Annotated in this window: 40 protein-coding genes and 6 pseudogenes (2 of these 46 cut by a window edge); 14 read left to right on the top strand and 32 right to left on the bottom strand. The window is 51.5% G+C overall.

The features are described from left to right. From RX972_RS02685 to RX972_RS02675, 3 genes and pseudogenes are all read left to right on the top strand, one after another. Positions 1–392, top strand: the 3' portion of a protein-coding gene (locus tag RX972_RS02685; RefSeq protein WP_316872478.1) for a DUF5710 domain-containing protein. Its footprint begins 793 nt before the window's first position; only the last 392 of its 1,185 coding nucleotides appear in the window; its start codon lies beyond the left edge, outside the window; its stop codon occupies positions 390–392. Between the two features lie 76 nt (positions 393–468). Continuing rightward, positions 469–779 (top strand): annotated as a pseudogene (locus RX972_RS02680) (site-specific integrase); the annotation flags it as partial. Positions 780–1,422: 643 nt separating this feature from the next. Then, positions 1,423–1,873 (top strand): annotated as a pseudogene (locus RX972_RS02675) (transposase); the annotation flags it as partial. A 367-nt stretch (positions 1,874–2,240) separates the two neighbouring features. On the opposite strand, the gene RX972_RS02670 reads toward RX972_RS02675, so the two are convergent. From RX972_RS02670 to RX972_RS02660, 3 genes are all read right to left on the bottom strand, one after another. Then, the gene (locus RX972_RS02670; RefSeq protein WP_316872477.1) at positions 2,241–3,233 is read right to left on the bottom strand and encodes a hypothetical protein; all 993 of its coding nucleotides are present in this window, start codon (positions 3,231–3,233) and stop codon (positions 2,241–2,243) included. Positions 3,234–3,706: 473 nt separating this feature from the next. After that, entirely contained in the window at positions 3,707–5,020 is a 1,314-nt protein-coding gene (locus RX972_RS02665; RefSeq protein ID WP_316872475.1) for a hypothetical protein, read from the bottom strand. Positions 5,021–5,106: 86 nt separating this feature from the next. Next, a complete protein-coding gene (locus RX972_RS02660) occupies positions 5,107–7,548 on the bottom strand; it encodes an SIR2 family protein (RefSeq protein WP_316872474.1) in 2,442 nt (813 codons plus the stop codon). Between the two features lie 348 nt (positions 7,549–7,896). Between RX972_RS02660 and RX972_RS29380 the strand changes: the two are divergent. Continuing rightward, positions 7,897–8,175, top strand: a pseudogene (locus RX972_RS29380) (hypothetical protein); the annotation flags it as partial. A gap of 536 nt (positions 8,176–8,711) precedes the next feature. Here RX972_RS29380 and RX972_RS02655 read toward each other — a convergent pair. Continuing rightward, positions 8,712–9,098, bottom strand: coding sequence for a hypothetical protein (locus tag RX972_RS02655; protein ID WP_316872473.1), 387 nt, complete (start codon positions 9,096–9,098; stop codon positions 8,712–8,714). 299 nt (positions 9,099–9,397) lie between these two features. On the opposite strand from RX972_RS02655, the gene RX972_RS02650 reads away from it, so the two are divergent. From RX972_RS02650 to RX972_RS02640, 3 genes and pseudogenes are all read left to right on the top strand, one after another. Beyond that, positions 9,398–9,646: a hypothetical protein gene (locus tag RX972_RS02650; protein ID WP_316872472.1), complete on the top strand. Its 249-nt coding sequence runs from the start codon at positions 9,398–9,400 to the stop codon at positions 9,644–9,646. Positions 9,647–9,775: 129 nt separating this feature from the next. Beyond that, positions 9,776–10,158 (top strand): annotated as a pseudogene (locus tag RX972_RS29375) (GNAT family N-acetyltransferase). Positions 10,159–10,326: 168 nt separating this feature from the next. Beyond that, positions 10,327–11,076 (top strand): hypothetical protein, encoded by a 750-nt coding sequence (locus RX972_RS02640; RefSeq protein WP_316872470.1) that lies wholly within the window; start codon positions 10,327–10,329, stop codon positions 11,074–11,076. Between the two features lie 459 nt (positions 11,077–11,535). On the opposite strand, the gene RX972_RS02635 is transcribed toward RX972_RS02640, so the two are convergent. The 4 genes from RX972_RS02635 to RX972_RS02620 all read right to left on the bottom strand — a co-directional run bounded on the left by RX972_RS02635 (position 11,536) and on the right by RX972_RS02620 (position 15,542). Beyond that, positions 11,536–12,432, bottom strand: a complete 897-nt coding sequence (locus RX972_RS02635) for a hypothetical protein (protein ID WP_316872469.1) — start codon at positions 12,430–12,432, stop codon at positions 11,536–11,538. 589 nt (positions 12,433–13,021) lie between these two features. Next, entirely contained in the window at positions 13,022–14,020 is a 999-nt protein-coding gene (locus RX972_RS02630; RefSeq protein WP_316872468.1) for a hypothetical protein, read from the bottom strand. Positions 14,021–14,346: 326 nt separating this feature from the next. Further along, a complete protein-coding gene (locus RX972_RS02625) occupies positions 14,347–15,288 on the bottom strand; it encodes a GCN5 family acetyltransferase (RefSeq protein ID WP_316872467.1) in 942 nt (313 codons plus the stop codon). A gap of 113 nt (positions 15,289–15,401) precedes the next feature. Next, the gene (locus RX972_RS02620) at positions 15,402–15,542 is read right to left on the bottom strand and encodes a hypothetical protein (RefSeq protein ID WP_316872466.1); all 141 of its coding nucleotides are present in this window, start codon (positions 15,540–15,542) and stop codon (positions 15,402–15,404) included. A 104-nt stretch (positions 15,543–15,646) separates the two neighbouring features. Between RX972_RS02620 and RX972_RS02615 the strand changes: the two genes are divergently transcribed. Beyond that, the gene (locus RX972_RS02615) at positions 15,647–20,950 is read left to right on the top strand and encodes an AAA family ATPase (RefSeq protein WP_316872465.1); all 5,304 of its coding nucleotides are present in this window, start codon (positions 15,647–15,649) and stop codon (positions 20,948–20,950) included. Positions 20,951–21,458: 508 nt separating this feature from the next. On the opposite strand, the gene RX972_RS02610 is transcribed toward RX972_RS02615, so the two are convergent. The 7 genes and pseudogenes from RX972_RS02610 to RX972_RS02580 all read right to left on the bottom strand — a co-directional run bounded on the left by RX972_RS02610 (position 21,459) and on the right by RX972_RS02580 (position 33,466). After that, positions 21,459–23,531, bottom strand: a complete 2,073-nt coding sequence (locus RX972_RS02610) for a hypothetical protein (RefSeq protein WP_316872464.1) — start codon at positions 23,529–23,531, stop codon at positions 21,459–21,461. Between the two features lie 303 nt (positions 23,532–23,834). After that, positions 23,835–29,672: a DUF3320 domain-containing protein gene (locus RX972_RS02605; RefSeq protein ID WP_316872463.1), complete on the bottom strand. Its 5,838-nt coding sequence runs from the start codon at positions 29,670–29,672 to the stop codon at positions 23,835–23,837. Positions 29,673–29,829: 157 nt separating this feature from the next. Further along, on the bottom strand, positions 29,830–30,630 hold the full coding sequence (locus tag RX972_RS02600) for a GNAT family N-acetyltransferase (protein WP_316872462.1): 801 nt from the start codon (positions 30,628–30,630) through the stop codon (positions 29,830–29,832). Positions 30,631–31,273: 643 nt separating this feature from the next. After that, positions 31,274–31,489 (bottom strand): annotated as a pseudogene (locus RX972_RS02595) (methionine synthase); the annotation flags it as partial. Positions 31,490–31,827: 338 nt separating this feature from the next. Beyond that, positions 31,828–32,331, bottom strand: coding sequence for a hypothetical protein (locus RX972_RS02590; protein ID WP_065835730.1), 504 nt, complete (start codon positions 32,329–32,331; stop codon positions 31,828–31,830). A gap of 15 nt (positions 32,332–32,346) precedes the next feature. Further along, positions 32,347–32,658 (bottom strand): hypothetical protein, encoded by a 312-nt coding sequence (locus RX972_RS02585; RefSeq protein ID WP_316872461.1) that lies wholly within the window; start codon positions 32,656–32,658, stop codon positions 32,347–32,349. Positions 32,659–33,079: 421 nt separating this feature from the next. After that, positions 33,080–33,466: a hypothetical protein gene (locus RX972_RS02580; protein ID WP_316872460.1), complete on the bottom strand. Its 387-nt coding sequence runs from the start codon at positions 33,464–33,466 to the stop codon at positions 33,080–33,082. 289 nt (positions 33,467–33,755) lie between these two features. Between RX972_RS02580 and RX972_RS02575 the strand changes: the two genes are divergently transcribed. Continuing rightward, positions 33,756–34,130, top strand: a complete 375-nt coding sequence (locus RX972_RS02575; protein ID WP_316872459.1) for a helix-turn-helix transcriptional regulator — start codon at positions 33,756–33,758, stop codon at positions 34,128–34,130. 277 nt (positions 34,131–34,407) lie between these two features. On the opposite strand, the gene RX972_RS02570 is transcribed toward RX972_RS02575, so the two are convergent. The 4 genes from RX972_RS02570 to sfnG form a co-directional block, all read right to left on the bottom strand. Beyond that, positions 34,408–35,466: a TniQ family protein gene (locus RX972_RS02570; protein ID WP_316872458.1), complete on the bottom strand. Its 1,059-nt coding sequence runs from the start codon at positions 35,464–35,466 to the stop codon at positions 34,408–34,410. A gap of 13 nt (positions 35,467–35,479) precedes the next feature. Continuing rightward, positions 35,480–36,325 (bottom strand): TniB family NTP-binding protein, encoded by an 846-nt coding sequence (locus tag RX972_RS02565; RefSeq protein ID WP_316872457.1) that lies wholly within the window; start codon positions 36,323–36,325, stop codon positions 35,480–35,482. A 1-nt stretch (position 36,326) separates the two neighbouring features. Continuing rightward, the gene (locus RX972_RS02560) at positions 36,327–38,165 is read right to left on the bottom strand and encodes a Mu transposase C-terminal domain-containing protein (RefSeq protein WP_316872456.1); all 1,839 of its coding nucleotides are present in this window, start codon (positions 38,163–38,165) and stop codon (positions 36,327–36,329) included. Positions 38,166–39,305: 1,140 nt separating this feature from the next. Then, complete coding sequence (gene sfnG / locus RX972_RS02555; protein WP_316872455.1) at positions 39,306–40,406, bottom strand: dimethylsulfone monooxygenase SfnG; 1,101 nt, start codon at positions 40,404–40,406, stop codon at positions 39,306–39,308. A gap of 238 nt (positions 40,407–40,644) precedes the next feature. Here sfnG and RX972_RS02550 point away from each other — a divergent pair. Beyond that, positions 40,645–40,775, top strand: a pseudogene (locus RX972_RS02550) (monooxygenase); the annotation flags it as partial. A 6-nt stretch (positions 40,776–40,781) separates the two neighbouring features. On the opposite strand, the gene RX972_RS02545 reads toward RX972_RS02550, so the two are convergent. The 5 genes from RX972_RS02545 to RX972_RS02525 all read right to left on the bottom strand — a co-directional run bounded on the left by RX972_RS02545 (position 40,782) and on the right by RX972_RS02525 (position 46,574). Further along, entirely contained in the window at positions 40,782–41,186 is a 405-nt protein-coding gene (locus tag RX972_RS02545) for a DUF2251 domain-containing protein (protein WP_263267111.1), read from the bottom strand. A gap of 182 nt (positions 41,187–41,368) precedes the next feature. Beyond that, positions 41,369–43,354 (bottom strand): glycoside hydrolase family 3 protein, encoded by a 1,986-nt coding sequence (locus RX972_RS02540; protein WP_316872454.1) that lies wholly within the window; start codon positions 43,352–43,354, stop codon positions 41,369–41,371. Between the two features lie 545 nt (positions 43,355–43,899). Beyond that, a complete protein-coding gene (locus RX972_RS02535) occupies positions 43,900–45,303 on the bottom strand; it encodes an MFS transporter (protein WP_316872453.1) in 1,404 nt (467 codons plus the stop codon). Between the two features lie 108 nt (positions 45,304–45,411). Beyond that, positions 45,412–45,573, bottom strand: a complete 162-nt coding sequence (locus tag RX972_RS02530; protein ID WP_161628588.1) for a hypothetical protein — start codon at positions 45,571–45,573, stop codon at positions 45,412–45,414. A 251-nt stretch (positions 45,574–45,824) separates the two neighbouring features. Next, entirely contained in the window at positions 45,825–46,574 is a 750-nt protein-coding gene (locus RX972_RS02525; protein WP_027900375.1) for an SDR family NAD(P)-dependent oxidoreductase, read from the bottom strand. 121 nt (positions 46,575–46,695) lie between these two features. On the opposite strand from RX972_RS02525, the gene RX972_RS02520 reads away from it, so the two are divergent. Beyond that, entirely contained in the window at positions 46,696–47,070 is a 375-nt protein-coding gene (locus RX972_RS02520; protein WP_316872452.1) for a helix-turn-helix domain-containing protein, read from the top strand. A 261-nt stretch (positions 47,071–47,331) separates the two neighbouring features. Beyond that, positions 47,332–47,625, top strand: coding sequence for a hypothetical protein (locus RX972_RS02515; protein WP_099271346.1), 294 nt, complete (start codon positions 47,332–47,334; stop codon positions 47,623–47,625). 24 nt (positions 47,626–47,649) lie between these two features. Here RX972_RS02515 and argE read toward each other — a convergent pair whose 3' ends face one another. The 8 genes from argE to RX972_RS02475 all read right to left on the bottom strand — a co-directional run bounded on the left by argE (position 47,650) and on the right by RX972_RS02475 (position 55,602). Beyond that, on the bottom strand, positions 47,650–48,804 hold the full coding sequence (gene argE / locus RX972_RS02510; RefSeq protein ID WP_316872451.1) for an acetylornithine deacetylase: 1,155 nt from the start codon (positions 48,802–48,804) through the stop codon (positions 47,650–47,652). Further along, positions 48,801–49,478: a DUF1028 domain-containing protein gene (locus RX972_RS02505; protein WP_316872450.1), complete on the bottom strand. Its 678-nt coding sequence runs from the start codon at positions 49,476–49,478 to the stop codon at positions 48,801–48,803. Before RX972_RS02505 ends, argE begins: the two co-directional genes overlap by 4 nt. An 11-nt stretch (positions 49,479–49,489) precedes the next feature. Continuing rightward, positions 49,490–49,906, bottom strand: coding sequence for a RidA family protein (locus tag RX972_RS02500; protein WP_027900371.1), 417 nt, complete (start codon positions 49,904–49,906; stop codon positions 49,490–49,492). A 55-nt stretch (positions 49,907–49,961) separates the two neighbouring features. Next, positions 49,962–51,251 carry an NAD(P)/FAD-dependent oxidoreductase gene (locus tag RX972_RS02495; RefSeq protein ID WP_316872449.1) on the bottom strand — a complete coding sequence of 430 codons (1,290 nt, stop codon included), beginning with the start codon at positions 51,249–51,251 and terminating at the stop codon, positions 49,962–49,964. A gap of 127 nt (positions 51,252–51,378) precedes the next feature. Further along, positions 51,379–52,110, bottom strand: coding sequence for a class II aldolase and adducin N-terminal domain-containing protein (locus RX972_RS02490; protein ID WP_122805286.1), 732 nt, complete (start codon positions 52,108–52,110; stop codon positions 51,379–51,381). 183 nt (positions 52,111–52,293) lie between these two features. Beyond that, the gene (locus RX972_RS02485; RefSeq protein WP_027900368.1) at positions 52,294–53,127 is read right to left on the bottom strand and encodes an ABC transporter substrate-binding protein; all 834 of its coding nucleotides are present in this window, start codon (positions 53,125–53,127) and stop codon (positions 52,294–52,296) included. A 49-nt stretch (positions 53,128–53,176) separates the two neighbouring features. Next, positions 53,177–54,049 (bottom strand): phytanoyl-CoA dioxygenase family protein, encoded by an 873-nt coding sequence (locus RX972_RS02480; protein ID WP_099271341.1) that lies wholly within the window; start codon positions 54,047–54,049, stop codon positions 53,177–53,179. Positions 54,050–54,081: 32 nt separating this feature from the next. Further along, entirely contained in the window at positions 54,082–55,602 is a 1,521-nt protein-coding gene (locus tag RX972_RS02475; RefSeq protein ID WP_316872448.1) for an amino acid ABC transporter permease/ATP-binding protein, read from the bottom strand. 475 nt (positions 55,603–56,077) lie between these two features. Between RX972_RS02475 and RX972_RS02470 the strand changes: the two genes are divergently transcribed. Beyond that, entirely contained in the window at positions 56,078–57,022 is a 945-nt protein-coding gene (locus tag RX972_RS02470) for a LysR family transcriptional regulator (protein WP_316872447.1), read from the top strand. A 379-nt stretch (positions 57,023–57,401) separates the two neighbouring features. Beyond that, on the top strand, positions 57,402–57,671 hold the 5' portion of the coding sequence (locus RX972_RS02465; RefSeq protein WP_316872446.1) for a DUF2625 domain-containing protein. 387 nt of this gene lie beyond the right edge of the window; the window shows 270 of its 657 coding nt (coding positions 1–270); it begins with the start codon at positions 57,402–57,404; its stop codon lies beyond the right edge, outside the window.

The raw sequence follows: 57,671 nt of genomic DNA, 5'->3' as shown, positions 1-57,671 counted from the left end.
AAGCCGATCTGACTATGTACCGCTCTATGCACAAAGACCTCCACCGAGGGTCCTGGTCATTGGTCAAACAGATCAACGACTACATCAAGTGGTCTACTACTCGTTCGATGCTATCAGCAGGAATACCGTGGGAGACAATTGCAGAGCATCTGGGCGTCAAGACTAAAATCACGGTTGAGAAGTACGCCACCAAAGCCGACGAAGCGGAGCGGGAGTCCCCTGAACTTCTCTCAGCACCTCTTTACTTGGATTTGATTAAGCTGGGAACTGGGGGTGAAAGTGTAGACCTCGCCGTAAGTCGAATGATCGATGATCAGGTCTGGGAAGAATTTAGCCATGAGCGTTTAGTTCGAAGCTTGCTGAAAGAGGCGCAGACTGTTTCAGAAACTTAAGTTCCAGATCTGAACATACTCGTCGATGCAGCAGTAATACGCCGTTTGGTGCTGCGACAGATTGTAGGGCGGGTGTCGCGGTGGGTTTTCGGGCCGACATGTCCGGCTGCTCCAGCAGGTGTTCGACAGAGCGTTGGCTAAAATGACGATCGAAGGCCGGAGCGAGGACGAGATTGATAATCTTCGATCCGCCTCGCTGCATTGGCTGCGGCATACGTCCGCAACCTTCGACGCTCCGGATCGAGACATGAAGGATTGCAGGCTGACCTACGACATAACAGCCTGAGCACTACCCAAAATACCTACTACAATTCGCTGGACGAGCAGCGGGCGCATTCCGTCAAGAATCTCAAGCTAAAAAAGTCCGCATTTCGCTTTAGCCCATGACGTCAGATTGCTGTGCGTATTATTAATAGACGCTTGCATTTTATAGTTGTAAGGCTAAATTGATGTGTGCAGTTTTTATGGATGATCTAGAGGAAGGCAATTATCTCGAACAAAGAAATTCAGCGGCTTTTTGACTGGCTTGCCGACAACCTCCCTGATATACCGTTATTTTTTGATGGCAAACTCGGAGGGGTACAAAACTGTATCATTGATGATGGAAGCTTCAAGTTCTCGAACGCAAGAGCAATAGCTATATTCGATCGCCACCAAATCCAACCACAGGCATTGCCGCCAGACAATAATCAAGAATAGTCCGGTCGAAAGCCCGTTGAGCCCCTTAAAATATTTCGGATGTCGCGCGCTCCCGATGCATGGTGTTAGCCCCGAATGGGGCTAGGATGTGCTGCGACACAGCTCTCATAGCAGATGACTTCGAGTGGTGTGACTGTTCCGAGGCTAGCTAACACAGAAATTGCGCCCCTCTATGAATGGCAGCGACGCCCTCTGAACGAGCCCCATCAAAGACAGGACACCGTTTACCCCTTACGATAAGGGACAGGCAAACGGTTATGTTTATGACTAACAGCAACAGCTTTTGGGCCAGGAGCGGCGGCGCCGCTGGAGTCCAGAGCAAAAACTGGCCATGGTTCGCGAGAGTCTTGAACCCGGGCAAAGCTTTTCGGTGGTGGCTCGGCGCAACGGCATCAATGCCGCCAGCTGTTCCTTTGGCGCAAGCTGTATCAGGACGGCAGCCTGTCGGCGGTCAGTGCTGGTGAAGCCGTGGTGCCGGCCTCCGAACTGAGTGATGCGCTTAAGCAGATCCTTGAGCTGCAACGGATGCTGAGCAAGAAAACGATGGAGCCGAAATCCTCAAAGAGGCCGTGGAGATCGTCCGGTCGCGAAAATGGATTGCGCACTCACCCTTGTTGCCGGGACGACCAGTGAAGCTGGTCAGCGAATGTCTCGGTGTCTAGCGCTCGCAATTAACGGTTCGAATCAAGCAACCGGTATCACCCAGAGTACGGCGAAGCAGGCGTGTGGACGATGCTGAGCTAGTGGTTGAAATCCAGCGACAGGTAGCGAGCCGCCCAGCTAACGTGTCCATGACGCCGGTCGACCGATCATCGCTCTACACGCGGCCCAAACGGCAATTCGAATGCCTATGCAACTGATCAAGGAAATTCGCGCTTTCGTCCGCTGATTCCACTCTCACCATCGCGACTTTCAGTTGCCGAAGTATTTAGTGCGTTTTTATACAGCCTGTACCGAAAGGCGCGTGCGCAACAGGCTGCAATCGGCCGAAAACAGCTGCTCAAAAAGGTGTGGGGCAGCCGGGGCGATTCCTAAGTCATGCGCTCAAAGCTCCTGTCCCCGCTTCGTATTGCGTATGGTGTCCGTACCGCCCAAGCGATACACGTCACCTTGTTGGCCAAGGCGACAGAATACGACATTGGAGCGGCCTTAAGGGGTAACCACTTTCATTAGTTCATCATAGACAAATTGTATCTGTTGGGAACTGCTTTCCTCAGTGGAGGTATCCCAACTAGATACTATGCTATAAACTCTTCGCATGCCGGATGGTTTGAAACACCCTAATTCATCAGTTATAGCTATAGCGTAACCATAAAGCTCCAGCCAATGGCTTGTGTAATGTCCCTTTGTGCCTTGATAGTACTTGATATCCTGATAGCCTCTCATCCCAAAGTACATGCCTAGAACTATACTCCAAGCTTTATTGGTTTCATCTTCTGCAAGCTGGAAGCTTTTTGGGATCACGCTCCAGTTCAGCTTGCGTAGAGCCATATTAATCTCCGTAAACTCATGCTCTATAAACTTGGGTTGCAGATCCAGCTTGATACGATATTTCTCAATTCCATCATAAGCTTCTCGGATTGTTTTAGTCCCCCTTAATGGGATGTCACTGTCATCTTCTAGACTAAGTTCATATGAAGTCAATGCTTGCCGTAGCTCACTATTAAACTCCGTGCATACCGCTTCAATTATTGTGATGCATAGCGAACTAAGGAAAAACAACTCTGCAATGGAGTTTGGATAATCTTGACTCTTAGTGTAATCACTCAGCAAAATAACTTCATCCTTGCTACCCTCCACTCTAAAATTATGAGCAGCAAGTGCATTTCTATAATCCCTCAACCCTTTTAACTCTTCGATTCTTTGTAATGCTGGCTTGGTCGCCCTACATACACTCTTGACCCTTTCGCTTTCTTTAGCTAAAGATCTGAAAGCTTTAAATTCATCTAAAAACGCGCATACATCAATGACTTGTTTTAAGAAAAGTGACTGTTTAAGATCTTCATTGAATTGGTCAAGTCCTTTGCATCGTCTACCGTATTTTCTTGCCAAAGACACGGAGAACTCGATTAAATACAAGTCCCTTTCTAACTTTCCTTTCAGGAGGTCGAAGATTATCAAGCTGTTGCTCAGTTGCTTCATTGAGGCACCTCTGAATTTTTTTAACTTCAAAATAAACGGTAATTTACTATGGCGGAGCTTTGCTTATTACTTCAAGAGCTAAAATGCTGACTTATACGTATTGGAGGTGGCACCACAGTTAAACCATGACGTAGATCTATTAATCCGTGCTTCCTCCCGTGTCAGCTTTCGGCCGATTGTGTTGAAAAAGTCGGCTTTCACAAAACACTCGAATATTGATGGATGAAAACACGTCTGTTGCATGCTGCTGCGTGAAATCCGAGTCCTGAACCCACTGCTAAAAATTCAGATTTCAATCTCAGGCCCGTACCTTTCTGGCGTGGAATTCGAAGCCGACTTTTTCAACAGAATCGGCCTATTTCCGCCGTTCGTGACGGGCAGTAACCGGCCGAAATCGTACACTCATAAGATTCACAGAATCACCCTATTGGGATTAACCTTTATTATTTTGCAACGGAGTCTAAAATAATGAACTACTGCGCCGCGAGAATCTCTCTTTCATAAGCTTGACTAAAACTGTCATAAGCACCGTGCACCTCCCCAAACGCTCGATTTAATCCTGCGATATAGTAAATCTCAAAGAGCTTGTGAACGTCCCGGATGTATTCCGAAAAATCAAGCTCTCCCAGATAGCCATCTACATCTATATCGCCATCTAACAGCGCTTGATGGATACACTGTTCGGCAAGAACACCTTCGTCAGTGCGACAAGATTCAATCACCTGCGTACAGTCAGGATTCTCGATAATATGCTGGACTAGGTCGTGCTGATATTTTTCAATCAACTCATTCATGTCTGTAGCATAATGATGTTCAACTACAGTTCGAAGCTCTTCCACAAAAGACTCAAAATCTTCCTCCTCAGCAAAACCCAGGCGGCTTGAATAAACGGCGCGAAAGATATTCAGAACAGCCTGTTTCTGTGGTAACGCGACCTGATCCACCAGCTCGACAAGCTGAGAAATCTCGAACACATAGTCGGTAAAGTCCTCGCCAGCGGGATAGTCTCCACCGTCAGAGTAAATTGTTCGGTACAGATCATCCACGTAATGTGAACCAACATCCTTCGCGTGATAGAATTTTATCAAAGCCTGTATAAAATATAGATTTTTTTCTACAGAGGGCTCAACCGTTAAACTGCTGGGAATGGCTATTCTATCGTTGAGCAGTTCACCTAGATCCTTTGCCAACTGAATTTTTTGGATGACACCTTCAGCTTTCGCGCCCTGTATTATGAAGTCAGCGACAGCGCCAGCATTACTCTCACTAGAAATTCTCTTATACATGGATGAGTCACAGAGGATTTCCTGGAATAGCTTTTTTGCATGCAATTGATCTGGATCTTGAAATTCGATCTGAGCTTCATGGTATTTATATTTTACGTGAGTCCTTGTAGATAGCGAAAGAGAAGCTGATGATAAATTTTGCGATCCTATGGTGGTTAAGGAGCCATAACTCAACATCTTCACATGGCAGGCGGCATGAATGTTCAGCTCTACGTTAACTGGAATACGCTGAATCAATGTAGCCAACTCGCTTTTGAAACGGTCTACTTTGAGCCCCCGTCCATCTCCGATTCCTCCCAGTCCGATTACGACCCTATGCCTTTGGCCGTTGGGAAAAACATGATCATTCAGAAATTTTAAAGCACTAACCACATCAAGATAGTAACAATAAGTCACGATCAGAACGTCTTTGAGTCCTGGCGTAGCCTTATAGGTCGCGAAAGCGTCCTCGATATAATGTTTATGGTACAAGTCACCAACAATCGAACCTAGCTTTTTCATTTATCTTCCGCGCTTCCATTGCCTTCGTAAAGTTTCATTCAGGGCGAGCTTGATTGGCGACGCCTTAAAACACCAAGATTGAGTGTTTAATCATTTTCAGCATCAGCTTCAGCTTCAGCTTTCGCCCCGTAATCATGCCCCGAAATTTTTCTTTGATACTGAATAATCAACCCAGTTATGTCTGGATCGCCTATTCGCTCCTCAGCAAGTCTCAGCTTACCCATCGCCTCATCGAACACCGACATATCTTTGGTTTTTTTGAAAACTTCTATCCCGACATCACAGAAGATACGCATAATATCTTTATTATCCTTATATCTGTCTACGGCATGACTGGCGAGCGCGCGAGCCTTATCCAAGATGGCTATTCGATCCTCGTCAAGGATGCCAAGCGTCCTTTCAGCGCGCGCCAGCAGTAGCATGATTTTGAATCGGTGTACCGGACCATCCGCTTTAAAATCATTCTCGAAGAGACGAATTTCTGTATCCGCCTTTTCAAGCTCATTTATATCGATAAGATTCCGGATCAAACGATGGCGAGGGACCCGCTCACCAGGTGCGATCGAAATCATCTTCCTCAGCAGCTTATTGCGAACATGCTTGTCAGGAATCCGGTTGATTCCTTTCTCGAATCCGCACAGCTGTCGGATGGTACGAATTTCGACATCGTAGGTCGGGACGATGTTATCAATCACCTTTTCAAAAAGTGAAAAATACTCCTTAATATCCGTCATCTTGTATTGGGAGATAATATCTGTGATAACCGGATGTCGTCCCTTCCACCCATAGATTCCATCTTTTTCGCTGATCACATACTCATGGATGATGTCTACGAGATTTGTTAACGAAGCAGTTACGTTCTGAGCGGGAATGCCCAACAGCCTAATGACTAACTGCCGGTGAACATTGATACCTGAACTTTCCATTGCAGCGACCAATCGATAGACTTCTCGATAGTCCTCAGGTAGCGATGCAAACTCACGCAAGACAATGTCATCAAATTTTTCAGACGCAAAAATATTTTTCAAACAGACAAATGTATCTGATTCGCATCGAACTGTAAGGCGACGTTTTCTCTCAGCCCGCGAGAAACCAGAGAAATTATTTTCAACGAGCGGTTTAAGTTCGGGGTTGGTATCCACCAAGGTGAGCAGTTCATCCACCTCACTATAATCAAGACCTTTTAGCACGTACTGTTTGCCGCGCTTAAAGATATTCGGTGTTTTGACGCGTGGGTTCCACTGATTACGAGCGGAAATCAAAATCAACTTCAAGTTTTTGTTTTCCTCACCGGCAAGCAAGTCGACTAGTGAGTTCACCTCATTCATATGATTGTGAGCATCATCTACAAACAATATGCCTTGCTCACTCTTGCTTTTTAGATAAGTGGCTACTTCAAGCCAATGGCTATACAGCAGAGTATGATCGCTTTTATGCTCCCATGCGTGCCAGCCCCTCATATTCTGAGCATGCATCACTTGCTTTGCCAGTGTTGTCTTACCCGTTCCACTTGCGCCCAAAATGACTATGATGGAAATTGCTTCTTTATCTAGTTCAGATTGAATAAGCGGGCATTGTGTCCTGCGAAACGTTAAATTTGCAGATATGTCTGCATATGATGCGGGCCACCCATTGAACATTGCACTCGCATCTTTATGACTACTTCTGATCTCATGAGCGACATCCTTCGTCACCGGTCGTAGTACATGAGAATAGTCCAACGGGTCGCCCGTGGACGAATATGTTGTCGACGCTTCTGCATTTTTCATTAATTCGACGAAAAAATCGTCCAATCCACCGAAGGCAACCTTTATACCGCGACGCTCGTGCAATAAAGCACGATTCTCGTCAGGGGTGTAGAGCAAAAGGTATATCGTAGCTGGATTGTGACTCTTACTGTTAATATCTAGTGCTTTGGTGACTAGCTCCTTAATATGAGGATCCGCAAGTGAATAGCCGATGACCACCAAGTCTGAACCTGCTAGATCAAGTCTCAAAGACTCATACAAATGTTCTCGATACTCGCCAGTAAGATCATAGTCATTCTCGGTGATGACTATTCTACTGTGGACCCCATCGACTTCATCCTTCTCAATTGAACCATGCAGCTTAAATAGCTTTGTAGCTTCGGGAACTCGCTGAAGGGTGAAGTCAAAATTAGAAGAAGTGATCGATAGCGGACGATCTTTTTTTGAATACGATTGCTCTATGAGATTATCGTAATTGGTGGTGTAAATATTTTTCCAGTTATAGAGCGGGAGATTTAGCAGACTGCCAGTTGCCGTTAGGTTCCTGAATGGAACACGTAAGCATTCGATCATTTCCTTTCGAGACCGCTTCTGCTCTGCCAAACTCGTTATCTCGCTTAACGAATAGCCTTCACTGGCCAAGCTAAATTTCGATGAGAAAAGCTCTATTAATCTCGATACTGAAGGAGCACCAGATGGAAGCGAAGAACCTGCGCCAAAAAAAAGCACCGTATTACTGGGGTTGATTCTCTTCGTTAAATCGGCGAGCAAAATACTCATCTCAAATTCCCTTTCGAACCACATTATCATGCGAGAAACCAATTTCAACGAGCGGCACCGCGGTGTCGAATCATTGTGCCACGACCAGCTCAGTGGGTACCATCACTACGCTCCGTACAAAATCCTTTGAAACCTCGATACCACGCTCAGAACCCCTATTTTCGTAGAGCCCAGGCCCTTTCAGCACGAATTTAAACCAAGCCCAAAAGGTACAAGGCTTCCCATCAACACTCGGAATTGGTCGCCGATATTGTCGCGACTCACAGCCTTAATGACCGACCAAGACTTGAAGATCAGTGCATGCTAAATGGCATGTTTGGGGTAGTGTGCTAGGGCGAAGGATGGCGGGACATGCCAGAACGGTTCGGCTCTTGGTCGACGACTTACAGTCGGTTCAGGGAGTGGACAAATGCAGGTACCATCATCAAATGCTCAATCGCGACAGTTCCAAGGCGGCAGCTCACTCTACGGCAGCACTCAAAAAAGTGGCCAGTGCGATATGAAAGAAACACGCGACGCCGAGCGCGTAGCGCCCTTTTCGCGCCTTCATGGCTTCATGGCTTCCTAGACCACGTCTCACCGTTCACCAGCAAGGTCGAACCAGCTGACTGTCCCATCAGCGTTTAGCTTGGAGTAGAAATCTCCGCGCTTCCAACCACATGGCCATTGGCATACAGGTGACGAAGCGTTTCTTCAGTTAGTAGTTGAGCGTAGCTTACTAGAAATTCCGTCAAATCCGTAAGATTATATACAGTTATAAAAGAAGTGTTAGGAATTTGATGCCCAAACAGAAAAACGTGGACGTCTTGGGTCCCTTTAACTGTTCTGAAAATTTTTCCGCCCGTGCTGCGAGTACCTCTTTGTCCTTGGTATTGATAGCAGCCCCACTTAGCATTCGACGGACAAACTCTTCCTTATCGTCAGCGCGGCCCGCATTATGCACTATCAAATGACGCAATTTCGAAATCATTACAAGTTCAAATACCACATGAAGATCTGGCTTATTTTTTATCTCGATTTTTTTTGAGATTCTGAAATGAGCTTCTAAGGACAGTAAGAATACTCTCTGGTTTGTTTTTCTTCGTCTTGGCCTGCTTGAGAAACCATTCAAAATCTTTGGAACCAGTGTCTGATATACGAACGTTCCCAAAATCAGAAATAGGTCAAAAATTTTGGTCAACATATTCAATCGCTGCATACAAGCGCGTCAGAAATCCCTCAAAGTTTTCATAGGCCTCGGCCAAAACCCATTGGAAGTGCCGATTCTTATGCATGTATGCGGCAGCAATCTGGTCGTCCAAGAATAACTGCTTTGCTCCATATATTTTTGCCTCGCCGCTTATCAGGTCTCTATAGAACATGTTCTGAGCTGAACGAGGTATACCATCAAGGCCGGGTCTTTCTCCATGCTCTTTTTCTTCCCTGTGAGCACGTAACACGCTATCAAATCTCTGCGATATCGCGTTTCTTAACTGGTTGGCTTCAGTCATCTTCTTCTTGAAAATATCCAAGGTGTCAAGCACTGTCTGTATTTTATTTGTTTGGTTCATCGATTACCTTCCATGACGTTGCAGTCAGCTATTACACAGCCATATCATTCAGTGCCTTCCGCTCCGAATTTTTCGCCCTAGCTTTATGTTATTCATGAGTTTTATGCCGGAGGTGTCGGCGCAGTGCCACGACCTAGTGCTGATCCGAAAGAGAACCTCCACACCCTAGCTCCGCCCCTGCAACGTCCAGCCATGGCGGAGTAACTTGAACTGCTCGAAGCCTCCACTGATGACTGTCGGTTGTAAGCCATTTGGCCGATGATACAACCCTGTCTCATCGCTACCAAATCAAGGGATCAATGACAAGCGAAGAAAAATGGGTCATCCTAAAATCCAATGGGCAACTGCGTAAAAGTTTTGCCATCGATCCTGATGAGATCCGCGTCGGCTGGTTTAGTCCTGACGCGTCTGGCAAGACCAATGAAGGGAGAAAAGGCCCGCTTACTCTGAGAGATCAAACACGAGCGCTGGCTCTTTTAGCCGCCTTGGCTGCGAACGTCCCCTCAGAGTTCTTGAATGCTGCTGTGGTCAAGCTCACAATCAATTAGCTTCCCCGCTGGTTCCATCCGGACGACTCCGGTGGACGGTTGCCTTTGCCGGTCATTGCCCTGCAAAGGGCTCTTCTCCCTTAAACGCGAAAGCTCTCACGGTCAGGGACGATGTATGAAGTCGTTTGAATTCGCACCATCACCCAACTCCCTCCTCAGATATCGACGCTGCAAGCAGAGGCTGTCGGAGAAGGATTCAGGCTCCTAACGCGCTTGATCGCGCAATGGGAAAGCAGGACCGACCGTTTCGAAGCGCCGGGCGAATGCCAGATGGCTGCGTATCAGTGCCCTGCACTCATAGGCATCGGCGGCCTCTCGGTTGCCCTACGTTCCATACGACACTGAACTGAGAGGCTACGTCCGTTGTAGTCGCCCCCTCGTTAAGAGGACAGCGCGTGGGACGAGCGTTGGTAGAGGCGCTGGTGGAGCATGCATCTAAACGCTTCCGGGTCGTGCGCCTTAACACCGATACTATGGAAGCTGACGCCTTCTATACACGATGCGGGTTCTAACGATTAGCTGACGACCAAGCAACCCATTACATGCTTCTTGACGATGCGCAGTTCGGGTAACAGCCGACCAAAATCGGGCTGCGAAACGCTGCACCAAGGGAAGTAATACCACCGCTTTTTGGTAACGCAGGCGTCTACTCAGACAACTTTGTCTTCCCTTATGCTCCTTTGTCTGCAATCACATTCGAGCCCATTTCGGTATTTATGAAAACTAAAAGAGAAATCTCTCCCGCCCTTTTTCCACCACAGCCCAAGTGGCTTGGAAATGCACATGGCTGTCCGCCCTTCGATGTGTTGAACGCAATGCTGTACTACGCGGTTGCCGCTCAGCCTAGCAATAGTGATCAGGCGCAAATCATTGGCAAACTGATGCTCATAGGGCGTACCTATTCCGCCTCTGTAGAACGCAGAAAGACCCAAGGGCATATTAAGGATGAGAGGCAAGCCCTTGAGGTCATCATCGAAGCCGCAGATGCTATTGCTCAGTCCAGATGCTCAGCCATGCTGGAATCCATAGGAATGCAAGACAAGCTGACATATGAGCGTCTGCCAGAAGTCGTTGCGATCCATCTTGAGCTTTGTCGAGCGCTCGGGAAAGCTAATAACCGGGAGAACAGCAGTCTTGCCTCAAAATATCTCCATTTTCATCGGCCAGAGTTTTTCCCAATCGTGGACTCGTATGTCCGTGAAGGCTGGTCTTGGGTTATGGGCGAGCTGGGACACAGTTACAGAGGTTGGCGTGTATTCGGGAAGGTTGATCGCTATGGCGACTGGTGCACGCGGGTTCTTGATTTACGCAAAATGATGGACAGTGGCCTTGAGGGCGGTGCGAGCCTTCGGCAAATCGATAATTATTTGCTGTCGATAATGTCGTTGGATGGCCAAGGGGGCTGGGGGCTGCCTCGTTTGCCTGGATAGAATTAGAGTAGCCGTTCAACTGGCTGGGTAGGCTGATGGTTCTTCACAATTGACCTTTCGGCCGAGAGCTGCTCGTTGCGCCCGTTTTTCTTAGACTGATCAGCAACAGCCACCTTGTCTTTTTCAACAGGATCGGCAAAAAGCCACCGTTGAGGAAAAGCATCAACCGAATTGCCGCTCGATGACTTTGCGTTCCTGGCACTTGGGTTTGCCGAACCCGGACCACGGAGCGGCTGTGGATGCTGACGGCTGAGAACGTCAAAGAAACGAAGCAGTAGAGCAGCCTTGCTGTTTATCTATCCATGCGGCTTGGATGCTGAGTGTTTGCATTTGACTATGAACTCAACCGTAAGCCTTCTCTCGCAAAAACGATTTCGGATCAACTGCCGTCTGCCGTGAGCGGCGACATCCAACCCATTAGCAAGCAGTCAGCGCCGGAAAATTTCCTAAATATAAAAATTACCCAATGACGAACCATTGAAGTTTGTAGAAATAGCAAAAAGCAATGATGGATAGGTAGCTTTTAACGTACTCAGCATCATCGTCTAGCCCCGCCGCATCGACGTAGTAGGATATTTCTTGAATTTCTTCTGTAAACCTCGCGCTCGCGAAAGAAGGATCGCCTTCGATCACGGATTCGTACACAAGATTAGCCAACTTGAGAAGTGGCTCTCTATTCTCCAATCCAACGTCCACAGACTTTTCTGACGACCGTTCGACGATCGCACGAATTTTCTGCGTAAGACCAACTTCTTGAATTGACTCGAACTCTGGATTTGCGCAGCCTGTAGCCCCTGGATGATCGTAATACCACGCGGAGTGATTATGAAGGCACTTCACAGATGGAAATGTAGAATTTTCAACAACCGTTTTTGATATTGTGTGTTTATACAAATCGCTTTGAATGTGAAAAGATGGTGATGCATAACAAACCAGGGCATCTCCTGCAAGCTTCGCATCAAGTCTTTCAAGCGCTATCTGCTGGTGAGGTGTGGTCTCAAATTTCCAGCACCCCCCTTTAATGCCATTGGACTTGAGATCTTTGCTACCACTCGAAAGCCTGTACGGCCTTTTGGCCTGAAGAAACAAGTTCAGATGAAAGTTGGGCAGTTCTTTTCTCTTCTTGCGTTTAGACCAAATAAAGCCCCACTGACGGCGATGCATCAGCGCCCCTAATAAAGGGGAAGTATAGCCATGCATTGACCATAGATATGAGTCAGTACACATTGAGGCGCGGTCGATGCCAATGTGTTTTTCAAATACTTGGCCGGGCTCCCACAGCAGATGATTTCCCCATTCTAGCTGGTTATACAATGGGCCTCTATATTCGGACTCTTCAAAGTCTGCAACTCGCACAGCGCCACTCCTTTATAAGTTAAGTAGTCTTTCCATTTGCACAGGAAAGTGTATTTCTGACGTTGCAATGTCCTTCATTGTGCGAGCTGGTTGGCACTTCGACATTAAAGTCTGATTTGTTTACAGAGTCATCGCCAAACTTTAGCCTAAACGCCACTGTAAAGCCGCCTGTGGCAGTGGTAAAATGCCACGATTCTAGTGTTTGCTCAAGCGTAATTCCCTACAGCTCGCAGAGGTGTGCTTTGGTAAGGTATTGCCATGAGTTTAGGCTCGTCGCTTGACGCTTGAAGCTACTCGACGTTCGCGCTGAACGTGGCTGGCCATACTACATTAGTGAGATGGAAGCTCTGGCCGTCGCCAGCCCATCACGACGGGGTGCTTCGGGTTGTAGATTGCGATCTTTCGGGACAGGCTAAAATCGCGCCATTGCTGCCGGTCAAAACGGGCGGAAAACCCATATCGGACATACAAGCAAAAACGTTTCCGATCATGGGCTGAAAAACAAAAGTGATTGCTTAGTTATTGAGGTTGCAAAAATGGAGCGCCGATGACTTTCCAGAATCTGGAAGTGAAGTTCCTCGACTTTCCCTCAGGTTATATGAGGCTCAAACTCCTCATCTACCATTTGATGATACGAGCAGGCGTCACAAAGTCGGCCATGTTCAGATTCATAAATAGTCAGTGGTTCAAAGCATCCTTTGCAAAGCGGCATGTGTGGTGTTAATCCGCAGTCACTACATACTACTCCGTCATACGTCATCGAGTGGCACGCTGGGCAGTGGACGTCCTCCTCAGGCCCGTCTCGAAGACTTTCTGAATCATACATCTTATCTTCGATCAAACCGATTAAAGTGCTTGAGTAATTGCACTTTACACACTGAAAACGGAAATCTTTTTTTCCAAATTTACCGTTCTGGATGTCAATCGGGTGAGGCTGGAGTAGCTTTGATCCGCAGCTTGGGCAGTGACATGTAGATAGGACGCTGAAAGCATGAGGTTTAATACCAGCTTCTTTCCAACTGTTTACTGCGACATGCATTGCTTGAGCATAAAAATCGTGTGTTTGGAGAAGCATTTGCCAAGCATCACCAAGTAATTCAGCTGGACTTCGACGAAGTTCATCTTCAATGAAAGATCGAAGTATAGGGAAAAGCTCAGATATGAATCGCTGAATTTCTCCAATCCCGTGATTTGGGTGAAGGTGTTCAAGCGCGTTACGACAGTGCTGTAATGTCGTGACTTTTTTCCAATCTGTTTTGACTCCTAAGCTGTCGAGGCGCTCGCCAATCATTCGAAAGTCGATTGTCTTGTTGCTTTCAAGTATTGGGATCCATTCTATACCAGTTGCACCAATTTTTGGGACGATTGATTTTGGCTTATAGATTAGCGCGACAGCCTCAGCCGGTGTCGAGGCAAATGATGCAATGCGATATTTAAAGATTAATAACATTCCAGCAAATAGGTTTCGAGCTGACGAAAGCGCTCGGATTTCCGTTCCACTACACAGTTGGTAGTCATGGACTCCGAGCTGTATTGAGTGCACTGCATTTTCAAGTAGTTTCTCCTTGTCAAACTCTTGCTTAGACATGACCTAATTCCCGGCTTAATGATGGCCACATTATGTAAATAACAGAATTTTTTAACAACAGATTTCCACAGATATTGTAAGAATTACTTTTGCAGCCCGGCCCTGGCCAGACGAGGTAGAGCATGGCAACTCCCATCCTTCATGAAGGTCCGCTTCTGGCCCAGAGCGTGTGAAAACGCCTTTGCAAACCCTTGCTATGATTTCTGAGGATTTCATCGAAAGTGTCGCCTATGAAGCGTTTCATCCAAGGTGAACATCGAGGCCAAAGCACTTTGTGTCCCAAAAAGCCTTCAAGACAACGTCCAGCGATACCAGTCCTGTGACGCCTAGGCAGTAAATCCTATTCGGCGAGTAGTGATTTTTTCGGCGCTCCCGAGTACCTCCATGAGGAGGTTGTTCCGAGAGTTGATGATCGCTCCTCCGAAAATCGTCTCAAATTTCGCATGGCTAAACTCAATACCTGGCAGCTTGAGGTCGGCGCACAAACCAGCCAGATAGTCGGGGAGTCTGACGTGCTCGGCATAGTCGGTCGAACCGTCCATGAATGGATAGGCGAACTCAAATCGCGGCTTATTAGGTTCTGCTGGAATGCCATCATTCGACCGCACCAGCAGAAAAAACATGAATGCAATATCGAATGAGACCTCGTTATACCGTTCAAACGTCGCGTCCCGATCCGTAACCCACCTAATCCGGGCCGGTGCCTTAAGCCTGTTCAAAACCACAAATAAGAAGCTGGCGAATGCTGAAGTCAGCAGGATCTGCCGAGCGAGTTTGGAGTTGAACCCTTTGTGTCCCACATCAGCTGAAAACGCGGCCAACGCCCTGTCTATGCGCTGCCAGTAGGTGATATCGACGCCTGGCTCATTGATCAACTGCGCGATCAAACCACGCATATCCGAAGTGAAATCAATCATGTTTTCGTCTGTAATGTACTTGCGCAGGAGCTTTGATTCCCGCTCAACCATGAATGTCACGCTGAACGCCACAGGCGAGTTGAGGTAGGAAATCAGGCCCTCAGAGGCTTGCCGTGTATTTTTGAGATCCTTCGGAGCGACACTCGAAATGTACTCACTGAAGTTCTCGTCGGTGTCGTGATTCAACGTAATGACGAAAGAAAAACTATCGCTCGCCTTATCCGGGTTGCCAACGCAGTAATCGGAGTAAACATTCCATGCAGCATCGGCGGGAAAGCCCTGGAACCACTCATCCATGTCACGTATGACCGAAGGGGTATTCTCGTTCAACAGCCTGAGCAAATCGAACAATGTGCATGCTCCTAGTAGATTGGGCCCCCGTACGAGGGAAGACATGCCGACGGGCGCGTCTGATCGGTTTGTAGGGATTTGCAGGTCCAAGGCCACCCCTTTGCCTGGCAACCTCAGTGTAGAGTATCCAGATCATCGCCACGGCAGATCAGCCGCGCCAGGACCAACCGCTGGGCCACTTCCGCAAGGCGGGTATTCGGCAAGACCTTCAGCGCCACTGAATCCGATCCGCCGGGGGTATCGATTGTCGCCACCTAGTATCCACAAGTCAGCTTTGATAACCAATCCAACGGCCCTCCCCACTGCGATATCCTTGTAAACCTAATCTTCAATAACAACGCTAAGCAGGGAGCTGCTCATGACCACGTCTTCTGAAAGAAAACCTGCATCGACAGAGTTGACTGGAGGGGCAGGCTTTACCTACGAAGACACGGTCGTCGCCTATTACCTTACGCAGCTCCTGCGCCGTGAAAGAGCCTCAGGCCAATCAGGCTTCGTTAAAAGCGTTGCTGTACAACGGCAGGGATTTGGTCATCCGATGGACGATCTCATTATCGAGTTCGATGATCAGGGCACCAGGCGCACCCTCGACATTCAGATCAAAAGGTCAGTGACCATCAGCAGTGCTGCATCCAATGAAGAATTCAGAGGGATCATTTCGGATGCAGTTAAAACCCAGGCCTCGGCCACCTTCACCAAAGGCCTGGATAAGTGTGGGTTCGTCGTAGAGCACGTGACAACCGAGACCTTCCGAAGCTTCGTGCGATTGATCGATTGGGCGACATCCAGCACAACAGGCACTGAATTTGAAACACGCTTCACTGCCCAGGGCAACGCAGGCAAAGACGAACAAAGCCTCAGGACGGCTCTGCGTCCCCTTCTCGGAGGTCCCAGCAGCGACGACGAGGTCAGCTTTTACCAGCACTTCGCTGCTCTCAGTTTGAATGGACTTGGAGAAGGAGGCGCACTGCGGGCGGAAATTATCAGCCGCTTGCAGGAGATCATTGTCTCGAATGTGGATGGTCAAGACATCCTGCTATTTGACCGACTTTGCAGGGTTGCGCGCGAAGGCTCGGCGACAGCTAAGAAATGGGACCGAGCATCTTTGATAGGCCAACTGCGGGGCGCCGTCAGGCTCAGTGTCATCCCCTTTCTTAAAGACGATATCGCTCGCCTCAACGCATACTCTCTGGAGGGGCTCAGCGTCGTTCTCGAAACAGTTGGCGACATCCATGTCAATCGCGATGGCCTCCACCAAGACGTTCTCAAATCGCTCGCTCGACACAGAGTGGTCTCGATTGGGGGATTACCCGGCTGTGGCAAGTCGGTAGTTTTGAAGCGATGTGCACAAGCGGCAGCCGTAGCAGGCCCCATCATATTTCTCAAAAACGACCGCATTGCATGCACCGGCTGGAGCACTTTTGCGGCCAGCTTGGGATTGTCGAATACAGACATCGTGTCATTGCTTCAAGAGGTTGGTTCGGCGGGAACACCTGTTCTCTTTATCGACGGAATTGATCGTATACGCCCCGATCAGCAGGGCTTGGTTATGGATTTTTTAAGCGCCATCCACAACAGCCCCAGTCTCTCAGCGTGGAACATCCTTGTCAGTTCAAGGGACCAAGGCTTGGAAGCATTCCGCGCCTGGTTTCCCTCTGCTATGTACGCCGAGGCTGGGATTGGCGATGTCACTGTCAAACCTTTCTCAAACGAAGAAGCTGAGCAGCTCGCCCAATCAAAACCGCATTTACGACGGTTGTTGTTTGGCCCGCCCTCCGTTAGGGACATTGCACGCCGACCCTTTTTCGCGGCCGCACTAGATCGCTCTGCCATTGGCGAGCACGAGCCTCAGACAGAAGTTGATTTGATTGCAACCTGGTGGGCCCGAGCCGGACACGACGTCGTCACCGATGCCACTCCCAAGCGACAGCGGGCGCTGATTGACATTGCTGAAAACGGTGTACGCAATCTCGGAAAGGGCATTTCAACCCGCGCCCTGAAAGACTCAACCATTGATCAAATAGCCGCCCTCAAAACAGACAAAATTATACGGGAAGAGCGAGGAGGCTCCCTGCTGACGTTCTCGCATGACATTTTTTTTGAATGGGCATTCTTCCGACTATTGATCGATCTCGGAGATGATTGGACCAGCGCATTAACATCTGCCGGAGAGCCACCTCTACTAGGGCGTGTGGTGGGACTCATGGCCCAAGACGCAGTAACTGAAAATGGGCGCTGGCAAGCTGGTTACCGTTCGCTCGTAAGTAAACAGTTAAGGCGGCAGTGGCACCGTGAATGGCTTACCTCTCCGCCTTTTACGCCTGCGTTTCACGCCCGCAAAAATGAGTTCACCAAGCTTCTGAAATCAGATGATTTCGCATTGTTTGAAAAGGTGCTGGTCTGGTTTCAGGCTCAGCACACGATTCCAAGCCCAGTTATCCTAGGCAATCTTAAGGCGCCAATCGCGGGCATTGATAATCTGGAAATCGCCGACTTGCTCGGTTGGCCATCCGATTTCGCTGCATGGGGACGGCTCCTCGATTGGCTCATTAGTGAAGCTGGTAGCTTGCCGGTAAGACTGATCCCTAAAGCACTACAAATATTCGATGTCTGGCAGAACTGTTTGTCTGACCACCAAAACCACCGATCTCAAGCATTTTTGAGCATCGTTGATGGATGGCTCAAAAGGTTTGAGAATGGCGCGTTGCGAGACAACTCCTCTGCCGGGCACAAAGCAAGTCATACATTCAGTAGTGACGAGGGCTCACGCCTCGGAACGTCACTTCGCACCCTTTTACTGCGATCTGCGCGCAGCTATCCGGAATTTTCGAAAGAGCTGTTTAAACGCAACATAGCCAGCAAAGAAATGCGGAGGCGCGCCTATTCTGACCTGGTTGCCTTCTCTGCTGTCATGTGTGAAGTGGACGCCGATCTAGTCGCTGACTTGGCAGAGGCAGAATTGCTGAACGAGTTGCCTGACGACAAACGAAGAAGATCCGAGGCAGAACGGCAAAAGCAAGCAGAGCGGCTCGCGAGAATCCGTGCTATCCCTGAGCATGAGCGGACTCAACAGCAGGTAGCGGCACTCCAACATGCATTCCTTCCAATTGGGTCCAACCGGTACAGCCTGGACGACATCGGAATCGATGCCCACCACCATTTCTACTACCCTACCTCCGCTCTCCACGAGCCGTTTAAGAGCCTTTTCGAACACCGCCCCGCCGTCGCCTTGCGTTTGGTACGCAACCTCGCCAACCACGCCACAAAAGGTTGGAAGCAGACTCACATAATCAACCGGGGCACCCTGGGCACTCCACTGCCCGTCACAGTCCGATTCCCTTGGGGCGATCAGGACTTTTGGGGAGATTGGCGCGTGTATAGCTGGGGGATGGGTCAGTTGACCTCCACCCCGCTGGAGTGCGCCTTTTTGGCCCTCAGTTATTGGGCCTTCAAGGAGATCGAGAAAGGTCGTACAGCGAGCGCAGTCATTAGAGATCTTGTTGAAGGGAACGATTGCTACGCGGTACTTGGGCTCGCGCTTTTACTCGCCCTCGAAACCTGGGAGGTCACAGACACAACGTTTGCAGTGGCTACAACACAGCGACTGTGGGAGCACGATATTGCACGACTGGTGCACCACCCCACCCTCGATATTGACATCCTCGGCTTTGGGGGCCCTCCCGGCTTGACCGGTATGAAAGCTGAAGCAAAGCGTTTCTTGGACCAACGTTTGTGTTGGAAGCGCGAAGTCCGTCAGCTCGCCATGCGTTTCGCGCTGAGCAACGATGATCAGCTCAGTAGCCGTTTCAAAGCAGCCTTGGAATTATTCCAAGAGAATTTGCCATACCAATTTGAAGAGCAACAAACCAATGAGGCGTGCAGGGCTGACCTGCTAACGGCTGCCAAACGTTGGTCTGGCCTAGGTGACGCTCAAAACTATAAACATACACCGCACAGTGAAACGGTTGTAGCCGTTACCTACCAACCTCCAGAGCCCCTCCTCTCCAAAGCTGAGCAGCAAAAGTTGGAGGAAAGCTCCGCAATGCTCCGAGATATGAGTGTTGTCTCTTGGGCCACCAAATCGCTGGAAGCCAACGCGGTCGGTAAAGAATTTACCATCAGCCAGGCGGCTGCCTACGCGAAGAGCCTCGACGTCAAACATGCCTTTGCGACGTTGGAGGGGTCGATGTCGCCGCAGTGCGTCATCGCTAACGTGGCGGCTTGTGTCATTCGGTTTTGCAAAACCAATGACGACCACTACAAATGGGCCTGGGAAGTGATGTCCAAGATCGAAGCCATGAAGCCTGCTGAAGGCACGCACCCCGGCTCCAAAATCCCGTGGCATCCCGCAACTCGCCTGATAATTTCACTGCATCACGACCGGCGATCCGACTCACCACGAGCAGATAGCGCAGAGCGCCTGCTCAACCTCGTCTTGCATCCGCTCGACAGCGTGAGCGAATTGGCTCTGGATGCCCTTTTCATGGACAGGGACGAACATCTACGTTGGTGTGCAGGCTGCTTATCAGTAAATCTCTCCGTCATGCATGAAGGAAAATTCCACAAGCATCAGTGGGACTATTCATCTGATCACAAAGCCCGGCGTGGACATCTAGCCACTGCGATCAAGACGTTTAAAAAGCAGACTCTCAGCCCTATGCCCACGCTACCACCGGCGTGGACCCAGACAGACGCGAAACGACGCGCGCGTGATCCTGAAGATCTCTGGCAACAACCGAGCATATTTTTCGAGCCTAAAACCGCGTCGACTCTACTATCGAAAATGCCGGTTGAGGCGTGGATGACATCGAGCGTGTACCGCCCACTGTTAGAGCCGCTGATATTCGAGTTAGTGACCTGGACCTCTGAAAGGATTACGCCACCGTGGCAGACCGACCACAGAAGGCGCGACAGGGATTCAGACCTGTTTGAATGGAATCGCGCACTCGGAGATTTACTCGCAAGGACCGCGCCCTTCTTCGCGCTAGATCAGGCACGCGACAAGTTACTCAAGCCGTTCATGAGGAACGACGACAATTCGTTAGCAATCATCGCACGCTTCGCGGACATGGCCGTCCGTAGGCATATCTGTGACAACAAGCAGATACCGGAAAACGCTATTTCACTACTTGATGACTGCGTATCTCGCGTGATAAACGACAACATCTTTGATCCTGGAAGCTGGCAACCAGGTCAGGTAAATGGCCATGGAATGCCAGAATTGATCAACGCACTTTTATTCGTAAATGTTGAAAAACAAGCGCCTGGTGCGTGTCGATTTGCCAATGGCGACTGGTCTCAAATTGCGACAGTGATGCCGATCATAGATCGGTTGGTCCGGCACGTCGGATGGTCGAGCTACGTGATGGGAAGGTATCTCGAATTGTGTATTCGGGCCGGTGCCGCATTCCCGGTTTCCTATTTCGGCCAACAGGCAACAGCGGCGCTCCGCTGCATCGACAACGCAGAAGAAAGATGGATCGGAACCTCACTCCCCGCTCGGCTGGCCGGGGTTATACAGCGTCAGGCCGATTGGAATTTTCCTTTAAGACAGGACGATGCCCAAGCTCTATTGAACGCGCTTGACGTCCTTATAGACCAAGGTGACAGACGTGCGGCTGCTCTGGAGCAAACTGAAGCGTTCAAGGGTGTGCAGGCATGAGTTGCGCCAGGCGGTACTCCAAGGCTTTGCGCCCCCCCCGCTGTGGCAAAGGTTGCAGAGTTTTGGATGGTTCCAAGCGTGCGTTCCTGTCTTTTGGAGCGACTGTCATCTACAAGAACCAGAAGCCTTCACCAAAGAAAACTAACGCAGGCGCCTGGGCGCGTAGCCAGATATACGACTTCGATCACACACCCAGCACCAACAATCGGGAGTACTAACGGATACGCAGCCAGAGCCTTGGCAATTGCCCCCGCGATGGTTGGGGCGGCTTGAACAATTTCACCTTCCACAATGTGTCCTTTGGTTCTTAGCCCACTCCGACAAGGAGCGTTCATAAACACAGTGTGGTTCACAGGCGAAAGTCGTCAACCCAGGCCCGGAATCCCAATACCCATTTGTCGGTACAGCCCCCTACTAGACTAGCCTTGCATGACGCTCGGCTAGCTTTGGGTTGAGAGCCTCCAACTGGAGGGCTCCCCAAAGTAAAGGCACCAGTCAAGCCGTCTGATCAATACTTCACAGTCAGACGGCCTACGCTCAGCTTCTTCAGAACCTCCAACTGTCGTCCCGCATCAGGTTCTTGAATCTCATGGCTCAGCCACTGAATCGGAGGTTCTCCATCCCCTAATGCATCGAAGGTGGTGCTGATTTCCTTTACTGACAGGTCATGCGCTTCGACTATGGTCGGACGTAAAACGTATTCAGGAAATGCCGACTCTGCCTCAGCCAAGCTCTCATAGAACACGACTCCATAACGGAAGTCAGATTCATCATGAGGCGAAGCCCAAAATCGAGCCTGTCCGTCCTTCAAGAAATGCTTCAGGAGCGCTTCGTCCAAGACTGGTGTTTTGCTACTTGGGAAGCCAGCATGGAACTGGTCGTTGACCAGGACTAATGCATAAACCTTCACCTCGCTCAGAGAGTCGGTGAGGTGCGGGTAGTGTTGAGCACAAAACTCAGCAAGATGCTTGCGCACATATGCGGCTTTTCTCTCAGCCTGCGCTGCTTTCGCCAAAATGCCACTTTTCTTCTCGTGGAGCGCGTTGTGGTAGTCAAGCGGCGTGATTGGCATTCTGCGACTGCGGGCTTCTGCGACCACGACGACATTGCCGAAGTTAAACGTTAGGTCGACCTCTTCCTTGTTCGCTCCTTTGTACTTGAGCATTAACGAATCGGTCCACTTAAGGCTGTTGCCGATGATAGGATTGAATGACCGGCACTCTTCCATAACCTTCTGTAGATGCTTTTCGAAGTGCTTACCCCTGAGGCTCGAATTCGGATCTACGGTCTGAGTCCAAATGTCTACGTTCCGCCGCATGCTCGCAGTCAGCAGCGCAGGAATGGCGAATGCCACAGCTCCCTCTATTTCTACAATCGGTTTGGCCCACAAGTCATCTTGGCGATCTGCCCCGCGATATGTCAGCAAGTCAAAAATCGCACTGACCGCTTCGCTCCGTACACCCGCCATCCGGGCAAGGGCGGCAACCAGGTTTTCACGGTCAAACCACGTGCAATAGGCTGCCAACTGATCCCACTCCTGGGGATTGGCATCATCGCTGCGGTTGAAGATCTGCATGGCTAAGAATGCTAGGTGGCCCCAAATCTTCAGTACGTCTCTTACAGAATAAGAGGCAGCATCGCCATCGGGCGCCGACTGAATTTCAAGCATGGCGAGCAAGTGCGGCTCGACGGCCAGATGCTGCTCAACCCATTTATACCGGATGAACCGGAGTGATTCTTCGTCGCATTTCGAGACAGAGCATTCTACAAATCCAGATTGATCATCCAACGTTAAGACGTGATCTGGGTAAACAGAGTCGAACCGTATCTCGGTATTGTTGATCACGCGCGACATTTCAAAAGCCGTGCTAACTTGATGATGCTCACGCCGACGATCCGAAATCGCCCGCATGCGATTCATTTGGCTAAGCTGCGCGACGACTATTTTTTTGGTCCTACCGTCATAGGCGAAAATAGCGTCTCCGTAAAGCAGCTGTTGCCATATATTCAAACCATTATAATACAACTGGGCGCATCGAATTTCCCCAGCGATAAAGTCGTAGCGATCTACAGAAACAGATTCTGCCGTGCCCTCGTATAGCAATGAATCAATATTGAAGTCAGATTTAAATATTTCATGCAGCGGGGAACAGGCGCTATCAAGGTTAAACATAGAAACCTGGTTAGGTTTCAGCTCAACGCTTCCTACAGTGAGATTCGTTTTGTAATCGAGCAACGTCTCCAGGGTTGGGACTGATTCGGGCGGCAGATCCCGGTGATGCTTATTCGCCAAGAGAACGTATGACAGGTTTGCTAAAGCCAGATGCATGTGAATCAATTCTTTCGCAGATATCTCGTCACCGGCTCTTAACTTAAAATGGTCTCGCGTTGCGAATACCCTTCCGAAATGATTGGCTAGCCACCCCGCCCCCTCGCAGATAGATCTATCGGAAAGGCTTCCATCGGTATAAGTCTTGTAGGCGTCTTGCCATTGTTGATGGTCGAACGGAGCACGTTGAGTTGGATGACAGAGCGACAGTCGTCTCGCGCGGTCGATCATAGGGCTGATATGGGCAGTCATTGAGTCGCTTCAATTGAATTATTTAATCTGGATTGGTTCTCCAGAATCAGAAAAAGTGACGCCGGTTCAGCCACCGGAGGAGGCGGAGCTAAGGGTAGACATCGAATCCCTTAAAAAATGGCGTGACGAATTAGAGGCGCGGCGAAAACTTACTGCATAGGTGCCCCATCACGCCATAAGCTAGGCGTACCCAGCAGCCAAAATTACTGAACCGCTGGAATATGCCTCTCAGGATACAATTCAAAGTCTATTCCTAAGCCAATCCTATTGAGTGTCTTGAATTGCCACATCGATCAAGCTCTTCTAGCCGCCGAGAATCCGCTCTATCCGTTGACGAGCTGCGCCTGTAAGCCGTTTGACACCGAGCAACCGTGCCACTTCCAGTGCAGTATCAGTCGCATCAATGATGCTTGCTGCGATACGTAGCTCCTCTGCTGCGATCTCTTCAATAGAGCGCGTGTCATTGGCTGAAGCCGGAACGCGGTATGTAGACCACTCCATCACATCGCTTTCTGCGTGCCAGATGAATACCTCTTCAAACCCTGCTTTCTGAACGTAATGATGCTGTTCGGCCAACTCCAGCACGCGGTCCCGAATGAGTCGTCCTGATCGCAGGAAGCCATGTGCACGAGCAACCCGCTGGACCAGAAGTGCATCTAGAATTGGCGCTTCTTGGCGCAGCACCTCTTCGACGATCTGACGTAGCACAGGGGTGTACTCGGGCATGTGAAACTGGTCGGCCTGGATCATCGACGAAAGGGGCGAAAGGTCCGCAACGCGATACTCTCTCTTCTGCCCCAGAGATATTGATTGAACGCTATGGGCTCGTGCGATGCGAACTTCACCAATCTCCGCTGGCAATTCACTCTCGGATGCCAAAAGAGCTTCGGGTAACAGGTCGTTAACAACGATATCGGTCGTGAAGTCGATCACGAAGGGAGCTACCGACGGCTCGTCGGCTACTTGACACGCAGTAAACTCGTTCCGTGATTGATCGAGAAGATCGTTTAGAGCAGCGTGCAGCTTCTGCAACGCCCCTTCTTTGTTGACCCACCATTCTGTTGACCACAGCCGTACCAGGTTCCAGCCCAGGCCCTTGAGGATTGCACCCCGGACCTTATCGCGGTCCCGCGCGGTGGCAGCGCTGTGGTACGTAGCACCGTCACATTCAACACCCGCCAAGTAGTCGCCCGGGCGATCAGGGTGAACAATGCCCAGGTCGATGCGGAAGCGCGATACGCCGATTTGAGGGATAACCTGCCAACCGAGACGCCGCAACCCTTGGGCGACGGCTTCCTCGAACGGCGAGTCGTAGCCACCTACAGAGCCTTGTATAGCCTCGGCCAAGGCTTTTGGACCGCGCTGCGCAAACTCAATGAAGTGCTTTAAATCGCGAACGGCGCGAGCGTTGGTCCGATTCAAATCGATCATCGACGGGTCGAACGATGTGAATACCAACATCTCCCGCCTAGATCGGGTGATCGCGACGTTCAGCCTGCGCCATCCACCATCTTTGTTGAGAGGCCCGAAGTTCATGGACATGACCGGCGCGCCCGCCTCGGTGGGGCCATAACCGATCCCTAGCATGATTAGGTCGCGCTCATCGCCCTGGACCGTTTCCAGGTTCTTCACCACTACCGGTTCAGTCTGGGTGTCTTGGAAGAACGGCTCGATCTGTGGGTACTGTTTGCGGGCTGCGTCCAACAGATCGTTGATTAGTTTTTGTTGATCAGAGTTGAGCGTGATTATCCCGATTGAATGGCCAGCTGCAATGAACGCAGGATCGGTAAGACGCTTGACGGTCTCGCTGACAATCGCTTCAGCTTCCGCCTGGTTGTAGCGGCCCTTACCTTTTGCGTATACACCCTCGACTCTGCGCCACTCAACAGCGCTTGCACGGGTCTCTGCCGCAGGAAAGGTGATCAAATTGCTGTCGTAGTAACGGTGATTCGAGAACGCGATCAGGCTTTCATGGCGACTGCGGTAGTGCCAGCTCAGACTGTGGCTTGGCACCCCTGCCCCCAGGCATTCGTCCAGGATGCTCTCCATGTCTTCGGCCGTATCGTCGTCACCGGCATTGGGCCCACGGCTGAAGAAGTTTGTCGGTGGCATTTGACGCGGGTCACCAGCTATCACCACTTGCTTGCCGCGAGCAATCGAACCGATTGCGTCCCATGGAGCAATTTGAGATGCCTCGTCGAAGATGACCAGGTCGAATGGGGGCTGATCGGCAGGCAAGAACTGCGCAATCGATAGCGGGCTCATGAGCATGCACGGCGCCAGGCGATTCAGTGCATCCCCCATTTCAATGGCCAACTGCCGGACGGGTTTGTGCCGACGAGACTTCTGCAATTCATGCTTGAGAATTGCGAAGCCACTGCTCTTGGGAATGTCATTCTTTGACGGGATCAGACCACAGAGTCTTGCCCGGATGTAACGCACCGTAAGTTTTGCCAGCTCATCGTCCAATCGAGCAAAAGAGCCAATATCACTCATGTGTTCGGCTGCGACAAAGTTTCTCAGCAGCGGTTCGCTGTCGATGCCCTGAGTGGCAAACCAATACGCATAGGCGGTGACGAAGGTGTCCTCAGTTGCCGTTGGCAACAAGCTTCCCGCTTCTAACGCCTGAGCAAGGCTGGACAAACCCACCTCGGTAGCCTGCTCCCGCACTCGACACCAATCGCACCAGGCCTTGAGCTGCTCTTCCTGCTGCTGGATGGACAGTGAAGTAGTACGTAATGCGGTAACGCTAGGATGCGTGCCAGGGGGCGATGCAGCTAATCCAGTAAACAACCGGACTGCATCGTCATATCGGGACAAGGTCTGTTGCAAAGTTGTTAGCGCAGCACCGATCTGCCCACCCGGCGCCAACATGTCGTTCGCATCGATGACTAGACGCGCGACTGCGCCGCGCAATGCAACCAAGTGGTCGGGCGATTCAGCCAGGCCGCTCAGCAGCGCGCGCAGATTCTCGGCCAGTATGACGGCGTGCAGTGTGCGGGAGGTATCGCTCCCCAGTCCTTGCCAGCCAGGAATTGACTGCATGTCACTCGACAACGCGTCCAGCTCCATTAGCTGTGAATGCAGGCGCTCGAAAATGGCGAGATCGGCAACCATATCAGGAAGGCCCGCTGCGCCACCTAAAGAGGCCAATTTCTTCGCCGCCTTTTTCTTAGCGAATGTCGCCAGGAACCAGAACTTACTCTCAGCCTCTCTCCACTCACTGCGCATCTGTTCGAACGGAATGCGGCGGCAAGCTTCATCGGCGTAATCCAAAGATAGGCTTTCTTCAAGCTCCCGATAGCTCTCGATCAACTGACAAGCGCGACGGGCTGATTCGATACGTGTGACAGCGTCGGGGGCGAAAGCGAATGAAAGGTTCTGGCCATAAGATTTCACAACCAGAGCTACCAAATCGCTGAGCTGCTGGACCTGCATCACTTCAGCGATAGGCAACGACAGGTGCGTCAAGCCAACCAGTCTTTCGCTGGCGGCGTTCAACGCATCAAGCGCCTGCGGTAACTCACGAGAAGCACTGGCGATCTGCGCCTGCCAGGCGTTCGACCATTGGGTCTGCGCCAGAGCGCCGAACTTGCCTGACAGGTCTCGCGCAGCAGTCCCATTGAGGCCAAGTCGACGGGATAAGTCGAGGAGCTGGCCGTACTCAGCCGCGTCATGTTCGGTGTTTGCAGGCCAGGATAACCTTGGCGTCTGAAGGCCATGGTCACGAACAACACGGCCTATCGACTGGTGCAGGGTAAGGCCATTTCCCCAACGGCGATGAAGAACTTCGACCAGTTGGTTGAGACGTGAGCGCAGCGTTTGCAATCTAGCGGCTTCACGCTCCCACTCTTCAGCACTCAATGCGTCGCTCACGTCCCACGCACGATCCAGCTGCTTAAGCACTTCAACTTTCGAAGCCTTGCTTGAGTGCAGCTCCAGACAGAATTCGCCCAGCCCCTTCTCGGCCAGACGACGATAAACCACGTCGAGGGCGGCACGCTTCTCAGCCACGAACAACACGCGACGGCCCAGCGCTAGGTTATGGGCAATCATGTTGGCAATGGTCTGCGACTTACCGGTTCCGGGAGGTCCATCCATTACAAAGCTATGATTACTAGCGGATGCCACAACGGCTGATAGCTGTGAAGAGTCAGCCGGTAATGGGGCAAAGAGCTGTGCCGGTGTTACTGTGGAATCGAGACGCTCAGGTTTAGGAAAATCGTCTGAGCCGGAGAAGCCCTCACCTGCCGCGTTTGGCTCCAAAAGATGCTTAACCAATGGGCTTTGCAGCAGCAGCGCTGCGTTGGCGTTGAGGTCTTTCCACATCAGATATTTGGCAAACGAGAATGTGCCCAGAACAAGCTCAGTGCTAACCTCGAATCCTGGGACATCGCGCACCGCTCGCCGTACCATGTTCCAGATGCCAGTCACATCAATGCCGCTTTCATCACTCGGTAGTTCGCCATCCAAGCCGGGAATCACGAGTTCAAAATCATGGCGGAGCAACTCAAGCAGTGTCAGGTTGAAACGCGGCTCCTCGTCGAGCAGGCTCAACGTTACCCCGGACAAGGCGCTTTTGCGTTCGAGTTTTACCGGAAGCAAAATCAACGGAGCTGAATACGTCTTCGGGTCTTCTGCGGATTTTTTCCATTTAAGAAAACCGATAGCCAGGAAAAGAGTATTCGCGCCACCCTCCTCCAAATCACTGCGCGCTTTGCGGAACAGATCAATCAGCGTCGCTTCGAGTTTGACCTTCTCCAGACTGGCGAGCACTTCACCGCGTGCGAGTGCCTGACGAGCCACTTCGTCGACCAGGCTTTCATTATTCTGCTGCTCATACAGGGCCACATCACGGCCACTGCTCTTCAGGTCAGGTACTGGCATTACCCGAATGCGACCGCCACTGGAGAGGAGGTCTTCAAGCGCCGCTGGATCCGGGCAGAGAAGACGCACGCCTTTGGCACTGTCCGGGAGATGCAGCAGACGGTTACGCGTGGTCAGATCAAGGAGCTTACGTTGCCACAGCGTGAGTTTGCCAGCCGGACCTTCATTACCGTCATTTATCTCAACATCGAAGCCTGGAAGGGCCGGAGCTTCCTCCAACCCTTCAACGGCCGGTCGTGCATCATCGGTCGCTGCGGATGTATTCACTGCCGACACCAATGCCATCGGGCGAATCTTCTGCATCCGGGCGCGATGCAGATCAATGGCCATGATGAACTGCTCATCATCGAGTTGCCGCTCCGCAGCCGCAACGGCTTGGGAAAAGCTAGGCGCAGGCGTTTGGGTAGCAAGGGTGGTCTCGAAGACCACCATTTCTTTCAAATCTAGACGCTTACGTACCGCCGACGCTTCATCTGTCAACAGCTGGGAAAACTCTTGTGGTTGCAACCAAACTCCTGCAAAAGCATGTCCTTTGGTCATGATAAGCAGGGCGTTGAGTCCAGCCTGCTCCAAAGCCGCTGCGAAGAGCAATGCGGTATCCAGACATGTTGCAATGCCATTCTCCAGAACCACGCTCGGAGGCCTAACCTTCTGGCCCTGTTGCTCAAAGCTAGCTGGCGGCAATGCATAGCTCAGTTGGAAGCTGCACACTCCAGACCAGATGGCCGAGGCAAGCTCCCAAGTACGTGTGCGCGACTTGCTCTCATAGCCATCAATGCCGTCTTTCTTCCCTGCACGTCGCAAGACTTGAGAGGCCGCTTTGAGAACTCGATCTATAGCCGGATCATTGGGCATGCAGAAAGCAGCCAGCAACTCCGGCATGGCGCTCAAACCGCCCCATTCAGTGCGTGCCAAAAGTTCAGTAGGAAAGCGGTGTTCGACAAGTAAATTGTCGCCTTGGGAAAGGCGCATGACAACATCGGCGCTCAGGCTTTCAGTCAATCCGGACAGGTAACCAGCATTGAGCTTGATGTCGCGCTCAGAGATGTTGAGGCGATCACCCGCGTGAATGCGGTCGATATGCCAGGTCCTGCTTTCGACAAAGTCTGGGTCCGTGCTCAATGTCAGGGTCAGGTTTTCAAAGTTTGTTTCTTCTTGGTTCCAGAGACTCAGTTCACGTACAAGCGGGACGGCGTTCTGGTGGGAGGCGAAGCCGATCTTGCGTGCGATCAACGCTTCAATCTTGACGTTCATTCATGGGCTCCTGGAGCTACGAGCGCTGGCCTTATGAAGAGGCCGACAAATACACCTATAGTCCATGAGTAATTGACGGTTGGGAATTGTTTATAGTCAATCAAACGCCAAATGCTTGGTTACCGACCAAAAGCAAACGCTACTACGGAGCCATGTTTTAGCTATCTGCTAGGCGATATAGGGCTTGAGCGTGGGATATCGATAGCCCTGCACGCTGCAAATTTCGGCGACTTTGCGAGCTGGGAAGCGCGGTTGCGGCAATAAAAAGGCTGCCGCGCTTCTTTGCTTGCTCTATCCGATGAGATATCAGGGCTCCATGGTAGCCTTGGCCTCTTGCATTTTTTCGCGTGGCAGCCGTACCAAGGTAGGCAACCCCGTTGCAGGCAAAGTACATCAACGCTCCTGCAACGATCTTTCCATCAGCCTTGAGGACGTAAATTTTCAGACGTTCATTTGAGATCAGCCCAGCGAACGAAGCTTGGCTCAACTGAAGATGTTCCGGCTTGGTATGAAATCCACTTGCATGTACGGCTGCGAACTCCGGAAGCGTTTGTGACGTGGCCTCTTCGATTTCGAATGAGTGGTGGTTCAAGACCACGTCCTCGATGGAGCAAGCGAGTTGCAGGTGCGTCCATCCCCTCAGACGCTCCAGTCGCCTCTCTCCCACAAAAGCGTATTGCTCAAAACTAGAGGCCTTGCCGATCAGAGGCGTTACGGTCGAATACTCCGTTGAATCCAGGAGCAAGCTCACTAGTGCCTCGGGTTTGTCGGAGCTATCGCCGTAGATACGATTGAGCATCGGACTGGATGATGCCTTCACTCGAAAGCATGGAAAAGCGTCGTTAAAAAACACACGAGCACCAAAAGGGTTCCCGCTTATCCGAGACAAGCTCTCGACGCGGGCACACAAATACTCGCTTTCTGCGGCCTCAATCGCATGATCCATTCCAACATTCATGTGCATTGTCCTTATTGCGTGGTTCCGCGTGGTTTCCAGGGAAGTTAGCGGCGATCAAACAATACGCACATGCAAAGACGCCCGCTAGTAGATAGCCAGCTTCGGCGTTCGCTTTGGGACGCCTGCTGCCTGTGATGGATGGCAGCAGGCGGCTGAATGGATACGTCACGTACATACTCAAAAGCTCGGGAGCGATTCAAGCGGCTCGATTAAGCCCTGAGTCCGTGGCTTACAAGTCATGACCAAGTCGGCTATTGACTTCCGGAATGCCTATACTTTGACTACGCGATCTTCGCCCTCCTCCTATTGACAGCTATAAGGGGCCGGGATATCTACAAAGCAGGATTTAACAACCCAAGCGATAAAGGAAATCGACGATGAGCATTAAACCTGGCCCTAAGAGAACGAACGAGGATGGCACCCCGGACAAGAGGCAGAGAGTCACGCCTGAAAAGCAAAAGGATCATCCAAAACTGAAACCTCACAAGCATAAACAGGGGGAGTAGGATCAAAAGCAGCTCCCGAGCCTGAAGCGGCCCGATAATCTGGCTGACTTCAGCCTTCTTCAATTTTGAAAGCGGCCCGTCGATCAAAATCGACCTGATCGCCCACTCAACCTACGTACGCCATTTGCGAATGTAGCTCAGCGCTCGCTCGAGAGTTTTCTACGTACGATTTCTGCACCAGCACTCAACGCGTGCAGCTTGCCGCTGGCGACTCGACGTGGCAAAGGTGCCATGCCGCAGCTAGTGCATGGATAGAGCCTGTCGGCATCGACGAACTGGAGTGCCTTTCTCAGGGTATTGGCGACTTCCTCAAGCGTCTCAGTGGTGTGGCTCGCCACGTCAATGGCTCCTAGCCGGGCATTTCGACTTGTGCGTAGCCCGTGTCGTTCGCCTCATTGAGATTCTCAACCCGGAAATCGACGGCGGGCATCGTCTTCTCGACAGCAAGGAATGGCTCCGACTAGCCAAGGAATTGAACCTAGTAGCCACGAGGGTGCTGAGGACAAGAACTCACTGGTAACCGTATGACCTAGAACCAGCCAAAAGGAGCCTTAGAAAGCAATGTGCAAAATATGCACAATGCTTCAACTCAAAGGTTTTGGCAGTGATTCGATTGAGGTACCGATCTCATTATGTGCTGCAAATAAGATTGACCTCAAAGACTGTCGAACTCTAGTAGCACCTGACCACGCTAACGTTCATGCGGGTCTGCTTGGAAATTGTAGGCTGATAGCAAGTCATTGATGGCACCAACAATTCTGGGCTCCCTTATCAGCTCTAGCGCAGTGTATGAAACGGAGACTGCAATCTTCATCGCTTCATGACTAAGCCCCACAGGATCGAAGGGCCAGAGCTGTAACCGGGTGACGGTCCTATCACGGAAAGGGAAAGATTCAATGACTTTCGCAGATGTCGAAATTTGGGACCAGCGCTCAAGACTGACGCCATATGTCCGTTGGGGGCGATCTGCAAGCATCGTATGCTTATCAAGGAAGGTATCACCCACTTCAGCGTATCCATCTGGATCAAATCCACTCACATAGACATCAGCTAAACGCGGAGATGAGATGAGCGACCTAAGTACCCACCAAGGAGTGGAGCCATCATTCAACTTGTATTCGAAAGCGAGGTGCCGTTCCAGTTTTTCCAGCAGATCAGGGTGATTTGCCATAATGAGCGTCGAGATATCGGTCATATCAGTTTTCCTCCCTCACCCCTTCAAGGTGCTTTCAAGCTCGCCGACCAGTTCACTCAGCTTCTGGTATTCAGCTAGCGTCTCAAGTTCGCGTGGCATCTTATCCCCCAGCCCAGAATGGCTACGATCCCACCATTGCTTGGTTGTTATCTCATCGAGCGTGAACAGATCGATAACACGGAGGAAAATGTCTGTTCGAACGTCAGCAGTTGTTCCCCAATCTTTATACTTCTCATCTTCGCCAGGTAACGACCTTGGGTAGCAATCGAACAGGACTGTTCTCTCGTAGGTAGCCCACAGACCGTTTACATCGCCTTCCAGTATCACTCCCGACGTGCTTTCGACTAGATATCTCGGCTTGCCCCGCCCGGAAGCCTTAAGACGCGTCACTCGCATCACGCGTCCAATGTCGTAGTCCCCCTGTGATGGGGAGCAGGTATCTGTAGGAAACAAGACTTGGATTGTATGAATTGATATGCCCTTCTCCTTACCGCTTAATACACGATCTAGCAGCGGAAGGCTCGACGTAATCATGATACGGGGCGTCGGGAAATCCGTGAGCCTCGGCCCGACGTAACACGCCCTCGCGTAAAAGCAATACATGTCCAACGGATAGGAGATGTGGTCGTAAAAACCGGCGCCAGATTCATCAGCACAATGGGCCGATTTGGAGTGCGTTTGAAACACGACATTGATCCTCATTTACAAGAGGCTGGAATAGGATGGTGCGCACCATATTGATGCCTGATCAGCCAGGATCAGCGAGGCGGCACTGGTCACACAGCACACGGATCCAGCCTTTCGATCCACGGGCCAGCACCCCCTTATTCCCGCACATTTCGCAGGTCACAAACGACATCCCCACAGCGGTGTCGATCACACCGTTGCTGTAGTCATCGGTATCGGCAAATACGCACCTGAGAATTCCCATTTTGTGCTTAATCTGCTTGGCAACGATTTGTGGCCCACCTGTTGTTTCAACGTGCAACTGAAGTTGCTGGCACATGATAGAAATCAAAGGAGCCCAACCGTCTCCGCAATGAATGCCCCACAGAAAGTCATCAGGGACAGTATCGGTGATCTCGAAAATTTCAGGGAATTTAGACAGCAGTGCTCTCTCAATTACTTTATCCATTAACTTTCTCCATCATGACAATAACATTGACATAGTTCAGGTGGCGAGCAGGAGCGCGAGCGTGTAGAAAAGTCTACGGCAACGAGTCGTAAGCGGTAAAAACTAAAATTCGTTGAGTTAATATAGCAAAAACTATCATCGTTTCTGAGCAGAATTTCAGAATCCATATGTAAGGAGCAGACACAATACAACATGAAATCGGTAAAAACAATAGTAAAACACCCTATAGGGTGTCGCAACATTTTCCGATATCTGGCCCTATGCTTGCTTTTGGCGGTCGACATTCACAATGACATCTTCAAAAGATGGGCTCTCAACGGCATTGGGTAAAGCTCTCAGGACCGTTCGAATCAATCGGGACCTTTCCATCATGGAGCTGGCTGCCCACGTAAGCGGCAGAACGTACATCAGTGCGCTTGAGCGGGGCGCAAAGCAACCCACACTTGGTAAAATTGATGAAATTGCTCGTCAGCTAGGCTTGCATCCTCTATCACTCCTTCTCTTGACTTACCAGATCTGCGAGCAGATTGATCCTGCTGATCTGGTAGCCCAGATTGAGGAAGACTTACGCTCAATGCAGCTTTGGGATTTAGGGGGTTGTATGACCGAAGAAGCTGCTGACAACGTGGACAAAGTTATCGATGAAGCGAAAGCAGATAAGTGAAAGTCTTCCGCAACCTCTTAGAGAGGTCCTATATCATGCCAATAACATAGGGTGCTTCATGCCTGCTTAATTAAAAAGGCATTCAAGTGGTAACGAATAAAAATAATTATGATTGGCGTCCTCTGGTACGGGACGTTAATTAATCAGTGTGCCAGAGGTTAAATTGCTCCTTTCAGATTTAAGCCAATACTTCAAAACCAAGCAACTCTTGGGGACAGATTAGCTCAGACGGACTTCTCATCCTAATAACGTCACGATAATGATTCAAAAATACCCCTTATGTATGAATTAGACCGTTCAAAAAGTCTTTGTGAAAGCACGACGCCCCTCCCATAGCGCGAATCAGCTTCTTTAGGTCTTTGTGTTCATCGGGATTCACATGCGCCGCACAAAGAACTCCAAGGTCACGAGTTACATTTGGAATACTAAAATCATCTTTTTCTAAAGTATTATTCAACAAGATCAGTTCCGCGTTAGTGAAAACCCTGAAGATCACACCAATCAAGAGCATTGCGCACATTCTTTCGTATGGTACGCTATGGACAGCTCCATACCGTAACCTCTCGGGAAGGAGTAGTGGTTTATGTACCGTAACTGGGCAAACATTGGTGAAAATGTCTCTCGCAACTCCTGCTGGTGCTCGGTCAGTTTTAGGAGATAAAAGCATGCGCAACATAAAATATACGGCATTTATCATTGAATTATGCGTCATGCTATTTTTTTTCCCAAACAAAATAGAGCGTGATTCCAAGTACAAATTATGAACCCACTTTTGTACCCGAAGTGTCAACCAGGCTCGTGCCTTACTCGGGGCAAGTCCATGCTGGTGACGGTAATAGCTTGACCTCCGACCCTGAATATAATCTCCGACATTACCTGTAACAAAGGCGCCCCACTGCTTATCGACTGTTTTGAACTCGTCAATGTGGCTTAAAAGGCAGTGATGCCGCACGCAATAGGTATCTGTTATATAGCACCAAGATTTTCTCCAAGCAGGGAATTTCTTGCCACGAACATCTGATGCAATACATAGATGGCAATAAGCGACTCGATAACTTGGGGAAAGTAAAAAATTTGAACGATGACCGAAAAAGGTAATTAAATATTTTTTATTAAACCCCAAACGGCTAGCGATCTCTGTCCCTGGAGACTCATTAAAATCGAACTCCACACCCAATGAAGAATACTGGTGGATACTATTTCTAAAATCTTCGGCAACCCATGTATAAATTTCACGTTCCGATATCAAACAGACACTCGGCTGTATAGCGCAGCGAAATAACCACGAATGATAGGTTTCATCATACAGCGGCCGAATCAGCCCGGGAAATTTCATCTTTTGGACACCACTACGCCTTATAACCCCATGGTTTTTTCGCTACAAACTCAATAAGCTCTTTAGTAATCCGCTCTTCACCAGAGGTAATCGCATAAATTGCTGAAAACCTTACAAGGTTAACCACATTATTCATCACCCCGTCTGAAAGTTTATGGATCAGCCGCAGCATCTCTTCTTGGTGTATTCCAGAACTCTTTTTTAACCCAACAGCCTTCTCAAGTGTTGCCAAAAAGTTTCTGAAATCGCCATCGAGCGACCAAGGAGTTAACTCATGAAAATAATAACGCCGTGCCAGTTGTTCATCATATTGAAGAGCATTTCGTGCTAGCTTAGTTCCAAACGCAATTACAGAAAGGTTATATGGATCTCCTGACAGCCCCTTAAAGAGAGAAAGATTTTTCAACTGCTCGTTTTTTGGTACTAAAAGAGCCTCATTAAACTCATCGATAATAATCGCCTTAATACCTTTTGTGCGAAGGTAATGTCCGATTTCTTTAGGAAGTGTATCCTTACCAGATGATATCCTTGTTGGCAAACCCATTGCGTCCAGAATTAATGATTTGAGTTTTAGATTGCTAAGGTTTTCTACCAGTGTAAGAAATACGTAGGGTGTACCAAGCTTCTGGTTTCTTTTTTGGAGCTGTTTCACTATTGTTGTCTTTCCGCTCCCCCCCTCTCCATAGACCAAGATACAAGGCGCAGTCGTTCGAATTGGCACATCCAAGATGTTAATAACAGCATCAAGCGGTTCACGAGAAATAGGACAGTCAATCCAGATATCTTTGTGGATAGCCGCAATCCGGCTTTTAGCATCATCGTTTTTTGCACTGCCAATCAATTCAGATGGAACATCCATATTAAAATTCCTCGCTGTGGTAAATTTCGGGAATAGTTGTAAAGTCAATATTGCTTGTATTTGTTCTATCGGCAGGGCTTGCTTTTTCGCCTAAGAGCTGACTGGACGTATGACTAAAATAAGCTTTTTTGGCTTCACGTTTTTTCTTGGCCTGCTTAGTTTTTTTAATACTTTCGGTTACCAAACCTTCATTGTTCTCTCTAATTTCCATTACAGAGCTATTCATGCCTTTCGCTTTTCTACTATGATGACCTGCATTGGCAATAACATGTTCTTCATATGAAAAATCATCCGCAGTCAAATCAGAGCGATGCAATTCAATGTACTCTCCGTTTATTTTTGCCCATATTGTATACATCGAGTAGGGGTCAAATTTGATTACTACATTTTTCATCCCCACATGAACCTTTAGCTCGGGAGACCAATAAGCACACCTATTTAGCATCACTCCAATCGGGCGAATGCTGCGGAGTTGCTCTGGCATAAAATCCAATCGAAACTTAAACGCATCAGAAATAACAGGAGGATAAGTTAATATTCCTTTAGAGTCTGTAAACCCCTTTCTCCATGCCTCTGCTGGTGAACATCTAAGCGCAGAATGTTCGCTGTGATTATATATTCCGACTTGGCCAGCGAACCATTTTATAAATTCCTTGATCGTAAACGCAGCTTTTTTCTCGCTGTCATAATTTCCACGCTCCTTAGGATTAGACATTGTTGTGCCAGGCAAGAAGTGCACGTTACTTGTCATCATTGTGCCTATTAAGCGCTCAATGTGTCCTCCCCAATGCTTCCTCCCCATAGGTCTCCACTCAGTGGTAATTCCATGCAGGGCACAAGCCTTCTGTAATTTTATTGTTCTAAACTCTCTAGCGTTATCCATGTGCAATAATTCTGGTACGCCAAAGAACGGATAAGGAATGTATTCACATTCCAAAGCTTTCAAATATGAATTTTTTGGCATTACCGCGTGTGTAATTGCACATGCAACTGATAACGTGGAAGGCCCATGAAAAGCCACGTAAAATCCTAGAATCACACGAGTATGGACATCGACGATTAAAGTTACCCATGGGCGAGACAGCGGCAGGCGGTCGTCATCATCACATAAAAAACAGTCCACACGCGTATGGTCCATCTGTACCCGTTGTAAAGGGCGAGACAAATTAACTTTACCAGGCTTGGCCCCGTATTTTTGCTGCGCAGCCTCAGCGCCATACTTCAAATTGAATAGTTTCTTTTCACCTAACTCTTTTAGCCTATACCGAACCGAGTTCGCGGAAGGTGGCGTCATATTGAGTTTTGTACATTGAGCACTGACCTCGCTCCAGACTTTGGCGTATGATGTACCAGGGCCTTTGTAAATTTTTTTTATTGCATTAGAAATAATCTCCTCTGCACCAGCAGAAATTTGCGTGTCTCCGCCCCTCCTCCCTCGTTTGTTAGGCAATAGTGCGATTGGGCCAAGAGCCTCGTCGAATTTACCTCTAGCTTTATAAAAAGCAGTTTTCTTGATGCCTAGAAGTTTCAGAGCGGAATGAAGCTTTATTTCACCGTTGAGAAAACGCTGAATAACTATATGTTGCTCCTTTGCCTTCAGTAAATCCTCTAACTTGATATCATCGCTATCAGCCATTTCCTCAAGTTCAAAGTGACCTATGCTGCTAGTGTCCGTTACTGGGATCGGAAGAAACTTAATTTCCTCAACGTCGACGATCAATTTTCTGTGTGAGTCAGTCAACTGCACTTCGATTTTAGCATCAAGCAGAATCTCGGTTATCCTAGCTGGCTCTCCGCGCGCAACAACTAGCAGATTTTTTTTCAGCTCTACATGACGCATAGTTATCAATCTCGGTTCACAAGCTTTCTCCATAGTTTGTTAGCTGCTAATTGAAAATCAAGCCCCCTGCTACGTGCGCCATATAAATTTTTATAAAAAGATATTTCTTTATGCATAAGAATCAGATAGTTAGCGCTATCGTCAGTGACATTGACATCGCTTTCCCGACGGACGGCACCAAGGTTATCAGGGTAACTGTCATCCACAATCCGCTGGTTGTTTTCGCTAAAAGATTCTTTGTTGATTTTTTGCTGCGCGAATCACGATGAAATTTATCTTCATGGACTCAAGGTTGTCAGGCACTCAGAAAATTTTAAAACAATAAAGCTTTAGCGTTATGAAACCAAAAATAGTTATCTCCCCTGCCTAGCTAATAATTATAGCTATGAAGTGCTTGCGAGAGTGACTCTACTGGAGTTTAGTGGGTGCCAGTAACGCAATAGTGCAATTGCAAGTTTTGCTCCCTCATCTGTCTTTTTTTCTACCAATGATAAAGTAGTATGGGATTGCTAGTTTCGACTAAAAATGTTTGCGAATCCTCCACAACCACATAGCAATTCGAGATTCTCGACTTTACCAACGTCGCAGCTCTGTCATCAGACACGCGTCTGTCCGGCAAGAGTGAATAGCAAATCAAGGGGCGTATAGTGCAGCGCATCAGTATGAAGACGAGGGGCATGTGGTCAATGCAATAAAACTGCACGGTTAGAATGGGTTCATTAATCTCAAAAAGGCTAGCACCAAGACCATCAGTTAAACCACGGAAAAAAATGATTAACGCATCATTTTTTTCCGTGATTTAACTGAATTATTATGTATTTTCATTTATATCAATGGCTTACTGAGTGTCCGCCTTTTACCTGACCGTCACACTCCTGCTTTCAGCTTGGCGATGCTTGCCACTGCATGCTTGAATGCCGCCCGACAAACTTGTCTCACCAGTTGACGGAGAAATCGCACTGATTATCTGGAGCTTTGATAAAGCTCAAAGGAAACGTGACCGAGCCGCAAGCGCGAAGCTTCTAGCTCAGATCATGACAACACCCGTTGGAGCTACCTGGATAGAGATCGCAAAACGTGAACATCTGTGGCGCCACCAACAGCTGCCGTAAATCTCAAAGTCCACGGCAGCCGGCAGCTTCATGCGGGGACGCTTGCACCCTGTTCCTGCCTGGAAGCTTCCAGTTCGCGGACCAACGGCAACACGCGCTCGCCGAAGTAAGAGACTTCCTCCTGGAAATGCAGGAATGCCGACAGCACCAAATCCACACCCACTGACTTCAACTCCACGATGCGCTCGGCAATCTGCTGCGGCGTACCGATCAGGTTGGTCTTGAAACCGTCGTTGTATTGCACGAGGTCCTGAAAGGTCGATTTGGCCCAGTTACCCTCACCTTCGGGGCTGGCCTTGCCGGCTTGTCTGGCTGCATCACCAAACGCATTGACCGCTTCCGGGTCGGCCTTGTCGATAATCTCGGCCAATACCGCTCGCGCGTCTTCTTCGCTGTTACGCGCGATGATGAAAGCGTTGACTCCGACCTTCACTGAATGCCCGTTTTGCGCAGCCTTGGCACGAATGTCATCGACCTGAGCCCTGATTCCTTCCACGGTATTACCGTTGGTGAAATACCAATCGGAGACCCGCGCCGCCATGTCCCGCGCGGCGCGTGAACTGCCGCCCTGAAAGATTTCCGGATGAGGCTGCTGGATAGGCTTGGGCTTGAGGTTGTAATCATGAAAGCGATAGAAATCGCCCCTGAAGGTGAAGTTGTCAGTGGTCCAGATGCCCTTGAGGGCGCGAATGAATTCCTCGGAGCGGCGATAGCGCTCGTCGTGCTCCAGCCAGTGCTCGCCGATAGCCGTGAACTCACCCTTGAACCAGCCGCTGACAATGTTAACTGCCACCCGACCGGCCGTGAGCTGATCGATGGTCGCCAGTTGCTTGGCGGCCAGCACAGGATTCCACGGCCCTGGCAAGATCGCTGCAATGACCTTCAGCTTTTCAGTGGCAGCCAGCAGCGCATGGCTGAAAGCGACTGACTCATGCTGGAACTCGGCACCGTAACCTGCAGTGAAGCGGATCTGGGTCAAGGCGTACTCGAAACCGGATTGCTCGGCAATTTGCGCCAGTTTACGGTTGTAATCAATGGTCCAGTTGGTGCGCTGTTCGATTTTGCTGACGACAAGGCCGCCGCTGACATTGGGCACCCAGTAAGCAAATTTGATGGGCTGCTGACTCATGGAGAACTCCTCGGTTGGAAACCCCGAACGTCATTGCATCCGGGATCGACTTTCTTCACCGGAGCAGCAAACGTGCCATTGCCATAAGTCAATCAAGATCAAGCACTTACGTATAACTCACAAAACATCGCGCTGTACTGTTTGCTGACAAGCTGTTGAGCAACTGTCTGTCAGGCAACAGATGCATTTCGGGCCTCCCGAAAAGGTCTATTGAAATCAATACACAGCCGCAAACCCACTGTCCCCTGGAACCGATTACGAAACCCTGGCCAAGAGCTTTCGGCCGATTTTTCGTGAGATAAGCGCGGGTAATGCGGGCGCGAGATAGCCCGCACCCTGCCCTACAAGCCGACTGCCTGGCTAAGTGAGATTTTCTTAAGCAAACAGATCAAGGACGCTCTCATCCCATTCATGCCCGCTCTCGGACCAGTCATTGCCCGTCTGCGGTGGAAAGCCTGATCTGCAGTATCCCTGCCTGGCAGCGAAATCAAACACTGCATGGGGATAATCATTAATCAGGAGTACCGCCTTGCTGTGATCGATCGACCAGCCGATTTTGACAACCGATGGCTTGTCGCGGTCAGAAACATCAGCGACGTTGTATATATGCATCGCATCGCGAATCGGGTTATCGACAGCCGAAGTATCCAGTGCATAGAAATAACCTGTGTCACCATCATCTTCAAAAACCACGACGAAAGAGCCATCTGCTGCGGGAGCCTCCAGCACCAGAGCCTGGCCGACTTTGAGTTCATTTTCAGCAGCTAGATAAATTGGCATCCTGGCAATCCCCGACCTTTTTGGCTATTAAATGCTGTAGGTTACAGACAACCGCAGCATAAATTAATTGCCATATCCGCGAATCAACCGGCTTATGGCCCACAGCTTCGCACCAGAAGCCATAGACCGTCAGCCGGTTTTCCCTCACACGAACACAGCCCACATTGTCACAGCGCAACTGCTTAATACTTCAAACCGAAATGCACAGGATACAAAGGTAATTTGCTGTCGGCGGCCTTGCCTGATTGCTGTGCCTCGACAGATGCCATTGACGACGGTAACTCGAATGGCAGCCTGCCTTCTGGCGAGTGCTTGCCGGTCAATACATCAAGCAGTGCTTGGTCGCTCACTCCAAAGTTTGCAACGAGCGCCTGGCTGGCTTTTGCGACGTTACTCAGGATGGCTGGTCGGTCCAGGTAAACTGTCGTGATGACCGGCACTTTCGCACTGATCTTCAACAACTCTTTGTACTCGGCGTTATCCTGTTTGAAGTCCAGATCGCCTTCGTGCAACCCCGATCCAAACGCATAGGTCGCATGGGTCTCGTACGGCGCGCTCATGCGTACCAGCGCCACATCGGCGTCTTCCGGAGCGGATACCACGGTCAAGCCGTGTTGTTGGGCCTGCTTGCTTGAAACTCCGACCAGATAGACCTTGGCGCCAGGCTTGAGCGGAAGCACGTTTTGCTTGTTCTGCAGCATGACCAACGAACGACGTTGTGCCTCTAGCCCTTCTTCCTTGAATTGCGGATTGCCAACAATACGCTCGGCTTCTGCGGCGTCCGCATAAGGCGTTTCGAACAGGCCCAGCTGGAATTTCTGCAGTAGCAATCGCGTTACTGACTCGTCTATCCGGGCCAGGGTAAGAGCGCCCTCCTTCACTGCCTCAATGAGAGGCTCGGTATTGAATGTGCCGCCAAACTGGTCAACACCCGCGTCCACCGCCTTGACGAAACGTTGTTTTTCAGTCAGCCCCTCAACGCCCCATGGCATTCCGTATTTGGGATATGCCTTGTTTGGATCTTCACCTGGCTTACTCCCGGTCAGGCATTCGTCTGTGCAGCTGTTGGTGATCAGCCAATCGGTGAGGATGATGCCTTTGAAACCGTATTCGTTACGCAGCAACTCGGTGAGCATTTGCTTGCTGAAACTTGCCCCGACACGCTCCAAAGGCTTGCCATTGACGTCAACCCCGTCAGGCGGCACGCCGTAGGTAGGAATAATCTCGGCAGCGTTGACAGCAAATGCCGCCTTGAACGGGCTCAATTGCGTCTTGAAGTCCTCAGCGCTGTAGGCCAGATCTCGGCCATAGGCGTTCATTGCATCAAAGCCTTTGTTTGCCGCGCCATAACCAGCCCAGTGCTTGACGGTTGCCGCGACGCCATCCGATTGCAACCCCTGGGTTCCGTGCTGGAAGCCGACGATGTAAGCCGCGGTCATCTTGCTGACCAGGTCGACGTCCTCACCAAAGGTGCCGTTGATACGTGACCAGCGTGGCTCCGTGGCCAGGTCTGCCTGTGGCGACAGCGCAATCTGAATGCCCATGGCACGGTATTCCTGACGTGCAATGTCGCCGAATCGTTGCACCAGTTTTTCGTCGCCTGTCGCAGCTAGCCCTAGCGTCTCTGGCCACTGGGAAAAGCTACCGGAGCTTACGCTCGCGCCCAGGGTGTACTGGAAGTGATTGCGCGGATCGGTGCTGAAGCTGATGGGAATTCCAAGGCGGGTTTTCTCTGCCAGGCCCTGCAACTGGTTGTAGCTGTTGACCATCTCCACCGGGGTGATGCTGAGACGCGAGATGAAATGGTTGATGTGCTTGTCAGCAATCAGGGGTGACAGCTTTGCAAGGTTGTAACCGGCGTCGGTACCTGTCGCTACGTAGGGAGCGGTGCTGTGCATCATCAGACCGATCTTTTCTTCCACAGTCATGCGTTTTACCAGGTCCCTGGTGCGTGCTTCGGGTGTCAGGCGCCAGTCTTCATAAGCGTCCAGCTGACCATTGTGATCAAGGTCTTTGAAGGTCTGGCCGTCTTTATGTAGCAGCGGACTGGAAACAGTTTTGAGTGCGGGCTGGTTGACGTGTGGCGCAGTCGTAGTGCTGTTGCTGCAGGCGCTTATGCAGCAAGAAGCGACAACGACCGCAGCTGTTCCGGAGATAGATTTTTTCATGTAAGTGACCGTTTTTGGGCGTTAGTTATCAGAGCGCACCAGCGATAGCGCTGCCACTGGAGACACTCGGCGGACGATCTACAAACGCGAATTCGGAATTCAATTACAGTGTATGCACTATTTATTTTCGATGGGAAGACCCTGATGGAATATTTCCTGAAATTTTATGAGCCCGACTATACCTGCGTATATACGAGTTAAATGGCCGTAAATCTGAATAAACAACATGGCTCGCACTTTGCTAAAACCGCCCCCGATTTTGACAAAATACCTCCCTAATAAAGCGTATACGCTAATAGAATGCACCACTAAGCAGCGCATTGCTCCAAGGAGGTGCATACGTTGGGCGTTATTCAGGAGAAACAGACATGGCTGTCAAAGAGGAAGATTTAACTCGAATCGTCAGTCGACGTTATTGATGCTGACAGAAGCGGGTTACCGCCCATCAGTGCGCCTTGAGGGCAAGGCAGGCGCACTGATGCTTTAGGCATTAATCAAGGGCTGAGCCGAAGCTCGCCAAATTGTAAATTTCTCCTGCGCGCTGCTTACAGATCCGTAATTTCCTTATGTCGCGGCACCAATGCCTTCATCACGCACCACGCCACCAGGTATGCAAGCGCACAGATGGAAAACATGATCATGTAGCCGGTGTGGATATCGTTGATGGTTTTGTAGTAATCAAAAACCCATCCACCGATCTTGGTCATGACGACGCCGCCTAATCCGCCCGCCATGCCACCGATACCGACCACCGACGCAATGGATTTCTGAGGGAACATGTCGGATACCGTGGTGAAGATGTTGCACGACCAGGCCTGATGCGCCGATGCCCCGATACCGATGAGCAACACAGGTATCCAGAAGCTGATATAGCCGAGCGGCTGAGCGAGTAACACGAGCAACGGGAAAAGCGCGATCACGAACATGGCTTTCATGCGGCCGTCGTACGGTTTGTCGCCGCGGGACATGAAATAGCTTGGGAACCACCCTCCTCCAATACTGCCCACCATGGTCATGCTGTAGAGCACCGCCAGCGGCAATACGATTGCCTGGCCCTTCATGCCGTACTGTGCGCCCAGATAAGTCGGCAACCAGAACAGGAAGAACCACCACACGCCATCAGTCATGAACTTGCCGAACGCAAATGCCCAGGTCTGGCGGTAGGTCAGCAACTTGAACCACGATACTTTTTTGCCTCCTGCGACCGAGGCGTCGGCAGCGTTTACCGATACAGTCTCATCGGCGCGGATATACGCCAACTCTTCAGGCGTCAGCCGAGCCTGCTTCTCCGGCTTTTCATATAGGAAAATCCAAGCGCCGAGCCAGATGAAACCCAGCATCCCAATCACGATGAATGCTGATTCCCAGCCCCAGGCAGCAGCGATCAGCGGAACAGAAATCGGTGCCAGAATTGCGCCCACATTGGCACCCGAGTTGAAAATCCCCGTTGCGAAGGAGCGCTCTTTTTTCGGGAAGTATTCAGCTGTGGCCTTGATCGCAATAGGGAAGTTACCCGACTCGCCGATTGCCAGTACCGCGCGTGCCAGCATGAACCCTGCGATGGATACCGGAATAACTGCGAAGCCTAGCGCACTGGATATTGAGGCGATTCCCTCTCCCAGCGGTACTGCAAAGGCATGCATGACTGCACCCGTTGACCACACCCCAATGGCGACCATGAAGGCAGCCTTGGTGCCGATCTTGTCGACGAAACGACCCGCGAAAAGCATGGAAATCGCATAGACGAACTGAAAGACCGAGGCGATGTTGGCGTAGTCCGTATTGCTCCAGCCGAATTGGGTTGAGAGGCTTGGAGCCAACAGGCTAAGTACCTGCCGATCCAGGTAATTGACCGTGGTCGCAAAGAACAGCAGTGCACAGATCGTCCACCGATATTTGCCTATGGCGTGGCTAACGCTTTGCACGTGGACCGCTTCATTAACGTTCATAGCATCACTTTATTATTGGATTATGCGGATGGTTCTCTCGACAACATTTCGAGAGCGCAGGTGTACGCCCTCCACGCCCGATGGCTGGAGTCGAATGTAAAGCTGGAGTTATCGGGTGTTCGGAAAGTTGAGCAGCGACGGGCTTGATTGCGCCTGCAGGTGCGCACTAAAACCTGAGCCGGCAACGACGGCAATCAGCGAGATATTCAAGCGATCTGGATTCATGATGGACGACACTCTGTTTTTATTTTTAGCTTTGGCCGACGACATTCGTCTGTCGTCGTACAACATCTGCTTTATATCGAGGGTGGCACCTCGATGTCAATCCGAAACATTCAGAAATGTATTTTTTTATCGAGTGCATGACCATCGGTACATCGCGCATACAGCGAGACTCGAAAAGCACCCTGCGCACGGGGAATTATCTGGCTGGTTGACACAAAAACCCTGGATCGTCAGTCAGCGCCGCATTGACTCGCAAAGCCAACATCCAGCCAGATTCGACTGCCCTCCTCTTCACCTCAAACCTGTGCAAATCCACCATCAACAAACATCTCGCTTCCCGTCATGAAGCTGCTTTCGTCCGACGCCAGGAACAAGGCCGCTGCCGCAACGTCTTCGGGCTGCCCGATACGGCCCACTGGCAACTGGGCAACCATGCCGTCAACAATGGCCTCTGCCTGGCCAGTGGGTGCAAGGGCCAGGTCGAGCCCTGGGGTGGAAATCGGCCCCGGCGAAATGACGTTGACGCGAATGCCCGTACCTTTCAGGTCCAGCGCCCAGCTTCTGGCGAAATTACGTAGCGCAGCTTTGGTCGCGCTGTAAACGCTGAATGCCGGTGTGCCCATGGTCCCTGTTGTCGAACCGGTGAGGATGACCGAACCGCCTGTGCTCATCAGTGGCAGCGCCTTCTGCACAGTGAACAGCGTCCCTTTGACGTTAATGCCAAAAGTGCGATCGAAGGATTCTTCGGTGATCGCCCCGAGCGGCTGGAAATCGCCCAGCCCGGCGTTTGCGAACAGCACGTCAATCCGGCCTTTGGTGGCTTTGACCTCGGCGTAAACGCGGTCCAGGTCGTCCAGACTCGAAATGTCAGCCTGGATCGCTATCGCGTCATGCCCAATCTGTTGCAATGCGGCGTTCAATTGCTCTTGCCGACGACCGACGATGATGACCTGCGCACCCTCTGCCGCAAAGCGTATGGCGCTGGCCAGGCCGATGCCGCTATTTCCGCCAGTGATGACTGCGATCTTTCCGTTGAGCCTGCTCATGTTGGTGTCCTCGAAATATGAGGCACAACTGTAGATCCGCGCTATCAACTTGAATAGTATGCACCTTTTAGTAAGTACCTTTTAGTCAGCATCCTTGAGCAAAGGACGGAGCGGCCCGATCATGGCAGACAACACCTTTAAATGTGGGCTCGAAGCAGCGCTGACGGTGCTTGGCGGCAAATGGAAGCCACTGATTCTCTATAACCTGACGCGCAATGTTCACCGGTATGGCGAACTGAAACGTGCGATTGGCGGTGTGACCGACAAGGTATTGATCCAGCAACTCAAGGAACTGGAGCGCGATGAGATCGTTTCGCGCATGGACTTTCAGGAAATACCGCCAAAGGTCGAGTATTCCCTGACACCTTTCGGACAATCCCTGGCGACAGCGCTGGGTGCGCTATGCGTGTGGGGTACGGAACACATGCAGACCGTAGAGCGCATCAGCGAACGACGGGCATCCGCGCTTGCTCAGCCTCTTAGCCCTACCCACTGATATCTGCGCTTTCTTGGGATGCTTTTCTGCAGGAGCTGACGAGCACCGCGATGGCGCGATGGCGCTCTGCCTGATACACCACTTTCGCAGCCTCGCGGTGTTCGTGCGCTCCTACAGGTCCATGTGTGCCATACAGCTTCAGTGTCCATCAAAAAGACTGCAGCCCTGCCCCTCAATGCCGATAAGGCTTCAATAACACGCCTGCCTAGGGCCACGCATAACGGGTCCTGCACTTCCCGATTTACCTGACTTCAAGGAAGAATCATGAAACGCCTAGCCGCGCTTTTTTTATTCATCTGCCCAAGCCTCCCAGCTTTTGCGGTCGATCCAGTGATGCTGCCCATGGTCGTACAGATGCAGAAAACGGCAAATGCCGCCATGTGCGAGTCTTACAAAGGCAGCACGTCACCGATTGGCATCGCCATGAACAAGCAGTGCCGAAACCGGGAGAAAGCCGAATTTGAGGGTATTCAGGATGCGAAACCTTTGAAGGACTGCATAAAACCCGGGAACGTTATTGATGATGACGTACGCAAATGTATGAAAGGCCTGTGAGATGAAGTACTGGGCCCGATTACTTCAGCGGACCCTGACAAACGCCAACACCTGCCCCAGCATCCGGTCACATGCACCAAGTTGCTCGACGCTGATGAACTCATCCGGTTTGTGCCCTTGCGCCATGCTGCCGGGGCCGCAGACTACGGCCGGGATCCCTGACTGATCGAACAATCCGCCCTCAGTGCCAAAAGCCACCGTGCCGAATGATCGTGAGCCGCAAAACTCCGCGATCAACTCTGCGGCCTGGCTTTGCATCGAGATATCCAGTCCCGGGTAACTCGACAGCTCGGTAAGGCGAATGTCGCTTTGCCCGCTGACAGCCCGCATGGCAGGCAGCAACTCATTTTGTGCGTAAGCGTGCAGTGCAGAGATGACGTGGCGCGGGTCTTCTACCGGAAGCGAGCGCACTTCAAAGTCAAAGCGACAATGTTCAGGAACAATGTTTAACGCTACGCCACCGCCGATTACCCCAATCTGCACGGTCGAGAACGGCGGATCAAAGCGCGCGTCCTGCCGTTCTTCGGCCTGCAACGCTTTCCCGAGCCTTCCCAGCTCGTTGATCAACTGCGCAGCGTACTCAATGGCGTTGACGCCACTGGGCGCGTGAGCCGAATGGCAAGCCAGGCCGTGCACATCACAACGCATGGCTACTTTGCCTTTGTGCCCGAGCACCGGTTTCAGCTCCGTGGGCTCACCGATCACACAGAGCAACGGTTTAACCGGCTTTGAACCCAGCACTTCCAGCAGTGAGCGGACGCCCAGACAGCCAACTTCCTCATCGTAGGAAAGCGCAATGTGCACCGGCATACGCAATGTGTTCCGGGTCAACTCCGGAACCAGCGCCATGACACAGGCTATGTAGCCTTTCATGTCGGCAGTACCACGGCCGTATAACCTCCCCTCCTTTTCACTCAGCTCAAACGGCGGAAAAGTCCAGGCCTGGCCGTCTACCGGGACTACATCCGTATGGCCAGACAGGACGATGCCGGGCACTTCAGCCGGGCCGATCGTCGCGAAGAGATTGGCCTTGGTCTTTTGCGCGTTGTAAATCAGCTCGCAGGAAACGCCATGGCCATCTAAGTATTCACGCACAAATTCGATCAGCGACAGATTCGACTCGCGGCTGGTCGTGTCGAACGCAACCAGACGAGCCAACAGCTCGCGGCTGGCGCTCATCGGTCATCTCCCGGTACGCCATAGCCTGGCGCTCCGGCGGGGTTTAGCGCACGGTCGAGATAATCCTGCATCTGTGGCTGATAGGCTTGCCACAAGCCATCCAGCACGTTGATCGGGTTGTGCTCAGCCCAATCCACTCGTAAATCAACAATCGGCCAAGGCAGATCGGCCACCACTTTCAGTGCTGCCGAATGCACAGGCCCGGCTTCTCCGCCCGCCGCCTGACCTGCATGCATGGCTTGCAGCAAACGCTCGGCGAGGTGCCCTGAAGCCAGCTCAAAAGCCTTGACCATCGCGTTGATCACTTCAGGGTTAGCCAGCATGTTGCCGGCCGCGACGCACTGTTCCCCGCTGACGGCATTGTGAATTCCAAGGGTTTTGCTGCCGCTGAAATGCGCGACGCGTCCTAGGTGATCAATCGCAGTGATCTGCCGGTACTCACTGAACGTTTGATCCGCCCACAGCTGTTCAAGCGCCTGTGCAGGTGACGCGCCCTGCTCTATCAGGTCCAGTGCTTGCGGGCCAAGGGCTGGCAGCGTGATGTTTTGCGAAGACACCGCCCCCACTCCGGCTCGCAGCCAGGGGCAACGTGCACCCACGGCAATGCTTGACGAGCTGATGGCGATACCCAACCGGCCTGTTTTGGCGCAACGTGCAGCAATGGAAAATGTCATGACGAAAGTCCTTAATCGGGAATGACGGCGATCACGTCGATTTCCATCAGCCACTGCGGCTGACCCAGAGCAGAGACCACCAGCCCCGTGGAAATGGGGAATACCCCTTTAAGCCACTTGCCCACTTCGTGATAAACCGGCTCTCGATACCGCGGATCGATGATGTAGGTGGTGGTCTTGACGATGTGCGACAAATCGCTGCCCGCCTCCTCCAGCAGTTGTTTGACGTTCTTCATGGCCTGATGCGCTTGAGCGCCGGGATCACCTAGGCCGACCAGGTTGCCATCGAAGTCGGTGCCGACCTGACCCCGTACGTAAACGGTATTACCGGCACGCACTGCCTGGCACAGGTCGTTGTCCAGACTCTGGTTCGGGTAAGTGTCTTTGGTATTGAACATGCGAATACGGGTGTGGGTCGGGGTAGCCATGTAAATCTCCTGTGAACACTGGGGCGAGTTACGCCCAATCAAAGACGATCAACGTTTAAACGTTGCGCAACCTGACTGCTGGGGCTGCGCGCTTGCCCTGGTCATACGACCGGTACTTGTGCTGGGTGGCGATCTGATCAGCGACATGTTTGGCGTCATGCCACACACCCCAGATGAAGGCCGAACCGCGTCGCGAAAGCCACGGCAGACCGACGAAATACAGACCTTGCTCTCTGGACACCCCACGCAGATGTATTGGCTTGCCCTTGGCGTCGAAAGCATCGACCTGCAACCAGCTGTAGTCCTGGGAATAACCCGTGGCCCAGATGATGGAACGGACACCGGCTGCAGTCAGGTCCAGTTCACGCAACGGATCAGTGATACAGGCGGCGTCCGCCACACGTTCGCGCGCCGCTGGCTCCAGCGGTAAATCCAGACCATTTCGATGGGCATACGCATCGGCGGCATCGAGTAGTGACAGGTAGTTCTCGTCACCGCGGTCGAGATTTTCGACGAGGTCATTCTGGAAACGTACCTTGCCATCGGCAAAGCTTTCAGTCAGGCCGACCAGCGTCATGCCTGCTTGCGCCAGGCGGCGGAAGTCAACGGTATGGCCGCCTCGCGCGCCACTTACGGCAATGGTCACGTGCTCTTTGCCAGGCTGCATGGTCTCGCTGTCCCACAGCCCGAGAACGCCAAGCCACCAGCAGAAGTCACGTCCACGGTAGGCTCGCGGCGGACGATCATGAGGACCGACCGACAAGTAGACCTGACGGCCGGAGCGCTGCAACTCATCGGCGATCTGTACACCGGACGAGCCGGCTCCAACGACCAGAACCGCGCCGTCAGGCAATTGCTGAGGGTTGAAGTACTGCGCCGAGTGGATCTGGTGCAACGCGTCATCCCTGGGCGCAATCGATGGAATGACAGGTTTCTGAAACGGGCCGGTCGCAGACACCAGGTGATTGACCACGTAGGTGCCAGCACTCGTCTCCACAGTAAAGCCTGCTCGCTCGACATTGCGGGTCACCCGCTTCACCTCGACACCGGTCTTGATCGGCGCATTGAATTTACGCGCGTAGCGTTCGAAGTAGTCGGCGACCTGTTCTTTACCGGCAAACCCGTCCGGGTCCATATCGAATTCGAGACCCGGAAACCGGTCATGCCAGGCCGGACCATTGGCAACCAGCGAATCCCAGCGACCGCTGCGCCACGCTTCGGCAACCCGGTGTTTTTCCAGCACAAGATGCGCAATGCCCAATCGGCTCAGGTGTTCACTCATGGCAACACCGGCCTGCCCTGCACCCACGACGAGCGTGTCAATTTCTGTGATGTGTTCAGTCATCCTGGCATCCTTCAACACGCCCTTTATGACGGGTTGACGCAGTAAAAAATAACGAAAATGTCAGCGCGCAGGCGCAACAAGCCCTACGGCATCTTCAGACGCGTATACAGTCAGTAACGTGTTCGGATCAGTCGGCCAGTGAAGGGTCCGCCTGAAGCATCAGCCACTTCATTTCTTCGAAATGCTGTTGCGAAAAATCAGTGATCTTTTCCCAGTCCCGTGCTGTTTTTTCAGCGACATCGTCCGGCAGCGTCTTCAATGGCTGCCCCGTGGACCAGGCCGTAACCAGAATCTGGCAGGACCTTTCCAGGGTCCAGATATCGTCGAATGCTTCACCTACCGTTGGAGCGGTCACCATCACGCCATGGTTACCCATCAATAGACGACTTTTGCCGTCCAGGAGCCCGACCAGCCGAGCCCCTTCAGCAGTGGTGTCAGCCATGCCGCCGTAAAGCTCATCTATCGCAACCCGGTTGAAGTAGCGCGCCGTGTTCTGATCAATGGCCGGAATATGCGGTTTTGCCAGACACGCCACCGCTGTGGTGTAGACCGGGTGCAGATGCAGAACCACCCGAGCTTCAGGCAGACGCTGGTGCATTTGCCCATGGATGGACCACGCCGTTGTATCCACATCCGGTCGGTGCGCGGCGTCTTGATCATCGGCATCGAGCAACAGCAGATCACTGGCACGCAAGCGCGAGAAATGTTTCCACTTCGGGTTCAGCAGGAACTGCTTTCCGTCAGCTGAAATCGCCGCGCTGAAATGGTTGGCCACCGCCTCATGCATGCCCAGATGAGCAATGATGCGAAAGGTCGCGGCCAGATCCAGACGCGTCTGTTCCTCGAAGTTAAGGGCCATGGATGCTCCTATCAAACAAAACATGAATCACTGAATGGATGCGATTTTTATGTGGGAGCGGTGCTTGGTCTGGGCGGCATTCCGACGATAAGAACACCGCAGTGTATCCATCAGACCGCGTCGTCTTTATCGCGGGCAAGCACCGCTCCCACAGGGGCATTTTTAATGCGCAATCGCGCGCGATCAGGGCTTGGGCATCAGCGCAGCAATATCATCCGCCGTCGGTGCCTGGAACTTGTACTTGTCCAGCAAAGCCTTGTATTCCTGCGTCTTGCTGTACTTCTCGAGCCCTTCGATCAACGCATTGCGGACGACATCGTTGCCTTTTTTCACGCCAAAGCCGTTGAGCACCGGGTAGATCAGGGTTTCGGATGAAATCACCACCCGGTTACCGAGCTTTTCAACCACGCCCCGCGCCACAGCAGCGTCAGTGATCTGCGCTTCAACCGCATGTGCAAGCATGGCCTGGGTCGTTTGCGGATCAGTCCCGTATTCGCTGATCGCGATAGGCGGCAGGCCGTTCTTCACGCAGTAATCCGTAGAGAGTTTCTGCAGTTGTTGTAGCCAGGAAGTCGCGGCCATTGAGCCGATCTTGTGGCCACAAAAGTCTTCCGGGGTCTTTGGCTGATACGCGCTGCCCTTTACCGCCAGAATCGACTCTCCACTTTTCAGGTAAGGAATCATGTCGATGACTTTCAGGCGCTCAGCGGTGATGTACATCGACGAGTTGGTGATATCAAACCGGCCGCCTTGCAGCCCACCGATCAGGTTAGGGAAACGGGTATCGAGATTCTCGGCCTTCATCCCCATGACCTTCGCCAGGCCATCCAGGAACTCGATGTCGAAGCCTGCCGGCTGGTTTTTGTCCATGTACTCATACGGATAGAACGTCATGTCGGAACCGGCAATGATCTTGCCTGGCTGCTGGAAAGCCGAGGCCATTGATGAGGCCATGGCAACCGCAGCGCCTAATACAACCATCGCAGCGGGACGAACGAACAGACGGGATAGCTTCATAAGTATTCCTCGTGGAGTCAGTAAGGTTCAGGCAATTGCTGTTCAGGTCTCAGGCAGTGGCCATGTCGTTTCCGGCCTGCTGCACAAAAAACGAAGCACCCTTGGGTTTCTGCGGCAGACGGATCTGGTTCGCGGTGCTGCGCACCAGGCCGCTTTCATGTCCCGCCACCATCAAACCGGTGTGTTCGCTGGGCAGCGGGTTTTCCCCGAAGGGCAACGCATCTTCGGCGGCGTATACGCTGATGAATAAAGTACGCGGGAACTCGGTTTCATTCGGGCTTGAGGCGTGCAGCAAGCGGGTGTGCATGAAGCACACCGAACCCGACGGTCCATAACAGGCCACCGGTTGCTGGCAGTGCGCCTCAACAACTGCGTCTTCCACGGCACCGGTGAAACGCCCGTTCTGCCAATGCGACCAAAGCTCGCCTTTATGGCTGCCCGGTGCCACATTCAGCGGGCCATTTTCGGGTGTCACCTCACTGACCATCAGCAGGGCGGTTACCAGGTCGTCGTTGCTGTGCGGCGTAAACAGAAAATCCTGATGCCACTTCACCTGCGTGGCGGTGTGCGGCAATTTTGAGTTGATTTTGCTGTGATGAAAGCGCGTGCCGTTGCCGCCGATCAACTGCGCAGCAATAGTTGCCATGCGCGACTGAAAAGCAGCCTGTTGGTAAGCCTTTGAGATTTCCGTTGGCGAGGTCACGCGGCGCAATGACGGATGATCCGGGCGATGGTCGCCTTCAATATCAAATCGCGGCCGACCATCCAGCGTCTGCCCCCAGGCGCAGTTTTGAGTGCGGCTGTCTTCCACCCACTGGTCGAAGTCGTGCTGCAGCGCCGCCACTTCGTCGGCTGCCAGCACGTCCTCCACGACCAGAAAACCCTGCGCGTGAAACTGGTCGATCTGCCATTGCTCGATCATGTTCTTCTCCCCTGCAAACAAGCGTTAAGGTTTCAAGCCAACGAAACATCTTTCAGAAAAGCTTCCACTCGCGGGTGCTGTCCATCGCGCAGTGCCTGCGGGCTGTCATCGCAGACCACCCGGCCCTTCTCCATGAATACGATTCGGTCAGAGACCTTGAAGGCGAAGTTCATCTCATGGGTCACGATGACCATGGTGATGCCCTCTTTCGCCAGTGTTTCGATCACCTGTAGCACCTCGTTAACCTTCTCCGGATCGAGGGCTGATGTCGGCTCATCGAACAGCATGATTTGCGGACGCATCATCAACGCACGAGCAATCGCTACGCGCTGCTGTTGCCCGCCGGACAACTGATGCGGATATTTCCAGGCGTGCTCTAGCATGCCGACCTTGTGCAGCAGCTCGTACGCCTGCTGTTTGAGCTCCTGCGCTGAAGCGAGACGGTGGTAACGCGGCGCCAGCAGCAAGTTACTCACAACGGTCAAGTGCGGGAACAGATTGAAGCTCTGGAACACCATTCCGATGTTCATTCGATGCTCCGTATGCTCGACATAGCGCGGCGGTTGCGCCCCCTGACGGACGAGGTGAATGAACGGCTGGCCGTTGATCCTGATATCGCCGTTATCGATTTGCTCAAGGCCGTTGAGCAGACGAATCAAAGTGGTCTTGCCCGAGCCGGACGGCCCGATTACAGACACCACTTCGCCAGGATGAATTTGCAGGCTGACAGCGCCCAGCACTTCGATGTCGTTGTAAGCCTTGTGCAATTTCGTGGCCTGAAGTGCCGGGCCTGTGAAATCGGAGGCAGGACGGGCTATTACAGCGCGCTCCTGAGTGGCGAGTTTGAGCATTTCAGCGTCAGGCTCACGCACCACTTTGCGCTGGGTGACATCCAGATATCGCTCCAGCCGCTTGAGCAAAAAGTCGAACACGGTAACGATCAACACGTAATAAAACGCGACTGCAGCCATGGTTTCCATGACCAGAAAGTTCTGTGAATACAGGCGCTGCCCGACCATCAGGATTTCGGTCAGCGAGATCACCGACACCAGCGAGCTGAGTTTTACAATTGAAATGTATTCGTTGGTCAGCGACGGTAAAGCCACCCGCAGCGCCTGCGGGATCACAATCCGCCATTGCGTACCGACAAAGCGCAACCCCAATGCTCTTGCCGCTTCACTTTGCCCTTTGGCAATCGACAACAGACCGCCGCGATGAATTTCCGCGACGTAAGCGGTTTCACACAGCACCAGGGCAATCAGACCCGCCCAGAACGGGTTGGCCAACACGGCGGATGTGGCGGGCAGTGCCTGTGGCAGGTTGTAGACAAATATCAGCAGCACCAGCAACGGCACGCTACGAAACAGCCAGATATAGCCTCGGGCAGGCAAGTTGATCAGCGGGTTGGAAGATTGTTTGGCCAGCGCCACGACGAAGCCCAGAACAATGCTGATCAGCCAGGTCAATGTACTGAGCTGTATGACGGTCCACGTTGCCATCCAGAACTCGGTATCGCTGAACAGGCTGAACATGTATTTCCAGTCAAACGTCATCGTTGGCTCGCTCGGCTAAGTAACAGTGGCGGGTGATATCCAACGCAAGTTGAATACTGAGCGCTGCCCCGCTCTCCCTTCTGAAGCCATCATGAGCGAAGTTTTGTCGAACGACCCAATAGTAAGTTTTGGCTCATAGCGTAGGAAAATCCTAAGCAGACCGGGCGGAAGAGATATCGGATTCAGTCAGGCGACGAAACTATTTGCCAGATGTTGAACGGGCCGCACGCTTTTAGGGCGACCACTGTTCAACCTGCTTCTATTCGCTCGCTTTCGGTGCGAAACCCATAGCCTGCGGGCTGTTTAGCGTGATGGATTAGTTTGGTCTGCACGTGTTAATGGCTGATAAAAAGATCGGCTATCGGTCGAACAACCTAATAAACAAGAATTGCGGCAGCTGGCACGCTACTCGCTAAGCATAGGCAAAAGCTATTCAGGCCACCCCGATCATGGCCGTGTGCTCACGAGGTAATCAGTGACTCATTTCACGTTGAAACAGCTCAAGTACTTCGTCACCGCCGTTGAAATGGACAGCATTGCCGAGGCGTCACGACAACTGCATATCTCCCAACCGTCTATTTCCGTCGCCATTAAAAATCTGGAAGAGGCGTTTAATCAGCCACTGTTTGTTCGGCACCACGCGCAAGGCGTTTCCCTGACGTCTGGCGGCGGAAAGGTGTACGAGAAAGCTAAAGAGTTATTACGGCTCTCGGAAGAACTGGAACAGGACTCTCGCGCCGAGAGCAAAAATGTATCCGGTACTATCGCGCTTGGCTGTTTTGAATCAGCAGCGCCGCTGTATATGCCCAGGCTCGTCGCCGGTTTTAAACAACTCTATCCCGACGTCACTATTCAGCTCTGCGACGGGGAACAGCACGAATTGATGCATGGGCTGCATCGCGGTCGTTTCGACCTGGCCTTCCTTTACGATCTGGAACTGGGTGCGACGATCCACAAAGAAGCATTGAACGCCCCACACAAACCCTATGCGTTACTGCCAGCCGGGCATCCCCTTGCTCAACAGAAAACGGTGACGCTGCGTGAGTTGAGCCAGGAGCCCATGATCCTGCTGGATGCCGTGCCCAGCAGAACCTACTTCATGGATATCTTTACCGAGAAAGGTTATGCGCCCGTGGTGGCTTACAGCTCTCCCTCGATTGAAATGGTGCGCTGCATGGTCGGCCAGGGGCTGGGCTTTTCGGTACTGGTCACGCGGCCTTGCACCAACATAACCTACGACGGTGAGCTCCTGGCGCAGCTTGATATCGAAGATGACATGCCTGCCTCGACCCTGGTGATGGCGTATCTGCGCAATAACCAGCCATCCCGCGCTACCCGGCTGTTCATGGATTACTGCCGCACCGTCGAGCTGGCGCCGCCATCAAGTTTGAGGCCGCAAGTTTCTTATCAGCTGGATTGAAATGCATCTTCTGCAGGAGCTGCCGAAGGCTGCGAAGCGTTTCTCCTGACACACCGCGATCGCAGCCTTCGGCAGCTCTTACAGGTCCTATGTTTGCTGCGAGACTGCGCAGAGCCCTGAAACCGGGGCAGTTACAGGTCATCCGTTTCGCTGTGTCAATGACACCACGCTGTCGCGAAGCAAACTGGACTTTGTAGGAGTGAGCTTGCTCGCGATAACGTTAGACCTATTGAGAAATTAACGTCTGGCCTGACGCAATCGCGAGCACGCTCACTCCTGCACGTCCGATGTTTGACCCGAGGCAAGGTGCGCCCATCAAATGCTTAACTTTGACGCGCATGCCGGTACCATAAGGAGACTTTCCCCGAGGACCGGTTATATGAAGCGCCTTGAAGATCTGATCGAACACGATGAACCTGCCCTGCCCTTGTTAAAGGAGCTGCTGAGCAATGCGCAACGTAGCTTTCAGTTGCTGCCTCCCTCAGAGGACAACGCCAGAGTATTGCTGGGGCTCCAGGTCACTACGCGATCAACTTTAGGCGGGGTTGCCTACGAAACCGGAGGCATCCTCATTGATGGAGGCTGGCTACGTTTTCTGGGATCCGGACACGAGCAACTGTCCAGAAACATCCTTGACTGGACCCATCTG

The organism is Pseudomonas syringae group sp. J309-1 (assembly GCF_032582135.1).
In the GTDB taxonomy this organism is placed as follows: Bacteria; Pseudomonadota; Gammaproteobacteria; order Pseudomonadales; family Pseudomonadaceae; genus Aquipseudomonas; species Aquipseudomonas quasicaspiana.
This window is presented reverse-complemented; position numbering and strand designations above follow the sequence as displayed.

Excerpts from the sequence above, each read along its gene's own strand:
- RX972_RS02670 (WP_316872477.1), bottom strand. The coding sequence starts at position 3,233 with ATGAAGCAACTGAGCAACAGCTTGATAATCTTCGACCTCCTGAAAGGA.
- RX972_RS02665 (WP_316872475.1), bottom strand. The coding sequence starts at position 5,020 with ATGAAAAAGCTAGGTTCGATTGTTGGTGACTTGTACCATAAACATTAT.
- RX972_RS02660 (WP_316872474.1), bottom strand. The coding sequence starts at position 7,548 with ATGAGTATTTTGCTCGCCGATTTAACGAAGAGAATCAACCCCAGTAAT.
- RX972_RS02655 (WP_316872473.1), bottom strand. The coding sequence starts at position 9,098 with ATGAACCAAACAAATAAAATACAGACAGTGCTTGACACCTTGGATATT.
- RX972_RS02650 (WP_316872472.1), top strand. The coding sequence starts at position 9,398 with ATGACAAGCGAAGAAAAATGGGTCATCCTAAAATCCAATGGGCAACTG.
- RX972_RS02630 (WP_316872468.1), bottom strand. The coding sequence starts at position 14,020 with ATGTCTAAGCAAGAGTTTGACAAGGAGAAACTACTTGAAAATGCAGTG.
- RX972_RS02615 (WP_316872465.1), top strand. The coding sequence starts at position 15,647 with ATGACCACGTCTTCTGAAAGAAAACCTGCATCGACAGAGTTGACTGGA.
- RX972_RS02610 (WP_316872464.1), bottom strand. The coding sequence starts at position 23,531 with ATGACTGCCCATATCAGCCCTATGATCGACCGCGCGAGACGACTGTCG.
- RX972_RS02605 (WP_316872463.1), bottom strand. The coding sequence starts at position 29,672 with ATGAACGTCAAGATTGAAGCGTTGATCGCACGCAAGATCGGCTTCGCC.
- RX972_RS02600 (WP_316872462.1), bottom strand. The coding sequence starts at position 30,630 with ATGAATGTTGGAATGGATCATGCGATTGAGGCCGCAGAAAGCGAGTAT.
- RX972_RS02590 (WP_065835730.1), bottom strand. The coding sequence starts at position 32,331 with ATGACCGATATCTCGACGCTCATTATGGCAAATCACCCTGATCTGCTG.
- RX972_RS02580 (WP_316872460.1), bottom strand. The coding sequence starts at position 33,466 with ATGGATAAAGTAATTGAGAGAGCACTGCTGTCTAAATTCCCTGAAATT.
- RX972_RS02575 (WP_316872459.1), top strand. The coding sequence starts at position 33,756 with ATGACATCTTCAAAAGATGGGCTCTCAACGGCATTGGGTAAAGCTCTC.
- RX972_RS02570 (WP_316872458.1), bottom strand. The coding sequence starts at position 35,466 with ATGAAATTTCCCGGGCTGATTCGGCCGCTGTATGATGAAACCTATCAT.
- RX972_RS02565 (WP_316872457.1), bottom strand. The coding sequence starts at position 36,325 with ATGGATGTTCCATCTGAATTGATTGGCAGTGCAAAAAACGATGATGCT.
- RX972_RS02560 (WP_316872456.1), bottom strand. The coding sequence starts at position 38,165 with ATGCGTCATGTAGAGCTGAAAAAAAATCTGCTAGTTGTTGCGCGCGGA.
- sfnG (WP_316872455.1), bottom strand. The coding sequence starts at position 40,406 with ATGAGTCAGCAGCCCATCAAATTTGCTTACTGGGTGCCCAATGTCAGC.
- RX972_RS02545 (WP_263267111.1), bottom strand. The coding sequence starts at position 41,186 with ATGCCAATTTATCTAGCTGCTGAAAATGAACTCAAAGTCGGCCAGGCT.
- RX972_RS02540 (WP_316872454.1), bottom strand. The coding sequence starts at position 43,354 with ATGAAAAAATCTATCTCCGGAACAGCTGCGGTCGTTGTCGCTTCTTGC.
- RX972_RS02535 (WP_316872453.1), bottom strand. The coding sequence starts at position 45,303 with ATGAACGTTAATGAAGCGGTCCACGTGCAAAGCGTTAGCCACGCCATA.
- RX972_RS02530 (WP_161628588.1), bottom strand. The coding sequence starts at position 45,573 with ATGTCGTCGGCCAAAGCTAAAAATAAAAACAGAGTGTCGTCCATCATG.
- RX972_RS02525 (WP_027900375.1), bottom strand. The coding sequence starts at position 46,574 with ATGAGCAGGCTCAACGGAAAGATCGCAGTCATCACTGGCGGAAATAGC.
- RX972_RS02520 (WP_316872452.1), top strand. The coding sequence starts at position 46,696 with ATGGCAGACAACACCTTTAAATGTGGGCTCGAAGCAGCGCTGACGGTG.
- argE (WP_316872451.1), bottom strand. The coding sequence starts at position 48,804 with ATGAGCGCCAGCCGCGAGCTGTTGGCTCGTCTGGTTGCGTTCGACACG.
- RX972_RS02505 (WP_316872450.1), bottom strand. The coding sequence starts at position 49,478 with ATGACATTTTCCATTGCTGCACGTTGCGCCAAAACAGGCCGGTTGGGT.
- RX972_RS02500 (WP_027900371.1), bottom strand. The coding sequence starts at position 49,906 with ATGGCTACCCCGACCCACACCCGTATTCGCATGTTCAATACCAAAGAC.
- RX972_RS02495 (WP_316872449.1), bottom strand. The coding sequence starts at position 51,251 with ATGACTGAACACATCACAGAAATTGACACGCTCGTCGTGGGTGCAGGG.
- RX972_RS02490 (WP_122805286.1), bottom strand. The coding sequence starts at position 52,110 with ATGGCCCTTAACTTCGAGGAACAGACGCGTCTGGATCTGGCCGCGACC.
- RX972_RS02485 (WP_027900368.1), bottom strand. The coding sequence starts at position 53,127 with ATGAAGCTATCCCGTCTGTTCGTTCGTCCCGCTGCGATGGTTGTATTA.
- RX972_RS02480 (WP_099271341.1), bottom strand. The coding sequence starts at position 54,049 with ATGATCGAGCAATGGCAGATCGACCAGTTTCACGCGCAGGGTTTTCTG.
- RX972_RS02475 (WP_316872448.1), bottom strand. The coding sequence starts at position 55,602 with ATGACGTTTGACTGGAAATACATGTTCAGCCTGTTCAGCGATACCGAG.